Consider the following 57,671-nt stretch of genomic DNA (forward strand, 5'->3'; position numbering starts at 1 on the left):
CCTGATCGACCTGGACAGCAAGAACGGGACGTTCGTCAACGACCTGCGCATCCAACGCTGCGAGCTGTTCGGGGGAGAGATCTTCCAGTGTGGCGAGGTGCGCTTCAAGCTGGTGCCCCTCTCCCGCGAGATCGCCCTGGATCTGCTGCCGACGCAGGTGCAGGCGCTCCAGACCCGATTCTCTCCCGCCTCGATGGTCGACCTGCTCGAGGCGATGCCCGAGCCCGGGAGCACCACCGCCCTGAAGGTGAAGCACGGGCGAGCGGAGGACCGGGCCAGGGACAAGCTCCAGGTGCTGCTCAAGGTGAGCCAGCTCCTCTCCTCGCCCGACTCCATCGACGCGCTGATGGAGCGCGTGCTGCAACTCGTCTTCCAGATCATGCAGGTGGACCGGGCGACCGTGCTCCTGGTGGACCCCGCCAGCGGGCAGTTGCGTCCCCGGGTGGCGAAATCCCTGACGGGCGAGCTCCCCACGGGCCAGTTCTACAGCCAGCACATCGTCGACTACGTGCGCACGCACAGCGTGGCGGCGCTCTTCTCCGACGCCCGCGTGGACCCGCGCCTGGGCAATGCCGACTCGGTCTTCCAGCAGTCCATCCGCTCGTCCATGTGCGCTCCGCTCAAACCCCGGGACGAGCTGCTGGGCGTGCTGTACGTGGACAACCTCACGCGGCCCCATGGCTTCTCCGAGGAGGACCTGGAGTTCCTCACCGCCTTCGCCAACCAGGCCGCTATCGCGCTCGACAACTCGCTGCTGCGCCAGCGCATCGAGGAGGAGGCCGTGCTGCGCAACACCTATCTGCGCTTCTTCCCCCCGGCCACCCTCAAGAAGCTACAGCTCACGCGCAGCGCGCCCCTGGAGGTCATCGAGACGGAAGTGACGATCCTCTTCGCGGACATCTGCCAGTTCACCGCCCTGTCCTCCACGCTCGAGCCCCGGCAGGTGGTGGACCTGCTCAACGAGTACTTCCCGGTGATGGCGGAGATCGTCTTCCGGCACGAGGGGACGTTGGAGAAGTACATCGGCGACGCGCTGATGGCGGTGTGGGGCGCGCCGTTCGCGCACTCCGACGATGTCGACCGGGCCGTGCGCGCGGCGGTGGAGATGCAGCAGGCGCTGGCCGGGTTGAACGCGCGCTGGCGGGCCCAGGGCCGGGCGGAGATCCAGATCCACGTGGGCCTCAACACGGGCCGGGTGGCGGCCGGCAACATCGGCTCCGAGCAGTACGTGCAGTACGCCACCATCGGTGACGCCACCAACGTTGCGAGCCGGGTGTGCTCCGTCGCCGGACCGGGGGAGATCTGCCTCACGCACACCACCCTCGAGGGCTGGCCCGAGCGGTCCTTTTCCGTCTCGCCCCTGCCTCCAGCCCTGGTCAAGGGGAAGAAGGAGGCGCTGAGGATCTACCGCGTGGAGTGGTGCGGAGAGCCCACGCAGTGAGCTCCGAGCGGGCCCCGCTCAACCCACGGCGGTGAGCACCTCGCGCGTCACCGCCAGCAGGGCGCGCGCGTTGAAGGGCTTCTCCACCCGGCGGTTGGGGACCCGCTCGAGGAAGTCCTTCGCCTGCGGGGTGAATGCGCCACCGGTGAGGAAGATGACGCGGCCGGTGAGGTCCGGACGCAGCCGGTGCAGCGCCGCGTGGAAGTCCATTCCATTCATCCGCGGCATCATCAGATCGCACAGGATGAGGTCGAAGCGCTCTCCCGACTCCAGTCGCGGGAGCACCTCGGCCGCCAGCGTGCTGAGCACCACGTCGTGGTGGGGCCTCAGGATGCGCTCCACCGCCGAGCACAGCAGGGGCTCGTCGTCGATGACCAGCACTCGGCACCGGGGCCCTTCCGTGATGGGCGTGGGGACGGTCACCGGCGCGGGTGACTCCAGCGGCGTGGTGGCCACCGGGAGCAGCACCTGGAAGGTGCTGCCCCGTCCCAGGTCGCTGTGGACGTGGAGCTCCCCGCCCAGGCTGGTGATGAGGTTGTGGCAGATGGACAGTCCCAGTCCGGTGCCCACCCCTGGCGGCTTGGTGGTGAAGAAGGGATCGAAGATGCGCCCCAGCAGCTCGGGCGCGATGCCCATGCCGGTGTCCGAGACCTCCACCGCCACCCTCCCGGGCGTGGCCAGGCGCGTGGTGACGCGGATTTCATGGTGCTCCGCGTTGCCGTCGGAGGGGATGGCCTGGGCGGCGTTCACCAGCAGGTTGAGCAGCACCTGGCCCAGGCGCGAGTCGTTGCCGAGCACCGGGGGCACGTCCCCGTACTCCTTCACCAGCCTCGCCCGGTGGCGGATCTCCCCGGACGCCAGGCTGAGCGTGGAGTCCAGCACTTTCTTCACGTCCACCGCCCGGAGCGGCTCCTGCGTCTCCCGGGAGAACGTCTTCAAGTCCCCGACGATGGTCCGCACCCGGTCCGCGCCCTGCATCGCCTCGCCGAGCGCGGCGGCCACCGACTTCAGCGGGGCCGGGGAGGGAAGCTCTTCCGCCAGTGCCACGGGCCAGCGCTCCAGCACCCGGGCCAGCTCCTCGTGCGCGTAGCCGAGGTTGGCCGTGACGTAGGCCAGCGGGTTGTTGATTTCATGCGCCACGCCCGCCGCCAGCGTGCCCACCGAGGCCATCCGGTCCGCCAGCAGCAGCCGCGCCTGCATCTGCTTGCGCTCGGTGACGTCCGGGAACATGGTCACGACGTGCGGCGTGCCCGCGTACTCCGCGATGCCCGTGAAGACGAGCACGTGGCGGCTCTCTCCACTCTTCGTCCGCACGCGCGACTCCACCCCGCGCAGCACGCCCTGCTCCCGGAAGAGCGCGGAGAGCCGCTCACTCTCGAGCGGGGTCTCGAACAGGTTCAGCTCCTTCTCGCTGCGCCAGAGCATCTCCTCGCGCGAGTAGCCGAACAGCCGCGCGCAGGCGTCGTTCACCTCGACGAAGGCGGCGCCCTCGCGCGTGGTGATGCAGGTGGGCACCGGGCTCTCCCGCAGCAACACCGCGCACAGTCCGTCCAGCTCGAAGTCCTCCGGCAGTGGCTCCGGGCGCTCGGCGTAACGGCGCTCGGCGAGCCGCAGCCGGAGCGTGGCCGTGGCCTCGTCCAGGGGCAGCAGCAGGAAGTCGTCCGCCCCGGCGTCGAGCAGTGGCTGCAACTGGCTCGACTGCTCGGGCCTCGCCAGCAGGAGGATGGAGGACCGCATGCCGCGCGGGCAGGCCCGGAGCGCTCGCACGAGGACGATGCGATCTCCCGCGCCATCCACCTCGAGCAGCACCACCGGGAAGGGCGTCTGCCGGAAGGCCATGATGGCCGACTCGTCATCGGAGACCCGCGTCGGGCTCCATCCCCACTGTCGGAGCTGCGTCTCCACGGGTGAGGGTTCGTGATTGCCAGACGGCACGAACAGGGCTCGCATGTGCTCCTCTCCGGGAGGGGGACACCGTGTCCGCCCGAGGCGCACCGCGTGCCTCGTGCACCGGTTGTCTTACTACGAGCCGACGGCTGTCCCGACGGGACGGACTCCGCTCCCGAGGAGGAGGGTCTCCGAGCTGCCTGGGATGTCCTGGATTGGACGGATTTCGCGGATGTAGGAGTACCTCATTGGAGGTACGACTTGGGAGCCGCCATGCGCGCGAAGGCGGCCTGGGCCTGGAGCCAGCGGTCGATGACATGGAGGAGGCCGTCGAAGGTGTCGCGCAGGGCCCAGGCGCACGCGTCCATGTCGTCGTCGTGCTGCGAGCAGCGTTGGAACCCGGCGCGTAGGGCGGCCAGTGCGCCGGGACAGTCCGAACGCTCCTGGAGGATGCGCTCGGCCGTGCGCGCATAGAGGCGGTAGCAGCTCTCGGGGTCTCCGCGGTTGTAGGCGGGAGCGCCGAGCTGGATGGCCTGCATGATGGAGAGGGCGATCTCCTCGATGGCGTCGGTGGGGCTGCCCTCCAGCAGGGAGAGCGGGTGCGTGGGCACCTGACGCGGGCGGGGGGCCGGAGCCTTCGCCAGGGCGAGCGCGGAGAGTGGCTGGGCCTCGGGCCGGGCGATCAGCGGCAGCAGGTAGCGCGAGGGGATGACGATGGTGACGGGCCGCCCGTCCGCGAAGGCGCAGGTGGCCACGCCCACCAGCGCGCCCGAGGCATCCAGCACCGGACCACCCGAGGCATCCTCGGGGAGCGCGGCCTCCAGCTCCAGGAAGGTGAGGGACTCGTCGAGCACCTGCACGGCATGGACCCGCGTCTCCAGCAGCCCCAGCATGCCCCCGCCGGTCGGCAGGAGGATGAAGAGCGCGTCTCCCTCGCCGGGGTGCGACTCGGGAGCGAGCCGCAGCGGCTCCACCTCGTGCGAGGGCAGCCGTAGCACGGCCAGGTCCCGCTTCTCGTCCAGGGCGATGACCTCCTGCACCTGCAGGAACTGCTCGTCGGCGAGCACGACGTGGACCTCGTCGGCACCCGCCACGACGTGCAGGTTGGTGACGAGGTAACCCTCGGGAGACACCACGAAGCCGACCCCCTGGCGGCCCGGCATTTCCAGGATGGCGAGAGCGGGTGCTGCCCGGGCGGCGACTGCCCGAGCGGTGGTGGGATCGGTGTCGACGGTCATCATGGCGGGTCTCCTGCTTCCCTACAGCATGGACACGCCCGTGCGACCGGGCAGGTACGGGACCGGGAGCGGCCCGATGGAGGCAGAGCGGGCGGCCGGACTCCGCCTCAGGCCGAGTGCGCCACCAGGGGGAGCCGGATGGGGCCCCGGATGATCAGCGAGGCGTTCCACTTCACCTCTCCGTCCCCGGGCGTCAGCCGGACGAAGCGGGCGAGCAGCTCCTCCAGGGCCACGCGGGTCTCGATCCGCGACAGGTGGGCACCCAGGCAGAAGTGGGCTCCGTAGCCGAAGGGAAGATTCTGCGGGTTGGGGCGATCCAGGTCGAAGCGGTCGGGGTCGGGGAAGTGCGACTCGTCGCGGTTGCCCGAGGCGATCATGAGCAACAGCCGCGCGCCCTTGGGGATGCGCGCGCCGCCGAGCTCCACATCCTGGGTGGTCAGCCGCACGATGCCATGGGCCGGGCAGTGGAGGCGCAGCGCCTCCTCGACGAAGCGGGGGATGAGCGAGGTGTCCGCGCGCAGCCGGGCCAGCAGCTCCGGCTCCTCCTGCAACCGCATGAGGCCGAGGCTCAGCAGGTGCACGGTCGTCTCCAGCCCGGCGACGAGGAGCAGGAACATGAAGCCCATCAGCTCCGTCTCCGTCAGCGACTCGCCATCCACCTGCGCCCGCAGCAGATCGCTCAGCAGGTCCTCGCGAGGCTCCTTGCGGCGGGCCTCCAGCACCTGGGCGAAGTACTGCCGGGCCTCGTTCACCGTGGCGCGCATCTGCTCGTGCTTCGCGGTGTCGTTGGGGCCGATGCTGGTGAAATGGGTGATCACCTCCACCCACTGCCTGAAGCGCGGATGCAGGGAGGCGGGCAGGCCCGCCATCTCACCGAGGACGGCGAGGGGGATCCGGAAGGAGAAGGCCTCCACGAAGTCCACCGTCTGGCCCGGGGTCAGCGCGGCGACGGCCTCCTTCGCGAGCGCGCGGATGCGCGGCTCCATCCGGCTCAGCATGGAGTGGCCGAAGGCGCGGCTGACGAGTGCCCGCAGCCGGGTGTGCTCTGGAGGATCCATGACGAGCATGGAGTCGGCGAGCGGGTAGTCGGGTATCCACGCCGGGCGGTAGGTCTGCCGGATGCCCTCCGAGGAGAAGACCTGGGGGTTCTTCATCACCGTGATCAGATCGTCGTAGCGCGAGACGGCCCAGAGTCCCCCCGGGTCCACCTGGCTCACGGGGGCGTTGCGGCGCAGCTCGGCGTAGAAGGGGTAGGGATTGGCTCGCACCTCGGGTGCGAGCAGGTTCAGCCGGCTGCTCATCGGTCCGCCTCGTGGAGGGAGAAGAGACGGGGTCATGCTAGCGCGGCGTCGGGCCCGGGAGGGCTGATTCTGGTGGGCCCGGAAGGAGGCCTGACAGGATGGAAAAGGGCAGGTGGCCGGGCTGCCCCGCACCACGTGATGGATTCCGTTGGCGGGCCCGACTTCCGCCGTTAAATCACCGGCTCCCATGCACAAGACGCACCTCGTTGGAGCCCGGACCCACAACCTTCAATCCCTGTCGGTGGATCTCTCCGAGGGAGAGCTGGTGTGCCTCACCGGCGTGTCCGGCTCCGGCAAGTCCAGCCTCGCGCTGGACACCCTGTATGCGGAGGGCCAGCGCCGCTTCGTCGAGAGCTTCAGCCCGTACGCCCGGCAGTTCCTCGAGCGGCTGGAGCGGCCCCCGATGGACAACCTGGAGCCCGTGGCGGCGGGCGTGGCGGTGGACCGGCGCGCTCCGGTGAAGAGCTCGCGCTCCACCGTGGCCACCCTGGCCGACGTGGAGGCGTATCTGTCCGCGCTCTTCACCCGTGAGGCCATGCCTGTGTGCCCGACGTGTGAGGTCGAGGCGGTGCGAACGGACGCGGGCGTGGCGGCGCGGGCCACCCTGGCCGCCGAGCCCGATGTGCTCGCCGTGGTGGCCTTTCCCCTGCGGATCGCGGACACCGCCGAGTTCCTCGACGTGCGCGCGCGGTTGTTGAAGGAGGGCTTCCACCGGCTGGTGGTGCGCGGCGAGGTGCGGGAGTTGGAGTCACTGCGGCCCTCGGAGGCCACCGACTCCGCCGGCGTGGCGCACGTGGTGGTGGACCGGCTGAAGCTGGCCGAGGCGCAGCTGGGCCGGGTGACGGCAGCGCTGGAGTCGGCGTGGTCGATGGGCAATGGCGAGGCGGTGGCCTTCACGCCCGCGGGTGTCCGGCGCATCCGCCGGGGCCTGGTGTGCCCCAAGTGCTCGCGCGAGTTCGAGCAGGCCCGGCCCGGTCTCTTCAGCTACCAGTCGCCCACCGGCGCCTGCCCCACGTGCCGGGGCTTCGGCCGCACCATTGGCATCGACTGGGACAAGGTGGTGCCCAACCCGACGCTGAGCCTGGAGAAGGGGGCCATCCGCCCCTGGTCGGGCAAGACGTCCGAGTGGGAGCGGAAGATGCTGTTCCGCTACGCGCGCGAGCAAGGGATTCCCCTGGACGTGCCCTGGGCGCGGCTCACCCCGGCGCAGCGGGAGCGGGTGCTGGAAGGGGAGGGTGATTACGACGGTGGCCGCGTCTACCCGGGCGTGCGCGCGTGGTTCCGTTGGATGGAGAGCCGCACGTACAAGATGCACGTGCGCGTGCTGCTCTCGCGCTACCGCGCCTACTCGCTGTGCGAGAGCTGCCAGGGCGCGCGTCTCAACGAGTCCGCGAGGGCCTGGCGCGTGGGCGGGCTGGACCTGGCCGCGTGGCACGGGCTGGAGCTGTCCGAGGCCCGGGAGCGCCTGGACGCCCTGCGGACCCATACGGGCCAGGGCGAGCTGGTGCGCCGCGAGCTGGCCGGCCGCCTGGGTTACCTGGAGCGGGTGGGCCTGGGCTACCTCACGCTGGACCGGCCCGCGCGCACGCTGTCCGGCGGCGAGGCGCAGCGCGTGTCCCTCACCGCGGCGCTGGGGACGTCGCTGACCGGGGCGCTCTTCGTCCTCGACGAGCCCACCGTGGGCCTGCACCCGGCCGACGTGGGCCCCCTCACCGGTGCCATGGCCGAGCTGGCCACCCGGGGCAATATCGCCCTCGTCATCGAGCATGACCCGCTCGTCATCCGCTCCGCCCATCGCGTGCTGGAGCTGGGGCCCGGGGCCGGCAAGCACGGTGGGAAGCTGTGCTTCGACGGGACGCCGCAGGTGCTGGCGAAGCGCGCGGATCTGCCCACGGGCCGGCTGCTGGCGGGCACCGAGGAGGTGAAGCGCACGCCACGCGAGCGCATCGGCGAAATCGTGGTGCGCAACGCCCGGGCGCACAACCTCCAGGGCGTCTCCGTGCGCGTACCGCTGGGCGTGCTGTGCGCCATCACCGGGCCGAGCGGCTCGGGGAAGAGCACCCTGATGGACGAGGTGCTGTACCGCCACCTCGGACGCGCCCTGGGTGAGAAGGACGTGGAGGTGCCCGGCGAGGCCGACGGTGTGGACGGCCTGGAGGCCGTGGAGCGCGTCACCTTCGTGGACCAGTCTCCGCTGGGGCGCACCTCGCGCGGCAACGCGGCCACGTACACCAAGGCGTGGGATCGGATCCGCGATCGCTTCTCCTCCGAGCCCGAGGCCGAGGTGCGGGGCCTCACCTCGGCGCACTTCTCCTTCAACGTGGACAAGGGGCGCTGCGAGGCCTGCTCGGGCGAGGGCTACGAGACGGTGGAGATGCAGTTCCTCGCGGACGTCTCCCTGCTGTGCCCGGTGTGCCGGGGCCGCCGCTTCAAGGAGGAGGTGCTGGCCGTCCGGCACCACGGCCTCTCCGTGGCGGACGTGCTCGAGCTGACCGTGGACGAGGTGCTGGAGCGCTTCGCCGGTGACAAGGCGCTGGTGCGCGCGCTGGGACCCGTGTCCCGGCTGGGCCTGGGGTACCTGCCCCTCGGCCAGCCCCTGTCCACCCTGTCCGGTGGCGAGGCCCAGCGCCTCAAGCTGGCGCGGGCCCTGGCCAGCGAGGCGAAGGGCTCGCTCTTCCTCATCGACGAGCCGAGCGCCGGTCTGCACGACGCGGACGTGCGTCAGGTGCTCGCCGCGCTGCACGAGCTGGTGGACCGTGGCGCGAGCGTCATCGTGGTGGACCATGACCTCGTCGTCATGCGGGGCGCGGATTGGATCATCGACCTGGGTCCCGGTGGTGGCCGCAATGGCGGGCGCCTGGTGGCCGAGGGCACTCCGGAGCAGCTCGCCAGGGGGCAGGGCCTCACCGCGGCGGCGCTGCGCGGGGAGCTGGGCACGGCGGTGGTGCCCGGGAAGCGCGGCAAGGGCGCCCCGGAGGTGCCTCCCGCCATCGAGGTGGAGCACGCGCGCGAGCACAACCTGCAGGAGGTGTCCTGCCGGATTCCGCTGGGGAAGATGACGGTGGTGACGGGGCCGAGCGGCTCGGGCAAGAGCTCGCTCGTCTTCGACGTGGTGTTCGCCGAGGGCCAGCGGCGCTTCCTGGAGACGCTGACGCCGTACGCGCGCCAGTTCCTCCCCACCATGCCGCGCCCGGACGTGGAGCGCATCAGCAGCATCCCGCCGTCGGTGGCGCTGGAGCAGCGCACCTCGCGCGCGGGCGCCACCAGCACCGTGGCCACCGTCACCGAGGTGGCCCACTATCTGCGCCTCCTCTTCGCCAAGCTGGGCCAGCCGCACTGTCCCCGGGATGGTGAGCCCATCGCCGCCACCACGCCCGAGGCCCTCTACGCGCAGCTCACCGGGATGAAAGGGGATGGCACCGTGCTCGCCCCCGCGGTGCGTGCGCGCAAGGGTACGTACCTGGACGTCTTCACCGCCGCCGCGCGCGCGGGCATCGAGACGGCCATCGCGGATGGGAAGGTGGTGTCCACGGACCAGCCGCCCCAGCTCGTGAAGTCGCGCGAGCACGACATCGACCTCGTGATGTACCAGGGCAAGCTGGCGAAGCTGCCGCGCGAGGTTTTCGACAAGGCCCTCACCTGGGGCAAGGGCGCGTTGAAGGTGCGCACCGGTGGCAACAAGGAGACGCTCCTGTCCAGCGAGCGCACCTGTCCCGTCTGCGGCTTCTCCGTGCCGGAGATGGACCCGCGCTGGTTCTCCTTCAACACGAAGCAGGGCCGGTGTGTCGACTGCGAGGGCACGGGCGTGGAGGGGGGCGCGGAGGCCCTGGCGGAGGGACGCACGGAGTCGTGCCGCACCTGCGAGGGCTCGCGCCTGGAGCCGGTGCCTCGCGCCGTGAAGCTGGAGGGCTCGCGCTACCACGAGGTGGTGCAGCAGTCCGTCACCGCCACGCTGGAGCAGGTGCGCGGGTGGAAGTTCCGTGGGGACCGGGCGCTGCTGGGGGAGCCTTCCCGCCAGGAGCTGCTGCGGCGCATGGAGTTCCTGGACCGCGTGGGACTGGGCTACCTGTCGTTGGATCGGAACGCGGCCACGCTCTCGGGTGGCGAGATGCAGCGGCTGCGGCTGTCCGCGCAGCTCGGCGCGGGCCTCACCGGCGCGATGTACGTGCTGGACGAGCCCACCATCGGTCTGCACCCGCGCGACACGCACCGGCTGCTGTCCAACCTGCGCGCGCTGGTGGACACCGGCTCCACCGTGCTGGTGGTGGAGCACGACACGGACACCATCCGCGCGGCGGATCATCTCATCGAGCTGGGACCCACCGGCGGCCGTGGCGGCGGACGCATCCTCGCCGAGGGCTCGCCCGAGAAGGTGCTGCAGACCGAGGATGCTCCCACGGCCCGTGCGCTCCGAGAGCCCGCGGTGCTGGCGGGGTCGCCCCGGGGGGCGCCGGAGAAGTGGATTGAGTTGAAGGGGGCTCGGGCCAACAACCTGAAGGGCGCGGATCTGCGCATTCCCGTGGGCCGGCTCACGGTGGTGTCGGGCGTGTCGGGCTCGGGGAAGAGCACCCTGGTGCGCCAGGTGCTGTACCCGGCCCTGCGCGAGAAGCTCGGGCTGGTGACGACGCGTCCGGGGCCCTTCAAGTCCCTCACGGGCATGGAGGCCATCCGCCGCGTGCTGGCCGTGGATCAGTCGCCCATCGGGCGCACGCCGCGCTCGGTGCCAGCCACCTTCCTGGGCCTCTGGGACGAGCTGCGCCGGGCGTTCGCCGCCACTCCCGAGGCCAAGGTGCGGGGCTTCACTCCCGCGCGGTTCTCGTTCAACACCGCGGCCGGAGGCCGGTGCACGGCGTGCGAAGGGCAGGGGGCCATCTCGCACGAGATGTCCTTCCTCCCGGATGTCGTCACCCCGTGCGAGGCCTGTGGTGGGGCGCGCTTCGACGCGGCCACGCTGGAGGTTCGCTATCACGGGCTGACCATCGGCGACGCGCTGCGCCTGTCGGCGGACGAGGCCAAGGACGTCTTCCACGCGCTGCCCAAGGTGGCCGCGCCCCTGTCGTGCCTGTCGGATCTGGGCGTGGGTTATCTGCAGCTCGGCCAGGGGTCCAACACGCTGTCGGGCGGCGAGGCCCAGCGGCTGAAGCTGGCCGCGGAGCTCACGGCCTCCATGCGTCACGAGCCCACGCTGTACGTGCTCGACGAGCCCACCACGGGTCTGCACCTGGGGGACGTGTCGAAGTTGATCGCCTTCCTGCGTCGGCTGGTGGACCGGGGAGACACGCTGGTGGTCATCGAGCACCACCCGAGCGTCATCGCCTCGGCGGATCACGTGGTGGAACTGGGGCCCGAGGGAGGCGAGGCGGGCGGGAGCATCGTGGCGGAAGGGACGCCGCAGGAGGTGGCGCGGGTGAAGACGGCCACGGGCCGGGTGCTCAAGTCCGTTTTCGCCGCGGAGGAGCCAGCCCGGAAGGTGGCTCGGGGGCGGTGAGCGGGCCGGTCTCCGTGCGCGTTGTCTCCGCTCCTGCCGGGGTCCAGGGTGCCCGCGCATGAAACCGGGATCCCGGGACGGAGCAGGGGGCCGCAATCGTTTTCGGCCTCGTTCGTAGGGGCCTGGGGGCCCGTCTGGCTGGAGTTTCCTCCAGAGCGTGCCCTAGAGTCGGATACGCCCCTCATGCGCTGTCCTTCCTGCCAGAACGAGAATGATGCCGGTGCCGCCTACTGCGACATGTGCGGCTTCGACCTGACGCCTTCCAAGCAGGCTCCGGCCGCCGAGAGCGCTCCCGCGCCCCTGCCGCCCCAGCCGGCCAACCCGCATCAGAAACGGCGCACCGTCTTCGAGCCGGATCCGGCGGCTCCTCCGCCCCCGCCCGCCCACCGGGGCGCGGACTTCTTCGCCAATCCTCCTCCTCCCCGGCCCACCTTCGATCCGCGCGACCCCTTCGCCGCCGCGTCCATCCCGCCTTCCCGGCCGGCTGCTCCTCCGCCGGCCGCTCCTCCGCCGCCCGCCGCTCCACCTCCGCGCCCCAAGGCCCGGACCCTCGTGGAGACCGCCAACGAGGGCTCCGCCGCGGGGCTCATCCGTGGCGCTCTCTTCGAGTACCGCGGCCCCACGGATCCAGGACGCGTCCACCCTCTGCGCGCCGGGCGCAACGTGCTCGGGCGCAACCCCGACTGTGACGTGGTCGTCGACGACGGGCGCGTGAGCGGTCAGCACGCCTTCCTGTTCATCCGCGCCGAGGACGCCTCGTTCATCGACGTCTCCAGCAACGGCTCCGTCGTCAATGGCTCCGTCGTCCATGGCGAGCAGGTGGTCCTGCAGAACCACGCGGTGATCACCCTCGGCGGGACGACGCTCGTGCTCGTCATCGTCCCCGAGCAGCTGCTGGCCCGCCGCTCTCCGTGACCCGGTCCAGACGGGGGATGCCCATGCATCGCACAGTCGTCGTGACCGCGGGCCTGCTCACCGCGCTCCTGCTGGGGGCGCCCGCGCTCGCCGCGGACAATGGACTCACCGTGCTCGCGGCTCCGCCCGCGGCCAATGGGAAGACCCGGCTCCAGGTCGAGGTCAGGGACCTCGCCCTCCAGAAGGAGCTCCGGTCCGCTGGCGCCTCGCCGGACCGCTTCCGCATCGCCGCGGAGCAGGCCGGCGCGCAGGTGACGGCGGTGCGCCGCATGGCTGACTCCGCGGAGGGTCGCTACACGGTCCTCGCCTTCGACCAGTCCAGGTCCTTCTCCACGTACTGGCCGCGTGCCTTCGAGCTCGCCAAGGCCTACGTGGACGCGCTCGGGGCCCGGCCCCGGAACCACACCGTGGCGGTCATGACCTTCGGGCAGGGCAAGACCACGCATTGCGAGGAGACCACCGCCGCCAGACTCGAGGCCTGCCTGGCGAAGGTGCGGCAACTCGGCACCCATCAGCTCGTCACCCGGCTCAAGTTCTACATCCAGGATGCCGTGCGCGAGGCCGCGCGCGAGCAGCCGCTCCGCCGAGGTGGCTCGCGCGAGGTCATCGTCTTCACGGATGCCGGTGAGGAGTCGGCCGCGCTCAAGGTGAAGGACCTCGCGAGCGAGGCGCGCGAAAAGGGCGTGCGCATCCACGTGGTCGTCTTCAGTGGCAGGAGCAGCGGCAAGGGCATCGCCCAGCGGCTGGACGAGATGTCCCAGCTCGCCGAGGGCTCCGGCGGCCGCTACATCCAGGATGGGGACGTCGATGCCCGGCAGGAGCTCCCGGGGCTCGTGAGCGCGTTGGAGCACATCTACTGGCTGGACGTGGCCTTCTGTGGCGTGAAGCCCGGACAGCGCTCGGATCGGCTCTCCATCGAGGCGCTCTCGGGCCGAGCCCCCATCGCGTGGAGCGACGCCGTCTCCTTCCGGCAGAGCGCCGAGGGCGGTGCGACGGCCGCCTGCCCCAGTACGGTCGCCACGGGTTCCTCTCCGGTGCACTCGGGTACGGCGTCCACGCCCGGCGCCCGGGGGACGACCCTGCCTTCCGGCACCGGAACGGGGACCCCCGGCTCCACCTCGCGACCTGGCTCCACGGCGGGTAACCCTGGTGCCTCGACACCGCCGGGGACCGCGAGCGGCACTCCCGGATCGGCGACGCAACCCGGGGGCATGACGGGGACTCCCGGTTCCGCGACGCAGCCGGGTGGCGTGGTGGGAACGCCCGGAGGCACACCACAGCCTGCTCCGGCGGCGGGTACTCCCGGAGCGACGCAGCCGGGTGGTTCGGGGACACCCGTGGTCGAGCTGGCTCCACGAGAGTTTCCCTGGTGGCTAATCGCGCTGCTCATCGCGCTGGGGCTGCTCCTGCTGCTCGCGATCATCGCGATGCTCACCCGGCGCCGCTCGGAGCCCGCCCCCGCTCCCCAGGTGTCTCCGCCCGTGGCCGCGCCGCCTCCCTCGCCTCCCCCGCAGCCCGAGCCTCCTCCGGCTGCTCCGGCCGTGTGGAAGGATCCCTTCGCCACCCTGCCGGAGACCCGGCTGGTGGTGACCCGGGGACCCCCCGGGCTCGAGCCCTTCTACCGGGTGCACAAGTCCACGTTCACCATCGGCGCCCGCTCGGGTGAGATGGACCTCGTCATCGAGCTGCCGCAGCTCAGTGGCCATCACGCGACGGTGCAGCTCTTCAAGGCGGGCAATGTCTTCATCAAGGACGAGAACTCCACCAACGGCACCTTCGTGGACGGGCGCCGCCTCGAGCCGGGCGAGCGCGTCCAGGTGAAACCCGGTCAACGCATCCTCCTGTCCCAGCACCTGGAGCTCACCCTGGAACAGCCCGGACTCCAGCCGGCCACGGAACCTCCCCCGGCCGGTGCGCCCCTCGTCGCGGCGCCTCCATCGGCGCCCGCCGATTCTCCTCCCGCTGAAACCCCTCGGCCGAAGTCCCGGACCATCTACGCACCCGCGAGAGGAGATGACGAATGAGCCTCCCGCTCTACATCCACGGAAGTTCCGACGTCGGCCGCCAGCGTGCGCAGAACGAGGACTCCTTCCGCGTGGCCGCCCATCCGGATGGCTCCCGGCTGCTCCTCGTCTGTGACGGCATGGGAGGCCACGAGGCCGGTGAGGTGGCCAGCCAGGTGGCCAGCGACCGCATCGTCGAGGTGATCGCCGCCAGCTCGCCCGACAATCCGCCCCGCGCCCTCTATCAGGCGTTCGTCGAGGCCAACCAAGCCGTGCTCGACGCCGTGAGCACCCGGGGCGCGGAGGGCATGGGGACCACGGGCGTCGCCGCCTGGGTGATGGGCTCGCGCTGCTATGTGGGGTGGGTGGGTGACAGCCGCCTCTACCAGTTCCGGGCCGGCGTGCCGCTCGAGCGCACGAGAGATCACACGCGGGTCGCCCAGCTGGTCAGCCAGGGCATCCTCACGGCCGAGGAGGCCCGGCACCATCCCGAGGCGCACGTGCTCGTGATGGCGCTGGGAGGAAGCCCGGGCGTCCAGAAGATCTTCAAGCCCGAGGTGTGGACGGACCCGCTGGAGCTGCGGTCCGGTGATGTGGTGCTGCTGTGCAGCGACGGGCTGTACGACCTCATCGAGGACCACGAGCTGTATCCGCTCATCGAGGGCCGCGACTACCAGGAGGCGGTGGATCGGCTCATCCAGACCGCCAACGAGCGCGGGGGGACCGACAACATCTCGGTCATCCTGCTCGTGGTGGGCCAGCCCGAGGTGCCTCGCGTGGCCCGTGGCTCCCAGGCGCCCCGGCGGGAGACGCTCCCGGATGGCATGCCGATGCTCGCGCCCGTGTCCCCGGAGCCGTCGGAGCCCGAGGTTCGCGCCACGCGGATTCCCGAACCCCGGACGGTGGAACCCGTTGCTCCGGTGGTGCCGGTGACCCCGAGTATGCCGGAGCAGACGGGGCGCACGGGGCGCCGGGTTCCCCTGTGGTGGTTGCTCGCCACGGGCCTCGTGGCCCTGGGGTTGGGCATCGGCCTGGGGCTGAGGGCCTCCAGCAAGACGACGCCCGCGGACTCCGGACAGGCCGAGGGCAAGTGATGCACCGTGCGCTCCCGGCGCTGCTCGTCGTGGTCTCGCTGCTGCCGCGGGCCGCTCCCGCCCGGGGCGCGGAGACCTACTGCGTCGGCGGGTACGATGGGACTCCGCCGAACGTGGTGGCCGCGTGCGATCTGCCCGCGGTCCGGGCGCTGCACCCAAGGTGGCACGCTCACACCTACGTGTTCGACGGCAAGGAGTGCTCCCTCTGCTACGACGAGGAGGACAACACCTGTCAGACGGTGTTCCTCGCCAGGAACCCGAGCTATCGGCGGGCCTACGAGTACGACTGCACCCGCCTGGGCGAGAGCCACCGGTCCGGTGAGCTGCTCGCCCATGTCATCGATGGCAAGCCCGTCTCGCCGCTTCCTCCTCCGCCTCCGATGCAGCTCGAGGCGCGGGTGGAGCGCATCAGCCCTGGCCCGTATACAGCCGGGGACAGGCTCTCCGTGGTGGGGGCCGTTCGCGACGACACGGGCCTGTTGCGCCGGCTCTCGGGAGGACTCTTCCGCATCGTGGATGCCAGCGGGAAGAGCACCGAGCACCGGGGGACCGTGCAGCCGGATGGCACGGTGGTGGCCGATTTCATCCTTCCGCCCACCGCCTCCGCTCGCATCGAGTTCGTTCCCGACAAGCCTCCGCTCGCCCAGGGCGAGACGCTCCGCGCGGCGGCTTCCGAAGCCCAGGAGCTGAAGGTGGAGGTCTGCGGCTTCCGGGCGCGGGTCGTGCAGCCCTCCGTGCACGAGTCCCTCGTGGCCGGGCAGTCCACCTTGCTGAGCGCCAGGCTCTTCGATGCGGCGGGACAGGTACCGGTGACAGCGCCTCCCGCGGGGCTCTCACTGGAGTTCACCGTGCAGGTCCAGGAAGAGAAGCCGGTGACGCTCTCCGCCGATACCTCGCTCTCGGCCACGTGGATTCCCCCCGCCTCACCCAAGCCGCGCGAGGTGCGTATCCGCGCGGGCGGGCGCGCGGGCGAGCACGTGGTGTGTCCCACGGAAGAGGTCATCGCCAAGGTGAGCGATCTCGGGCTCGGATTCGACACCTCGGCTCTGCCGCGCACCTGCTACGTCGGGCTTCCGTGCCAGGGCACGGTACGGCTCGTCCGTCCGGAGCCCGGGCCTGGTCGCCAGCAGGTGGACGCGCTCCTGACGGATCCCCAGGTGGTGGTTCGCGTGGTGGACACGGGCGAGGAGCGCTATCGCGGGCCTCCCCGAGCGGATGACCGGTACGCGTTCAACGTCACCTACGCCGAATACGGGGCCGCGAGCTGGTCGATCGTCTTCCAGACGCCGCGAGGGCCCATCACCATGCCCTCTCACGAAATCCAGGTTCGTCCCCAGCTGAAGCTGGAGCTACCGGCGCAGCTGGACTTCGGAACCGTCACGGCGGGCACCTCCGTGGAGCGGGCCTGCCAGAAGCTGGACTTCAGCCAATCCCAGGCCGTCGAGGAGCAAGGTTTCCTCATTCGCGCCGAGGGGCTCGAAGGGTGTCAGGCCCGTCCGGTGCTGATGGCTCCGAACGCGGCGGGAGGGACGGACTGGCTCGAGCTGGTGACCGCGTCCGATGAGAGCGCGCTGAAGATTCGCGCGCTGGATCCGAAGGCTCGCTGGGTCGACATCTGCCTCGAGGTGCCCCGGTGCGCCGGAGAGGTGTCACCGGACCCGGCCGTGCTGCGCGTGGTTCCGCTCACCTCCGAGTTCAAGGTCCAGGAGAAGACGGTACGTCTGCGCTGGAAGGTCGAGGGCCGTGGCTTCCTCGGCTGTCACGGCGCGTGGGTGTGGTCCTCCCTGGGACTGCTCGGCTTCGGGGTCCTGCTCGCGGGTTTCACGCAGCCCGCGCGCTTCCCGTCCGGTGCGTCCATTCGCGTGGCCGGGAGCGAGCGCGGCATCCGTCAATCCGCCTCCATCCTCCTGCGGGACTGTCCTGGCAGCAGCCCGGGTTTCTACCGTGACGCCCGGCTGGGACTGCACGGCGATGGCGAGGTCAAAGGCCGCACCCGGAACGCGGTCATCCTCCTGCGCGCCACCCGCGGTGCTGGCGTAGTGCTGACGGGCACGGGTCCCCTGGAGCAGCAGGACCGTCGCACCCTCAAGTGGGAGCCGGTGGCCGACCTCGCCCAGGGGCACGTTCCTTCTCCCTCGGTGCTGTATCGGGCCGGGGGCACGTACTTCAAGGTGGAGCTCTAACGATGATGCTCGCGCAGCTCGTCCTGCCCCTGCTCCTCACCAGTGCGGCCGGCAGTGGCAACGAGATCGTCCTCATCCTCGACAACTCATGCTCCATGGGCGTGGAGGCCCGGGACCAGGCGACAGGTCGCCGGGTTCCACCCAATGATCCCGAGCGCGCGGCGGTGCTCGGGACGCTCGTCGTCGAGGGCCTGGCGCGTGGCTCGGCCGACCGGTTCAGCGTGCTGGCCTTTGGCGATGGCAAGGAGGCCCCGCCTCGCGAGGCTCGGAGCGCGGACGACATTCGCGCACTGCCGTACTCCAATGGCACCTACTTCCGCCGTCCGTTGGAAGAAGCGGGCAACCGGCTGCGAGGCTCGGCGCTCCAGAACCGGCTGTTCCTCTTCTTCACCGACGGCATTCCCGAGGATTTCAGGGACCCCGCCGAGGGTCCTCGCGCCCTTGGCCTCTCCGAATCGGCGGACTTCGAGACGCTGGTCATCGGCCTCTTCGGCAGCGAAGAGGTTCGTCAGACGGGCGAGCAGTTCCTCCGGCCGCTGGCGCGCAACCCGCAGGACCTGGTCTTCGTCCAGACGCCGCGCGAGGTGATTGGCGCCTTCACCCGAGGCTACGCCCGCGTTCTGGGCTCGCGGCCGGAGACGGGCTCGCTGTCTCCCGGACAGTCGAAGACCTTCGAGGTGGGCAAGTACGTGGTGGAGGTGCTGGTGGCCACCGCGTCCGCCTCGCCCGGGCCCGCGTATACCGCGAAGCTGGAAGGCCCCCAGGGTGACGTCCCTGCCCAGGCGTCCGGTGACAACGGCTGCCCGCCCGGCATCCGCTATTCGGGCGCGCCCAGACTGTGCCAGCCGCCGCACCGCCACTATCAGGTCTTCCGCTCGCCCAACTCGCCGGACCAGCGCAGCCAGTGGACGCTGTCCCTGCCTCGGGGCTCGGGGCCTATCGATTACGGGCTCATCCTCCGTTACGACCTCGCGGCCTCGCTCGCCGTGCCGTCCACCGCGCGGGTGGGCGAGCCGGTGCAGCTCGATGCGCGGCTGCTCTTCCGTGGAAAGACCTTCGATGATGAGTCCTTCTTCCAGGCGGACGGCTTCACGGCCGTGGCCACCCTCGAGGGCCAGGAGGTACCCCTGCGCCACGCCGGAGGAGGGCGCTTCGTGGCGGACTGGACGCCTTCCCAGCTGTCGATGGATGGTGCCGCGACGCCCGTGCAGGTGACGTTCCGTAACGCGTGGATGGAGCAGTCCGCGCGCCGCTCCGTGCAGGTGGAGGGCTTCATCGACTTCGCCCTGGTGCCGGAGCCGGCCTCGCTCGACTTCGGCGAGTGGCGGGGCGAGCGTCACGAGACGCGCCGGTGCTCCACGGTGGATCTGTCGCGTTCCACCAACGCGGGCCGCATCCCCATCACCTGCTCCTCGGAGGGGAGTGTGGAGGGCGGAGTGCTCTCCTGTTCGCCCGTGGCGGGCTCGGAGGCGGACCTGGGCAATGGCCGCAAGGGACAGCCTCTCAAGTACGAGGTGTGCTTCGCCGCCGAGGGCTGCTGCGGCCAGTTGGCTCCGCCGGGGCTCGGGGTGCGCTTCGCCGCGACCCACCCGCACTATTCCGCGGCCGCCGTGCTCGTCCCGGCGCGCGCGAAGGTGGACGAGACGGGCTGGCTGCGCTGCTGGTGGCCCTGGCTCGCCCTGGCCGGAGGAATGCTCTTCTTCGGCTGGGTCGTCATGGGCTTCGTCCGGCCGAACAACTTCGACCCGGCGGCCAGCGTCTACGTGGCCGGCTCGGAGATGGGGCTCAAGCGCGCATCGGCGCTCGTGCTGAACGAGACTCCCGGAGGCCGGCGCGGCTTCTACCGCAACGCCCGCATGTGCCTGAACGCGGGAGGTGACTTCGTCCGTGCTCCGCGTGCGGCCGTGCTTGTACTCGAGGCGGGGCCCGGTGGCTCCACGCGCTTCGTCACCGCCGCGGGCCTCGAGCGCAAGGTGCAGAGGACCGGGAAGTGGGAGCCCGTGCCGGCCGAGGAGCTGGCCCTCGGGTACACGCCCAACGTGGTGTATCGAGTGGGGAGCCTCTACTTGAAGTGGAGCTAGAGGGAATGCGGAAATGAGATGGATTGCGCTAACGATTGCCGTCGCGGTGGCCACTTCCGGGTGTGTCCATGCACAACGGCCGGAGCACCGAATCTACGTCATTTCCGAAGATGCTCAGGGGCTCGGCTCTGATCTTGGCACTGGCGGCGCTGGTCTCCGTGACTGTGATGCGGAGCAGCATGCGTGTTTCAATAAATGCTGGAAATCCGATCCGTTGCCCTACCCTCACGAGAAGCGGGACGGATGGTTTTATGAGTACTGCACCAGGGAATGCCGCAAGCTGTACATGGAGTGCGAAAAGTCAAATGAGAAAAAAGCGAGTGAGTTGAAGTTCTCGCGTGTCGATGAAGCGATTGAATGGATCAGGAACCACAAGGCGGAAATAATGCTGGGGACGGTTGTCGTCATCGCTGGTGTTGCATTCATCGTCACGACAGGTGGTTCTGGTGCGCTGATTCTGGCGCCTCTTGCCCTCTAACCTGACGCGCCTATGACCTATAATTCAAACTTTGATGTCGATGCCGTGATGAAGACGCTTGGTTCCGTGAGCGATAAATATCCGAAGAACTCGCCTGAAGACGAGGCGCTCCGGATCGCCGCAGTAGCGTTGCTCTATGTCCGAGACATCCAGAAGCTGGATGAGTACCGCGATTATTTTCGGAGGTTCTTTACCTACAAGCCGGTGATCGCTTCTCAAACGTTCGCAACGAGAGAAGAAGCGGATGCATGGCTCGCCAGTGGTAAGGCCATGGACGGCGAGCTTGTCAGCATCGCTGGCCAGGGTTTCACCGCAACCCACCTCCCGAAAGGCTGGAAGTTCCTCCGAACGCCGCTTCCGGAAGAGTATGGGACCCCCGCAGGCGGATGAAGACCCGAAGACGGTGCCGCCCCCACGGGGCCCACCCTGGCATGCTATACCGGACACGTACTCTCTACACGCAGTGGAGCTGAATCGGAGGGGGAGCCTTGGGGCTGCTCGCGACGGAGAAGTTCAACCCGACCTTGTTCGTGGGTCTCGGTGGTAACGGCGGGAAGATCGTCCAACTGCTCGCCGGCCGGTTGCGCCGTCATCCCAATTGGGAGCGCATCAAGTCGATGACCCACTTCGTGGCCATCGACACCAACAAGGACGACCTGGACAAGCTCAAGGACGTCCCGGTGGAGAACCGCTTCCTCGTCTCCGCCTTCGACGCGCGCGCCTACATCGAGCGCAAGCGCGGCCAGCGCGAGCTCCAGGAGGATCCGCTCGTCACCCAGTGGGTCCCCTCCAGCTACCAGTTCCGCTCCACCCAGGGCGCCGGCGCCGGGCAGATCCGCATGGAGAGCCGCCTGCGCCTCTACTACAACCTCGAGGAGGACCGGCGCGGCATCCGCAAGGCCCTCCAGAAGCTGCTCGACGAGTCCACCCGCCGCGAGAACCCCTGGCGCGACAACGAGAACCGCGTCGTCCGGGTGATGCTCTATGGCTCGGTGGCCGGCGGTACGGGCTCGGGTGGCTTCCTGCCCATGGCCTACCTGCTGCGCCGCATGGTGCTCGATGCGGGCTGGGGCCGGCCCAACGTGGTCGGCGTGCTCACCCTGCCCACCGCCTTCCTCGACAAGGTGAAGCCCCAGCTCCACCCGGACATCCTCGCCAACGGCTACGCCGCCCTGAAGGAGCTGGAGTACCTCAACCGCCAGCTCGACTACGCGGGCGGCGTGAGCGAGCTCGAGTTCCACTACGACCCGGGCACCCAGGACCGCAGCCGCCAGACCGTCGCCGAGCGGCCCTTCACGCTCACCTATCTCATCGACCGGCCCGACCAGCTCTCCATCGAGAAGTACGAGAACGCGGTGGCCGACGCCTGCTACCTGCAGATCTTCTCGCCGCTGCTCGGCGCGCAGGCCGGTGAGTACGACAACTACGAGAAGCACCAGAAGAAGCTCGCCCTGGGCCACTTCTCCGTGCACTACGGCTCGTTCGGTACCGCGCTGCTGCAGCTGCCCCGCCGCGACCTCCTCAAGTACGCGGGCCTGCGCTACGTGGCGAGCGCCTTCCGGCAGTTCCTCTGCTTCGGCGCCGACCACCCGGACTTCCAGGTGCCCTACGGTGACCCCGCCTTCCAGCGGCTGGAGCCCAACGAGAAGAACCGCCGCATCGACGAGAAGTTCAAGGGCTACGTCGCCTTCCGTGCCGGCGAGGAGGAGCGCCGCGACGAGAAGGGCCAGTTCTACGGAATCCAGCAGCAGATCGGGAAGGGCGGGAAGAACCTCGCCGAGGCCTTCCGCGAGAAGCTCGAGGCCATCTTCGGGCGGTTGGACGAGCAGATCGACATCCCCGACGTGGAGAAGCAGTCCATCAACCCGGGCAACCCGTCGCTGAGCCGCGCCATCGCCGTGCTCCGCAGGGCCAAGGACGAGTCGCGCGCCCGCGTGTGCGGTGAGTACCTGGAGGCCCAGCGCGGCGACGTGCGCACCGGCCGCTTCTTCGAATCCTTCTTCAAGGAGTACGAGGTCAACCCCATCTCCCAGCGGCTCTTCCTCATCCGCCTGCTGGAGCAGTCCTTCATCGTCCCCTTCAAGGACCCGGAGGAGGGGGCCTACCTCAAGGCCGATGGTTCTCCGCCCGACCTGGACAGCCCGGAGCTGCGCCAGGAGATCTCCCGGCTCGACGCGGAGATGGCGCGGCAGGCCAACCCCGGCTTCCTGCAGAGCCTCACGGACAGGGACAACAAGGCCTTCGCCACCGCCAAGCTGCGCTCCGTGGCCAAGGTGGAGAGCTGGGCCAACGAGTTTCGCGACGAGATCAAGCGCTTCTTCTGGAAGTCCTTCGAGAGCGAGCTGCGCAAGGACGCCGAGGCCCGCCTGGAGTCCTTCCGCAAGGTGGCCCAGGTGGCCGACGAGCGCGCCCGTGACTCCGAGTCCCAGGCCGAGCGTTTCCGCAAGGACCCGGCCGCCGTGGACGCGGGCTCGGACGTGGCCCAGTACTACCTGGACGCCGAGGTGCTCCGCGATGACCGGCGCCGCGAGCGGCTGTGGAAGGAGTTCTACGCCCACAAGCTCGACAGCGACGCCAACTTCCGCGCGGCCGACATCTTCGACGCCGTCACCGAGGCCTTCACCCCGGTGAGAGACCCCAGCGGTCAGCTCCGCGCCCGCGATGCCAACGAGATCGTCCAGCACGTGCGCGGCAAGCTGGAGACCCAGGCCCTCCAGGTCTACGGCCGGGTCATGGAGGAGATGGGGCTCGACCTGGCCACGGGGCTCGATCTGGAGCAGCGCTACGTCGCCCTGCACAAGGCTGGGAAGGATCTGGAGGAGCTGCGCCGCAAGGGCAAGCTGGAGGAGGAGCTGCGCGCCGTGTCCGCCACCGAGGTGCGCCGCGGCATCGAGGACCGGCTCAAGCGCCTGTCCGACGAGTGCGTGCTCCTGGCCCATGTCGACGCCACGCGCCGGGACGACCCCACGGTGACGCCCGCGGACGTCTTCTACGCCGGCCTGCACGACAAGTTCGCCAGTGACGAGGAGGGCTCGCTGTGGAGCATCCTCAAGGGGGTGGTGTCCGGCTCCAACCGCGTGACGGGCTGGGAGGAGCGGGACTCGCTGGTGCTCTACCGCGCGCTGCTCGGCGTGCCCGTGTACTGGTTCAAGAACGTCCAGTCCGAGCTGTACGCCGGCTACAAGCGCGTGCGCGACGACAAGAACCGCAGCTACCCGCTGCACATCGAGGCGGCGTGGGAGTCCCAGCCGGGCCTGCCGGACCTGGACCCGGTGGAGCAGAAGCGGGCCGACGAGCGCCGCACCGCCGAGCGCGCCGCCCAGTCCACCCGCGAGGCCCGCGACTCCCGTCTGCGCGCCTTCACCCTGTGCGCCCTGTTCGGTGGCATCTCGCGCGACGAGGAGGGCTACCACTGGAGCTTCGCCGGCACGAAGAACAAGCTGGCCCCGGACCGCGCGCGTGCCTTCGAGGCCTTCGAGGCCCTCGATCCGGTGCTCCGCGAGGATCTGGAGAAGAACGCCCGTGACTCGTGGGTGAACGCGACGGCGGAGCGGCCCTCGCGCAACAAGCTGCTGGAGGAGGTGCAGGCCCACCAGCGCCGCCTCACCGAGGCCTATGCGCGCGCGGTCGCCGAGCAGAAGGACGCCGAGCGCCGCTTCATCCAGGACGAGCGCACCGTGGTGGAGGCACTCGCCGCCGAGCTGAGGAGCTAGCTTGGACGCCGCCGTCTCGTACCCCACCGTCCTCCTCGGGCTGGGGCGCTTCGGCCACGAGGTCATCGGCCGCGCCCTCCAGTCCCTGGAGGCCTCTTCGCCGCTGCTGGGCGTGCTGCGCTGCGAGCCCTCGGGCGTGGCCGCGGGGCTCCGGCCCCTGTTGGAGGACCTGCTGCGCGCGGGCCGTGGCTCGGGCGAGCGGCGCGACCAGCGGCTGGATGTCATCGCCTTCGCCGCCGCGTTGCAGGGAGGAGACGAGGACCTGCTCACCGCGTGCGAGCAGGCCGCGCGTCTGCTCGCCGAGGGCTATGGCGCCATGTTCCCCCCGGACCGGCCCCCGGAGCAGCGCACCGCCACGTTGCACCTCGTGGTGCAGGTGCCGGCGCTGTCCAACCCCCGCGCGTCCGTGGCCCTCTCGCGGCTCGCCGCCCTGGAGAGCTGGGCCCGGGCCCGCCCCGTGTTCCCGCTGGTGGCTCGCATCTGGCTCGTGTCCCAGCAGACCGCCGCCGGCACCCTCACCTCCGAGGAGATGGTGTCCTCGTGCGCCTCCTTCGCGCTCGGCATGGTGGCCTCGGGGCTGCGCACCGAGGACGAGGTGTCCCGCCGCATGGCCCACCCGGCGCGCGACGAGGGGCTCGTGGGCTTCGTCTCGCTGGCCTCGGTGGAGCTGCCCGAGTCCCGCCTGCGTGCCTACGCCGCCGCCCGCGCCGCCTATGACGGACTGGGCGTGCTGGTGACGCGCGTGCAAGAGCCGGTGACGGACGCCACCCTGGCCATGGGGGCCGTCTCCGCGCTCCAACATGACCGCTGGCTCGCGCCCTTCGTCGAGGGCCAGGCCGCGCAGCTCTCCCGGCGCCTCGCCGCCGAGCTGTCCCGCTCCCCGTTGGACCTGCCGGCCGACATCCGCGTGGGGCCCCTCGATACTCCCGAGGAGATCCGCGCCAACCACTCCGGACTCTTCAAGCCGGCCTCGGTGGAGGCCGCGCCCACCACCGTGGACCAGGCCCGCACCGACGAGACCTTCCGCGCGCTCGACCGCGCCGAGGCCGAGGTGGCCGCCTCGGTGGAGCAGGGCATCCAGGCGGTGTTCGATGCCTCGCTCGGGCCCACCTCGGGCCTGTCCCAGCTCCCCGCCGTCGAGCAGGGGCTGAAGCGCGTCATCGCTCAGCTCCACGACGAGCAGGCCCAGGAGGAAGCGACCCTGCGGAAGTTGGACCCCTCCCAGCCTCCGGGTCCTCCTCCGGACCCGCACCGCGAGGAGCTGGAGCACGCCCTGCTGGAGTTGCCCTCGAAGCGGTTGGCGATGGCGGCCGCCGCCGCGCTCGCGCTGGCCGTGTTGCTGGGCGTCTCCTTCGGGACGCTGTCCCTCATGACTCCCGCCGTGGCTCCCGCGGGTGGCACGCCCTCGCTCCAGGTGACCGCGTCCACCGCTCCGGCCGCCACCGGCTTCGACTGGCGCGAGGCCCTGCCGTGGATCCTCGGGACGCTCGCCGCGCTGGGCGCCGGGGGCGGGTGGCTCTACTTCGTCGGCAACCACACCCGGAAGGAAGTGCGCCGCGTGCTGAAGCTCCGGCGCGATGCGCTGGAGTCGCTCGTCAGCCGCGGTGGGGGAGGGCGGCGCGCGAAGCAGGCGGAGCTGCAGCTCGTGGTGCGCCGCAAGCGTGCCCGCCGGGGGGCCATCCTCGCCCTGGAGAACGCCGTGGCCCGGCTGCAGGCCGTCCGCCGCGCGCTCCTGGAGGCGAGGGATCGCAAGCGCCAGGAGATTCAGGCCCTCGGGGTGACTCCCGCCGCCGAGGCCCGGTTGGATGACCTCGGGCCGCTGCTCGGCGCGGGGGGGTTGCTCCATGGCTCGCTCATGCCTCCGGAGGTCCTCAGCCGGTGGATCGCCGCCCGCCGTGAGATTTCCGAGGACCGTGTCTGGGCCGACCGTCTCCTCGAAGGCGCCTGGCCCGAGGGTGGATTGCTCGAGGACGTCCCGTGCGGCGACCCCGAGCGCGTCACCGAGCTGAGCCGCCGTCAGGTGCGGCCGCTCGCCGAGCGCAGCGTGCTGGATGACGCCGAGGGCGGCCAGCAGGCGGCGGACGTGCTGCGGGACTTCGGCTCGCGGATGGGGGCGATGCTCGCTCCGCCGTGCCAACCACTGAACGCGCATGGGGATCCGGTGCTCGGCATCCGTCCCGGCGAGGGCTTCGTCATCGCTCCGTCGGCGGGGCGCGAGTCGCTCGACGCCGGGCTCCGGGACGTGCCGACGAGGCTCCCCGTGCTCTGGTCTCCCTCGAAGGACGCACGTGTCATCTTCCTCCGCACCTGGGAGGGCCTCTTCGTGGAGGATGTCGTTCGAGGTGCTCGTTCCATGCCGCAGCCGGCCGTGGTGGCCCCGCGAGGTACGCGATGACCTTGCAACTTCCCCATCCGGCCGTCCTGGCGACGATCGCCTATTTGATGGTGTGGGGCCTGGTGCTCATCACGCCCGTGTTTGCCTGGATGCTGGCGGCGCTGGTGGTGGGCCCCGGTCCCAACTCCCGCTGGCGCCGTGCCGCCCTTCCCGTGGGCAAGGGCGTCCTCTTCTCCCTGGCCCTGGTGCTCGTCACCCGGCTGGTGGAGGCCGCCAGCGCCTCCATGCATGACGGGCCGCTCGGGTGGCTCGCCGCGCTCGAGCAGGCGCTGACCCACGGTGCCACCGCGATGACGTGGTTCCCCGTGGACGCCGTCCTGCTGCTGGCGCTGCCCCATGCCGCCCTCTTCCTGCTCGCGGTGGCGGTGTTCGCGTTCCAGGAGGCCAACGTCAAGTTCGGCACGCCCTTCCGTGTGCCACTCGCGGATCCGCTGGCGCTGGTCCTGGTCGTGGTGCCGGTGCTGGCCCTCATCGCCGTGGATGGGGCGTGGCGGCAGGCACGGCCTCGCGCGCTGCTCGACGTGGCCGCCGTGCTGCCCATGCTGTGCATGGCGCTCGCGGTGTGGACGCGCGCCGAGCGCCTGGCGCCTCCTCCCGTGAAGGAAGAGGCTCCCCGGCCCCAGGTGCCCGCTCCCGTGCGCGCGGATGTCCCGGCGCTCTGGAGGAAGTTGGGCGCCCTCGAGGCCAACGCGCGTCCGCTGCTCGCGACGCAAGGCGCGAGCAACGCGGATGCCGCTCCGGCCTGGAGCGCCGCCGCGTGGCGGGATGCGGGTGCCATCGGGGCTCCGCCCCGGGCGTTGGAGGAGATCGCCAGCGCCTGGGGCTCGCCCCAGCAGGGCTGGTTGGTGGGCGACCTGCCCGACCCGACGGAGCGCCACTTCCTCACCTCGTGTGTGCTGCTCGCGCTCCAACGCGAGGGCCTGCCGTGCCTCGTCATCAGCGATGAGCCGGAAGCCCTGCGCGACGCGGTGCTCGAGGCCATCTCGCGCAGTGGCTCGTGGCCCTCGGGGCCGTTGTTGGCCGGCGAGGCGGCGATGCGCGAGGCCTTCGCGGGCAACCGGATGCCGGCCGCCGTCTTCCTGGACGTGGAGCAGCTGTCCGCCGGGGGCATCCAGGCGCTCGCCGAGACGCGCGGAGGCTGTGGCCGCCTGTGGGCCCGCTCCGTGGGGCTGGTGCTGCTGTCGCGCGTGGACCGGGGCACGCCGCTCGCCTCCACGCATCGCATGTTCACCCTGCGGCGGCTGGAGCTGGCGCTGTCGGCGGCCGGAGCGCGGTGGAACGTGCTGGCCACGGGCGTGGGAGGCGCGGGCACGCGCGGACTGGTGGAGCAGATGTTCCCGGGCATCTCCGTGCGCGAGGTGCCCTTCGCTCCGCGCGCCGCGGCCCCGGTGCGTGTCTGGCGCGTGGCCGAGGGCTTCCGGGCCCAGCCGGGCACGCCCTGGGTGCGCCGGGCCCTGGAGCCGGTGGTGGGGGCCAGGCTGCCCGCGGCGGTGGGAGACCCGGGTGGGACCTTCGACCTCAAGGCCGTGGACTTCTGGGGCGGCGAGCTGCGCTTCGTCCGCGACGTGTCCCTCTTCGGCGTGGCCTCGGTGGGCACGCTGGACGAGGCGTGGCTGGTGGCCGCGTACCGGGCGCTCCCGCACCGGGTGCCGTTGGCGGACGGACAGACCCACGACGCGCTGTGGGGCCTCGCGGACAACCCGGTGACGCGCTTCCTCACGCGGGATGGCAACCTGGATGGGCTGGCGCGCCACGGCATGCTGATGCCGCCGAGGGCGCTCGTGGGCTACCACAACGGGGCGCTGGCCACGGCCCACCTCAAGGCGGCGATGCAGGAGGGCACGCAGGACGTGGAGTCCCTGGCGGCCGTCTTCGGCCGCTCGCGCGTGGAGCAGGTGCTGGGGCCGAAGTTCCGTCCCGAGCGGCACGTGGTGCGTCTGGCCCAGGGCCGCGAGCCCGTGCGCAGTCCCGTCGTCCCGGCCGGTGTGGCCGAGGTCGTCAACCCGCTGCGGCGCACCGTCAGCGAGCAGGTGGTGCGCATCCTCGACGTGCACAGTGGCCAGCTCCTCACGGAGGTGGACCGGCTGCTGGTGGAGACGCGCTACTACCCGGGCCGGGTGTTCGCCGTGGGCGACGCGCGTTACGAGGTGCCCCTGCACTCGCTGGACACCAAGCGCAACGAGCTGCGCGTCAAGCCGGTGCCCAACGACAGGCCCCTCACGAAGCCGCAGCTGCGCATCCAGTTCGAGTCCGCCCATGTGGTGGAGTCCCCGCAGACGGTGCGCACGGGCCGGTGCGTGTACCAGGTGTGCACGCTGGACGCGACGGTGGTGGAGAGCGTCACCGGCTACTCGCAGGTGGGGCGGCCGGGCCGGGTGGACGTGGGGGCGGTGAGCTGCCGCTACCGCACCCGGGTGCGTGGCGTCTTCTTCCCCGCCGCCACCACGCCGAACGTCCTCTTCCACCTGGCTCGCTCGGCGGACGGGGTGCTGGTGGCGCACCTGCTCTCCAACGACGAGGACATGGACGTGGTGCCGGTGGGGCCGGGCATGTTCCCGGAGGCCCCGGCCGGCATCGTGATCGTGGACCGGCACCTCCAGGGCATGGGCGTGGCCGAGGCGCTGGACCTGGCGCTCGTGGACGACACGTTCAAGTGGGTCCGGGCCATCCTGGCCAACTGCAAGTGCGCGAGCGGGTGTCCGGAGTGTACCCCCCAGGACGTGCTCGCGTCCGGGCCCGACAAATCCGGCGTGCTCGGGCTGTTGGGATAGGCGGAGGCAATCGCCATGACGGGTGAGCGTAGGAGTGGTGACATGAACCTCCTCCAGCCGGGAACGCAGCTGGATGGTCGCTACGAGGTGGTCCGGCTGCTCGGGCAGGGCGGCATGGCCGCCGTGTATCAGGTGCGCCACCTGGGGCTGCACAGCACACACGCACTGAAGGTCCTCAACGAGGATCTGGCCCGCAGCGATGACGTGCGCGGACGCTTCCTCGCCGAGGGCCGCATCCAGGCGAGCCTTCGCCACCCCCACATCGTCCAGGTGACGGAGATCGTCACCACCCCGGTGGCGGGCCTGGTGATGGACTACATCGAGGGCCCCACGCTCAGTGACTTCTGCCGCGGCCAGGGGCTGGCGCCCAAGCTGCTCCTGGAAGTCTTCCTGCCCGTGCTGGATGCCATCGAGGAGGCCCACAAGCACAACGTCGTCCATCGCGACCTCAAGCCGGACAACATCATCATCGGCAAGGACAGCCGGGGCCGGCTCCAGCCCAAGGTGACGGACTTCGGCATCGCCAAGCTGCTGCAGGGAGAAGGCTCGGACGGCAAGGCGCGCACCCAGGCCGGGGCCCGCATGGGCACGCTGCTGTACATGAGCCCGGAGCAGATCCGCGGGGCCGCCGAGGTGGACGCGCGCACCGACATCTTCGCGCTGGGCGCCATCCTCTACGAGGCCGCCACCGGGCGCGTCGCCTTCCATGCGGAGAGCGAGTACGACACGATGAAGCGCATCGTGGAGGGCACCTATGAGCCTCCCGAGCGCGTCGTGGGGGGCCTGCCGCCCGTCATCGCTGGCTGCATCCGCAAGGCGCTGGCCGCGGACCCCGCCGAGCGCTTCCAGGACTGCGCCGCCTTCCGCGAGGCCCTGGAGAAGGCGCTCGATGCCAACGCCGAGGCTCCTCCGAAGCCCTCGCGCTCCTATGGGGTGACGCAGGTGGGAAGTGCTCCGTCCGCGCCCGATCCCGAGCCCGAGGCGGCCTTCGCTCCGACGGCGCTCTCCGGTCAGTTTCCACGGAACACCGCGCGCCTGCCACCCGCGCCGCCTCCGCCAGTCCCGGCGCCCCCAGTGCCCACGGCGCCTCCGGTGCGCGTGGAGCCCCCCGTCGTCACGGTTCCTCCCACGGCCACGGTGCGACCGGCGAGCCCCGCGCTCCCGGTGGTGGCGCCGCCTCGGGCGATGGACTCCGTGCGGCAGCAGCCCCGGCCGGGAGAGATCGCGCCCAGCACCACGACCTCGCCCGGCCTGGCCCTCGCGCTGAGCCTGTTCTGTTTCGCCGGGTTTGGGCAGATGTACAACGGGCAGGTGTTCAAGGGCCTGTGCGCCCTGGGCCTGACGATCTTCATGGCGGCGACGACGGGAGGGGGCTTTTGCGTCGCCTGGCCCCTCATGAACACCGTGTTCGCCATCGACGCGTACTCCATCGCGTCCAAGCGCCGGAAGGGTCGCTCGGTAGGTACCTGGGAGTTCTTCTAGCTGGAGTAGAGTCGCCGCATGTTGAGCCCGGGGAACGTGGTCGAGCGCTATGAGGTGGAGCGCGAGCTGGGCGACGGCGGCATGGCGCGCGTGTACAAGGTGCGCCATGTGGCCCTGGGCAGTGTCCACGCCCTCAAGGTGCTCGACCCGGAGCTGGTGGGGAACGCGGAGCTGCGCGCCCGCTTCCTGGACGAGGGCCGCATCCAGGCACGTCTGAAGCACCCGAACATCCTGGGCATCACGGACGTGGTCGCCGCCCCTGGCGTCGCGGGCCTGGTGATGGACTATCTGGAGGGCGAGTCGCTCGACCGGTACCTGGCTCGCATCCAGCAGCCCCCGACCGCGGACGAGGTGCGCGACATCTTCCTGCAGGTGCTGGAGGGCATGGGATTCGCCCACGAGCAGGGCGTCATCCACCGTGACCTCAAGCCCTCCAACATCTTCCTGGAGCAGGTGCGTGGCCGGCGGGTGGTGCGCATCCTGGACTTCGGCATCGCGAAGGCCGCCAGTGACGAGCGCCGGCCGACGACGCGCACGGGCGCGCGCATGGGCACCCCGCAGTACATGAGCCCGGAGCAGATCCGCGGGGCCGAGACTGTCACCGTCCGCTCGGACATCTTCTCGCTCGGGGTCACCCTGTACGAGCTGGCCACCGCGCAGCCGTGCTTCCTGGGTGAGAGCGACTTCAACATCATGGAGAAGATCGTCCGGGCCGAGTACGTGCCTCCACACGTGGCGTACCCGGGTCTCGAGCGCCAGCTCGCCGCGACGATCCTCCGGGCGATGGACCTGGACCCGGAGCGGCGCTTCGCCTCGTGCCGCGAGTTCGCCGCGGCGCTGGTGTCCGAGCCCCCGATCGAGCGGACCGAGGAGCCGGTCCCGGAGGCCCCACCCGCGCCCCGGGTAGCGACGCCCGCCCCGGTCCCCGAGTCCCAGGCGGCGACGCTCTTCCAGATAGCGAAGAGCCAGCGGATTCCCAAACCGCGGGACGCCTCGGGCCCTGTCGAGGAAAGCCCGCGGGCGCCGGTCGCTCCCATCCAGCAGCCCGAGCCGGAACCGGCGCGGACGCCGGCCGCTCGCATTCCGGTGGTTCGGGAGGAGCCTCCCGTCGTTGTTGTTCAGGCCCCCGAGCCGGAACCGGCGCGGACGTCGGCCGCTCGTATCCCCGTTGTCCCTCAGGAGCCTCCCGCCGTTGCTGTCCAGGCACCCGAGCCGGAACCCGAGCCGGAACCCATGCCGCGGCCTGTGAGGCCGCCGGACGCTCGTATCCCGGTGGCCCGGCAGGTTCCTCCCGCGGTTGCCGTTCAGGCGCCCGCCCCGGAACCGAGGCGGGAGTCCTCGGCTCGCGTCGTGGCGGTCCGTGAGGCTCCGGTCCTCGCCGTCAAGGAGCGCACGCCGGCTCCCATCGTCCAGAAGGAGCGCACCGTGCCGCCGGCACCGGCCCGTGAGCGCCCCGGACAGGCGAAGCCCGCGCCACCGGTGGATACCCAGCCACCTCAGGGGCGCAGGGCCTGGCGCTGGGTGCTGCTCTTCGCTCTCGGGGGACTGGCGACCATGTTCGGTTCGGGGCTCATCGGGATGCTGAGGGGGAAGGGAGAGCCGCCGAACCCGCCTGCTCAGAGGAGGACGGTAGGGGGTGCTCCGGTGCGGCAGCCCAGGGGCGCGCCAGCTACCCCGCCCCGCTCCACCGGGCGGGACGGCAGGGCCTCACCCTGAGCCATCCGAGAGATGTCCGCGAAGAGGAGGAGGACCCTCCGGGCGCGGTTTCGAGCAAGTGGTCTGACTGTCAGACCAGTTCGCGCGGCGCGCGTCCGGAGGGGAGTCCTCGGGCCACCGGCCGCCGCATCCACCCCACGTTCATGCTGACCGTGGGGCTCCAGTTCTCGGTGGCGGGGTCGTACAGCTCGGACGAGGTGAATTACAGAGAGACTGTCCCAGCGTGTGTGAGCTCCGCCGCGGCGGCGAGCACCTCGGCCACCACCATCTGGACGTCCTCGGGCGTGGTGCGGTGGTTCACGAAGCAGGCGCGCAGGACGAAGTTCCCCGACAGCGTGGCGTTGGAGAGGTAGACGCGGCCGCGCGCGTTGAGGCGCGCCAGCAGCTTCGTGTTGAACGCATTGCGCTCCGCCTCCGGGAGGCCCGCGACGTAGCGGAAGCACACCGCGCTCAGTGGCACCGGCGCGAGCAGCTCCAGCCTGGGCTCCGCGCGCACGAGCTCCGCCAGCCGCCGAGCGTTCTCCAGGTCCTTGCGGATGGCCTCCCGGAAGGCCCGGAGCCCGTGGTAGCGCACGGACAGCCAGGGCTTGAGCGCGCGGGCACGGCGTGACAGCTCGAGGGACTCCTCGAAGAAGGCGAAACTCTCCACGGCGTCCGTGCTCATCGAGCGCACGTAGTCACCCGAGAAGGAGAAGGCGCGGCGCGCGGCGGCGGCGTCCCGGAAGAGCAGCACCCCACAGTCCACCGGTTGGTAGAGCCACTTGTGCGCGTCCATCGAGAGCGAGTCCGCCAGCGCGAGGCCCTCGAAGCGCTCGGGGACGGCCAGCGCCGCCAGGGCTCCATAGGCCCCGTCCACGTGCATCCACAGTCCGTGCCGCCGGGCGATGGCCGCCACGTCCTTGAGTGGATCCACCGCGCCGGTGTTCACGGAGCCCGCGGTGGCGACGACGGCCAGCGGGCGCCTCCCGGCGGAGAGGTCCTCGGTGATGGCGCGCTCGAGCAGCTCGGGGCGCATGCGCCACTCCTCGTCCGTGGAGATGAGGCGCAGGTTCCTCCGTCCCAGGCCGAGCAGCGCCAGGGCCTTGGGAATGGACATGTGCACCTCGGTGGAGGCGTACACCACGCCCGTGGGAGAGCCCTCCTCGTTGGCCGGGGCCTTCGCCTCGCGCGCCATCGTGAGGCCCATGAGGTTGGCCGACGAGCCTCCACCCGTGAGGCTGCCGGTGAAGCCGGGACAGCCCACCGCGGCCGCGAGTCCCCGCACCACCGCGCGCTCCATGCTCACCAGCGTGGGCGCCGAGCGCCACGCGGTGACGTTCTGGTTCAGCACGCCGGCCAGGTAGTCTCCGAGCGCCCCCACCGGCTCCCCCGAGCCGAGCACGTAACCGAGGAATCGGGCGTTGCCGGCGCGTGTGCCGGCGATCACCGGGCCGAGCGCGTCGAGCGCGGCGTCCTTCAGGCCCTCCTCGGGCAATCCCTCGGCGAAGAGGGCCTCGCTGGCGGCGCCAGTGGTGGCGGGGGCGATGGCGCGCGCGTCCAGCTCCGTGAGCCACTGCTCGGCCAGGGTGGAGAGACGGTCGGCGAGGCGCCGGAAGTCCGCGGGAGACAGTTCGAGCGGGTTCATGGGGCGGCTGTCTTACCAGAGCCGCCACGGGTTGCTCCGTCTCGAGTCCACGGGCTCATGACCCTCCGCGTCATAGGAGGGCGGCCGGGAGCAGCCGGGCGCTCGGGGCATCCCGGTGCCCCGACGCCGACGCTTCTCTCCTGCTCCAGGGTGCTTTAGCTTGCCCCGGGGGACATGGGGGAGGGATGGGATGGTGGGGTTCTCGACGGCGCTGCTCGCGACGTTGCTCGCGAGTTCGACGCCTCTGCTTCCGGTGCGCGCGGGCAATGCGCTCACCTTGCCGGCTCAACGTCACGCGGTGCGTATCGACACGGAGGATGGGCGGCCGCCTACCTGGCTGCTCGCCGTCCAGCAGGAAGGCGTGGAGGGCCGGGGGTTGTCTCTCTTCCGCTCGGGGGATGGGGGCCGCACGTTCCGCTTCGCCGCCGCCATCCAGCCGGACGGGAGTCACCACGACCGGGCCGACATGCTCGTGGTGGGCCGGGACGTGGCGCTCGTCTATTCGTGGGAGTCGCCGAGCCTGAAGCCCTCGCGCAAGCACGACGTGTACTTCCAATGGTGGCGCTACCGGCCGGACACCCGCGACTGGGCTCCCCAGCCCGCGGTGCGCGTCTTCGATGCCGATGACTCCACGGCCTATACGCGGGCGCTGCTCGCGCGTGACTCACGAGGCCGGTTGTGGGTGCAGGCCTTCCGTCTGGACTCGGATGGCGGCTCCACCGCCGTGGTGTCCGTCTCCTCCAATGACGGGGCGAGCTTCCAGCGCCAGTCGAACCTGGGCCGTGTGAAGCGCCGCGGGGGCGGGCGGCTGCTGAGCCTCGGCTCGAAGCTCGTCTTCATCTACGCCATGCATGATGGCTTCGAGCCCACGCGCCTGCGCATCCGCGATGACGGAGATCCGCTGGATACCTGGAGCTCCGTGCGCAATGCCTTCTCCGATGGCATCTATCACGGGGCCGCGCTGAGCGCGGTCGCGGACGGCCATGGGGGCATGCACCTCGTCTACAAGGACGAGACCGAGCGCCTCTATCACCGGTACTTTGACGGAAGTACGTTCGGCTCGCGCACGCTGTTGGAGGACTCGCGGGACTGGGCGATGCAGCCCGCGGTCACCCGCGTCGGTGACAGGCTGTACGTCTTCTACAACGTCATGCGCGAGCCTGGCACGGACTACGAACTGCACGCCCGGGTGTGGGAGGGCGGGCGTTTCAGCGGACCCGAGGTGCTCGACTCGCATGCGACCTTCAAGGGCTACCTCACGGCCCTGGAGACGCTGCCGGAGGGTACGTCCGAGGTGCCCTGCTTCTTCGGGGAGTCTTCCGACGGCGTACCGGCCCGGATGGCTCGCGTGGCCCTCTCCGTGGAGGGCGGAGGAGGAGAGGGGTCGGGAGGAGCCGGGGACCCGGAGCCGGAGCCGGAACCCGGACAACTGCTCTTCAGTGACGGCTTCTCGCGCACCTCTTCGGACAGCGTCGGGAGTGACTGGGTGCAGAGCGGGCTGTGGCTGACGAACGGCCGGTACGCGGTGAGTGACCTCGACCATCCGGACGGGGAGGATCTCGCCCTCGCCCTGCCTTCTCGCTGCGGCGACTGCCAGGTGCGGGCGTGGTTGCAGGCCTTCGCCGCGGACGAGGCGGGTGTCGTGCTGCGCGCCCAGGGCGATGCTCGCTATGCACTCGTGTTCCTGCCGAACGGGCGCATTCAAATCCGCCGCTACCGGGATGGGCGCTTCACCGTGCTCGGCGAGGCCCGGAGCGGCCAGTCTTCCGCCTGGGAGGCCACGACGCTGTCCCTGTCCGCGTGGGGCTCGGGCCCGGTGCATCTCTCCGCCTCGGTGAATGGGCAGGTCCGCCTCACGGTGACGGACTCGGATGAGGCCGCCATCACGGGCCCGGGGCTCGCGGGGCTGGCCACGCCCATCGCCGGCGTCTGGTTCGACGACTTCCAGGTGCGCACGGTGGACGCGCCGTAGCGGCACGCGCAAGGTTTCCCCGCCTTCCGCTCCACGGACGCAAATCCTGCACCTCGAAAGCTACTTCTCCGTCCGTACACCGCCCGTACACCCCTGGCCCGGGAATTGAACCCCCGGGTCTCGGCTCGGAATGAGCCGGCGGTGGACGCGGTGCGAGGAGAAGGGTGTGCGGCGATGAGGCGCGAAGCGGAAGGGACGGTGGGGAGGGGCTCGCGCGCCCGGACCTGGCTGTTCGTCGCGCTGGGCGCGTGTGTGGGACTCGCCATCGGTATCGGTGGCTTCACCTTCACCTACGCGAAGGGCTACGCGTACCTCGCCAATGATCCCGCCGCCTGCGCCAACTGCCACGTCATGCGCGAGCAGTACGAGGGCTGGCAGAAGTCGAGCCACCATGCCGTGGCCACCTGCAATGACTGCCACACACCCTCGGGCCTGGTCGGCAAGTACGCGACCAAGGCGTTCAATGGCTTCTGGCACTCGTTCTATTTCACCACCGGCGACTTCCACGAGCCCATCCAGATCCGCCCGGGCAACCGGGAGGTGACGGAGCGGGCCTGCCGCAAGTGCCACGGCGACCTGGTGGAGACCCTCGAGGCCTCCCACGGTGCGCCAGAGACCTCATGCCTTCGCTGCCACAACTCGGTGGGCCACCCGGAAGGGCTCGGCCAGCCGGACGCGCGGGCTCAGGAGACCCGACCATGAGCAACCCCACGACACAGCCGGAGCCCTGGCTCCGGAGGTACCGGCTCGTCCTCCTCGCGGCGCTCGTCTCGGCCGCGGGCGCGGTGGCGGCCACTGCCCTGCTGGTGAACATCTCCGAGCGCAAGCAGGAGGCGCGCAACCCCTTCTACCGGGTGGTGGAGCTGGACGACACCCTCGAGGACCCGGCCATCTGGGGGAAGAACTTCCCCCTGCAGTACGACGACTACAAGCGCACCGTGGACCAGGTGCGCACGAAGTACGGCGGCAGCGAGGCCGTGCCGCGCACGCCCACCTCGGTGGATCCGCGCTCGGTGGTGGCCCAATCGCGCATCGAGGAGGACCCGCGCCTGAAGACGATGTGGGCCGGCTATGCCTTCGCCGTGGACTTCCGCGAGGAGCGCGGCCACGCGTACATGCTGGATGACCAGACGTTCACGGATCGCCAGCACGTCACCAGGCAGCCCGGCACGTGCATGCACTGCCACGGCTCGGTCTTCCTGCCCTACAAGAAGCTGGGAGACGGCGACCTCATCAAGGGCTTCGAGAAGATGAACCAGATGCCCTACGTGGAGGCGCGCAAGCTGGTGGAGCACCCGGTGGCGTGCATCGACTGCCACGAGCCGAAGACGATGGCGCTCCGGGTGACGCGCCCCGGCTTCATCGAGGGCATGCGCGCGCTCAAGGCGGGCCAGGGGGTGCCCGACTACGACGTCAACGCCCGGGCCACGCGCCAGGAGATGCGCTCGTACGTCTGCGGCCAGTGCCACGTCGAGTACTACTTCAAGGGTCCGGAGAAGCGGCTGACGTACCCCTGGGCCAAGGGCCTGAACGTCGACGGCATCATGGCCTACTACGAGGAGAACGGGCACAAGGACTGGGTGCACGCCGAGACGGGGGCGCCGGTGCTCAAGGCCCAGCACCCCGAATTCGAGATGTACAACCAGGGCATCCACGCCCGCTCGGGCGTGGCCTGCGCCGACTGCCACATGGCCTACAAGCGCGAGGGCGCGATGAAGATCTCCGACCACCACGTGCGCAGCCCCCTGCTCAACATCAACCGCGCCTGCCAGACGTGCCACAAGTGGTCCGAGGAGGAGCTGAAGGGCCGGGTGGAGACCATCCAGGACCGTCACCACAAGCTGCGCAACACGGCCATGGACGCGCTGGTGGACCTCATCCACGACATCAAGGAGCGCAAGCTGGGCGGCGCCACGGACCTCCAGCTGGCCGAGGCCCGTGGCTTCCAGCGCAAGGCCCAGTTCTACCTGGACTTCGTGGAGGCGGAGAACTCCAACGGCTTCCACGCGCCCCAGGAGGCGGCCCGAATCCTCGGCGACTCCATCAATTTCTCACGGCTCGGCCAGAACGCCCTGCGCAAGCAGTCCGCGCTGCAGCCGACGGAGGCGCGCAAGGCGGAGTGAGCTCAGCCGGTGGCCTGTGCGGTGCTGGCGCCGCGCTCGGCGGCGGTGTGCAGGGCGGGCCAGAAGTGCTCCGCCATCCGCATGTAGCCCACGTCCGAGGGGTGGAAGCCGTCGGGCGAGAAGTAGTCGGGGCTGCGCGGCAGCTCCTCCCGGCTGGGGGTGTGGAGGTCCACGCCGATGAGGCCGTGGCGGGACACCACGCGCGCCACGGCCTCGTTGAAGGAGGCGATGCGCGCCGAGATGAGCTCGATGGGCAGGAAGTGGGTGGCCAGCCGCGCCACGGGCGCGAGCGACATGTCCGGCAGGTTGGCGAGCACCACCGGGGCGCCCGTGCCCGCCAGTCCGCGTGCGAGCTGCTCGAGGTTGGACTCGAACTGGTGGGGCTCCACGCCGCGCCACAGGTCGTTGATGCCCACCGCCAGCGTCACCACGTGGGGACGGGAGCGGCTGGCCTTGGGGAGCTGTCCGGAGAGGACGGTGGCGCTGGTGGCCCCGCTCACGGACAGGTTGAGCAGGCCCACGCCCGCGCGGACGCGGCGCAGCCGCTGGAAGAGGTGTTCCACGTAGCCGCCATGGCGCGCTCCCACTCCGACGCCGGAGGAGTCGCCCAGGGCCACGTATCTCAGGGAGAGTGCGCTCATAGGTCGCTCTCCATAGCGGCCAGGAGCCGGCTTCGCAGCGGCGCCCGTCCTCCTCCCCGCCTGGCATGCGAGAGAGAGACCGCCTGGCGGCCCGGGTATGCTCTATTATCCCACCATCTCACGATTCCTCCACGCCGCGAGCCGAGGCGATGACGCGTCCTTCGATCTCCTTCCTGGGTTTTGGTGCCGCGCTGCCGGAGCGGGTGCGGAGCAGCGACGATCCCCTCTTCGAGCGGAGCCGCGAGGAGGCCCGGGCCCAGGGCGTGTCCGAGGCCTCGCTCTTCTATGGCAACCGTGAGCACCGCTGCCTGGGGCCGGACGAGTCGCTGGCCGCGCTCACCGCGAGGGCGGGGCTCGCGGCGCTGGAGGCCTCGGGGGTGCGGCGGGAGCAGGTGGATCGGCTCTACGGGTACGTCTCCGTGTCCGAGTTCATCTCTCCCAACGCGCTGTACGAGGTGCACCGGGAGATGGGACTGGGCTCGCACACGCTGGTGGTGCCGGTGCAGTCCGACTTCGCCAACTTCGTGATGGGGACCGTGCTGGCCTGGGAGGCCCTGCTCGCCGGGCACTCGGAGCGGGCGTTGGTGGCGGTGGGGGCGGGGTGGACGCGCAACGTGGACTACGCGCAGGGCCACGCCTTCGGCATCGGCGATGGGGCGGGTGCGGCCGTGCTCGGGCCCGGGGAGCGGCTCGTCCTGGTGGACTATGCCGCCGACACCTTCAGCGAGGAGTACGGGGCCATGACCATGCGCCCCCGCCCCGAGTCGGGCTTCGACAAGCCGGTGTATGGACTGGAGCCCTCCCGGGGCATGCGGGCCTTCCTGAGCTCCGGGATGGAGGGGCCGCCGAGGCTCGTCGAGCGGCTGCTGCGCAAGCACGGCCTCACCGGGGAGGACATCACCCTGGTGTCGCACCAGGCCACGCGCAAGCTGCTCGACCACTGGAACGAGAGGATCCGCCCGCGCGAATACCTGCACACGCTCGAGGACTGCGGGAACATGGTGATTGCCTCCATTCCCGTCACCCTGGCCCGCCACTACCGCGAGCTGCGCACGAAGTATCTCGTCCTCGCTGGTCTGGGCATCGGCGCGCACCAGATGGCCCTGCTGGTGCGCGTGTAGGGCGGTGGCCTCGCGGTGCTACGGGCCGCCGGTGCCGCGCTGCTGCAGGCGCTGCATCCGCTGCTGCAGGCGCTGCTGTCTGCGCTGCTCGCGTTGGGCCTCGCGCTCGGCCTGCTTCAGCAGCCGCACCATCTTCCCCTCGTTGCGGGCCATGAAGATGGCGAGCCGCGCCCGCTTCTGTGGAGGCAGGTCCTTGGAGAGCGCCTGGTACATGTCGCGATCCAGCGTCGCGAGCTGCACCCGCGCGTCGAACACCCGCTGCACGGCCTGATCCACCTGGGACTGCACTGATGCGTCTCCATCCGCCGCCTGCTTCAACACCCGCGCGGACTCCTGGACCTGGACCACCAGCGGTCGCCGCCGCTCATCGAACTGGCGCATCGTCTCCGCCATCTTCAGGGCCTGGGCCTCGTCCAGCTCCAGCTCCTCCGCCAGTCCCAGCACCCGCATCATCCGCGCCTGCTTCTCCGCGCGCTCCGTCGCGTCACCCGGATTGGCTGGAGCGGCCAGCGTCACCAGGGGGAACAGGGAGAGGGTCAGTACCGCCAGTCGAATGGGCTTCATCACAGCGAGTCTCCTGGATTGGGGGAGGACAGGAAATCGTCCAGTTCGGAGTCCAGCACCTCGTCACCGGGCTGGAGCTCCTCGGGTTGCGCTTCACTCAGGTCGAGCGCTTCGGCCAGCGGGTCCGCCAGCGCCCACTCCTCGAGCGCGGAGTGGGCCTCTTCCGCCGGGCTGTCGGGCAGCTCCACGTCGACCGATGGCGGCGTGGGAACGGCTGTGCGCTGCCGCACCACGGGCCCCAGCACCAGCAGCACCGCGGCGGCCAGCGCCAACAGGGCCCCGGCGGTCCGCATGCGTGCCGCCTGCTGGACCTGGGTCCCGCGCCAGCGGCTGACGGTCGTCCGAGGCAGTGCCTCCAGCACTGTCTCCTCCCGAGCGGACGGAGGCGGCAGCGCGGCCAGGGAGAGCACCTCGCGAAGGGCCTCCACCTCGTCCCGGCACGCCGCGCAGGACTCCAGGTGCGCGCGCACCCGTGCCTCCTCCCCGGGCTCCAGCGCTCCCGAGGCATGGAGGGTGAGCGATTCTTCGTAGTCCCGGCACGTGGCCATCAGTGTCCCTCCTCGGACGTGCCCGCCACCTGCGCCCGCAGACGCTTCACGGCGTGATGAAAGTTCACCTTCGCGTTCGTCTCGGTGATGCCGAGCGTCTCGGCGATGTCCCGGAAGCCCAGCCCCGCGTCCACCCGGAGCGTCAGCACCTCGCGCTGGCGGCGGGGCAGGGTGAGCACCGCCGCTCGTACCTGTCGCTCCCGCTCGCCTCGCTCCAGTGACTCCTGTGCGGACTCTTCTGACGCCTCGGGCTCTGGCATCTCGACCAGTGCCACCCGGCGCCAGCGCAGCCCCTGGCGGGCATGGTTCTTCGCCAGGTTGAGCGCGATGCGGATCAGCCAGGCCCGAAAGGGCGCGGAGCCCGAGGGACTCCAGCGCGAGAAGACGCGGCGCGAGGCCTCCAGGGCTCGCAGGAACGCCTGCTGGGAGAGATCCGCCGCGTCCTCGGGCCGGGCCGTGTAGCGCCGCATCAGCGCGAAGATCAGGGCCCGGTGCCGCTCCACCAGCGTACCGAAGGCCGCCTCGTCACCGGCCAGGAAGGCGCGGCACAGCGCCTCGTCGCTCGGCTCGGTGGCGGTCTCCGCCAGCGCCAGGGATGTCTCCGCGCCCTTCACGCCCCTACAAACCCCGGAGCCGGCGAAAAGTTAAAGGGGATTTTTTTCGTGGGTGTCCTGGAGTCGAGGTGTTCTGTGGGGTAGTGGGGAAGGTCCTACTTGAAAGGTCAGAAAGAGGTTCGCTTCGTCGGAGCGTTCCGTTATCTTGCACGCGGTGGGTCTGGACGGCTCACGGTGCGCCCAGCTGGGCGAGGAGGGAAAGCAATGGCGGAGACGATGGGGGGCGACATTGGCCTGCAGATCCTGCGGGCCGTGCAGGGTCTGGGTGTCCGGATAGAGGCGCTGGAAGTCCGGATGGAGGCGCTGGAAGTCCGGATGGAGGCGCTGGAAGTCCGGATGGACAAGGTGGAGGCCCGGATGGAGGCGCTGGAAGTCCGGATGGACAAGGTGGAGGCCCGGATGGAGGCGCTGGAAGTCCGGATGGACAAGGTGGAAGCCCGGATGGAGGCGCTGGAGGTCCGGATAGAGAAGGTGGAAGCGCAGGTGCGTGACCTGGGCGTGCGGATGGAGAAGGTGGAAGCGCAGGTGCGTGACCTGGGCGTGCGGATGGAGAAGGTGGAAGCGCAGGTGCGCGACCTGGGCGTGCGGATGGAGAAGGTGGAAGCACAGGTGCGCGACCTGGGCGTGCGGATGGGCAAGGTGGAAGAGCAGGTGCGCAGCCTGTTCGTCCGGATGGACAAGGTGGAAGCCCAGGTGAATGGCCTCGGTACTCAAACGGTCGAGCAGCAAATGTGGCTGGAGCGTCTGGTGGGCGAGTTCTTCAAGTCGCGCGACGAGTTGCGAGGTCAGGACCAGCAGGTACGCACGGAACTGTCAGCGGGCGTTCGCCAGGCGCACGCACGTATCACTCAGACGAATGGCACGGTGGTCCTGATGGCCTCGGTGTTGCGTCGGCCAACAGAGCTCGGCGAGGAGTTGGAGAAACGCCTGCGAGAGCTCGAAACGCACTGACGGCGCGCACTGAAGGCTCGCGCCATGACTCCGAGGTCTCCCGGTTGAGTTGCCGTCGGCCTCTGTCGGCTGACACAATGGAACAACTCATCGGGGGACCCGCAACATGCCATCGGATGGCGCGGCCGCACGCATCAAGGGAAGTGTCCTCATCACCCGCCTCAACCTCTTGAGGAAGCAGGGAGGTGTGGAGCGTCTCCAGCAGGTGCTCCAACGGTTGCCGGCCGCGGATCGCAAGGTGCTCGAGGGTGTCATCATGCCCATCGGCTGGTACCCGTTGGAGCTGAACCTCCGCCTCGACGATGCCATCGCCGGGGCGCTCTCCCCCAAGGAGCGCGCCAGGGCCTTCGTCGAGATGGGCCGGGCCTCCGCGGAGGAGAACCTGCAGGGCCCCCACCACGTCTTCATCCGCAAGGGGGATCCGCACTTCCTCCTCAGCCACGCGCCGGAGATCTACCGGCTCTATTACGCGGTGGGCTCACGCACCTACGAGAAGACCGGTGCCCGGAGCGCGGTGCTGCGCACCGTGGGCGCGGAGAGCGTCACCGAAGCGGACTGTCTCACCATCATCGGCTGGCACCAGCGCGCCATCGAGATGAGCGGGGGCCGCGACGTGCGCGTCGATCATCCGAAGTGCCGCGCCCGCGGCAACGGCTACTGCGAGTACCTCTGCTCCTGGCTGGGTTAGGCGCCCGCCTCCGGCAGCGGGTGCTCCCTCAGGTAGCGCAGCACGTCATCCAGGTGCTTGTAGACGCGCACCTCGTGACGGATGACGGACTCGATGATGCCGCGCGGATCGATGATGTAGGTGACGCGCCGGTCCACGTTCAGCACGGGCCAGAGCACGTCATAGGCCTTGCTGATGGTGCGGGCCTCGTCCCCCAACAGCGCGAAGTGGATGTCCTCCTTCTCCGCGAAGGCGCATTGCGTCTTCACCGTGTCCACCGAGACGCCCACCAGCTCCGCCCCGAGTGACTGAAGGTGCTCGTGGTTGTCCCGGAAGTGCCGCGTCTCCTCGGTACAGCCGATGGTGAAGGCCTTGGGAAAGAAGAAGAGCACCACCCGCCGGCCCCTCAGCGCGGAGAGCGAGAAGGTGCGTCCCTGGCAATCGGTCCCGGTGAGCTCCGGGGCGGCTTGTCCCACTTCCAGCATCTTCTTCGGCCTCCTGGGCCCCGTCTCCCCTAGCATGCTTCCCCGGATACGCCCACGTCTGCCCGCCTCCGAGTCCCATCGTGCCCCTCCCGCCTGCTCCCTCGCTGACACCTGCCTTCCTTGAACGGCTCGCCCGTGCGCTGGGTGTCACCCGGGTGGCTCGGGTGACCGGGTTGGACCGCGCCGGAGTGGAGGTGGCCGCCGCGGTGCGTCCGGGCGGCTACGTGCTGCAGGTGTGCAACGGCAAGGGGTTGGAGCTCCAAGCAGCGTCGGCCGGGGCCCTCCTGGAGACGGCGGAACTGTGGGCCGCGGAGACGGTGCCGCTGGAGCGGCTCGTCTGGGGAACACTGGAGCGCCTGGAGGCCCAGGGGCACACGGTCTGGAGCGCCGACACGCTGGGCACTCGGGGGGGCGTGGTGGTTCCCCGTCTGTGGAGCCGGCAGGTGCGCTGCGCGTGGCGCGAGGCGGCCGAGCTGCACTCCGGTCGTCCCGTGCTCGTCCCGGCGCAGGCCGTGTATTGCCCGCCCTCGGGGGCGCCAGCGCTCGGGCCGATGAGCGTGCAGTGGACGAGCAACGGCTCGGGCGCCCACCCCGAGCGGTCGCGGGCACTGCTGCATGCGCTGTTGGAGGCGACGGAGCGCGATCAGCTCGCGCGCATCCTCCCGGACGGGTGGACGGAGGAGGTGCTCCGCGCCCGCCTGCTGCGCTCCGGTGGGCTGGAACAGGGCGCGCCCCGCACGGCGGCGCTCGCGAGCGCACTGCGACAACGCGGCTTCGACGTCCACCTCTTCGACCTCTCTCCAGGTACTCGGACTCCCGGCGCCGTGGCCCTGCCCGTGGGGGGGGCGATGCTCGTGGACCGGGATCAGGGACCGGTGCCCCTGGCGGCGGGTTACGCATGTGGGCTGGGACGTGACCAGGCCCTGCTCGGCGCCTTGTTGGAGGCGGCGCAGTCCCGGCTGACCGACATCCACGGTGCGCGCGAGGATGTGGCCGCGGCGGACCGCGAGGCCTCCCTGGCCCTGGCCGCCGCCTGTGCCGAGGTGCGTCCGAGACGTGCCGTGCAGTCCATGCCCGACCTCTCCGACGAGGTGTCCTCGCCGGAGGAGGCCGTGCGCGAAGTGCTCACCCGGCTCGCGAAGGCGGGCTTCCCCCGGGCCGCCGCCGTCGAGCTGGAAGCCCCTCTCCCCGGACTCCACGTGGTGCGCGTGGTGGTGCCGGGCCTGCGCGTCTCGGAGCTGCTGTGAAACGCCGTCCCGTCTCCTCCCGTCCCGATGACCTCGTCGTCTTCCTCGGCCCCTCTCTGCCGGAGGACGAGGCCCTGGAGCTGGCTCCGTGCCGCGTGCTGCCACCGGCCCGACAGGGCGACGTGTGGCGTGCGCTCTCCCTGCGCCCGAGGGCCATCGCCCTGGTGGATGGCGTCTTCGAGGCGCAGCCCTCCGTCTGGCACCACGAGCTGCTGGCCGCGCTCGATGCCGGGGTGGCGGTGTTCGGCGGAGGCAGCATGGGGGCCCTGCGCGCGGCGGAGCTCGCCGAGCATGGCGTGGTGGGCGTGGGCCACATCTTCGAGGCGTACCGCCGGCGCGAGCTGGTGGACGACTCCGAGGTGGCGCTGCTCCATGCCGACGCGGAGCACGGCTTCCGTCCCTTCACGGTGCCGCTCGTCAACGTGCGGCACGCGGCACGGCTGGCGCAGCGCGCGCGGGTGCTCGCGCCTCGCGAGGCCCGGGCGCTGGTGGACGCGGCGGCGGCGCTCTTCTACCAGGACCGCACATGGCCCCGGGTGCTGGCGGCCGTGGCGGAGGCCTGGCGTCCGGCCATCCGGCAGAAGTGGGACGCGTGGGCCGCTGGGGGCATCGAGGATCTCAAACGAGAGGACGCGCGTGCCTGCATCCAGGCGGCCGCGGCCTTCGTCGCCTCCGGAGCACGTGCCCCCGTGCGCGAGCGCACCGGCCGTGCCCCGCCGTCCTCCTACGTCCGCCGCCGCCGTCTCATGGAAGGGCTGTGCGAGACGGAGGCGGGCCTCGTGTCCTCGGAGGATGTGCTCGCCGCCCTGCGGGAGGCTCCCGACGCGGTGGAGCTGGCCGAGGCGGGATTGCGGCGGGCGCTGCTCGCGGGGTGGGCCCGGACGCTGGGCCTCTCACCTACCTCCGAGGAGGTGACGTGGGCCGAGTCGGAGTGGTGGGCGCGCCTGGACGTTCCACCCGCGGAGCGCGAGACGTACCTCGCCGCCTGTGGCCTGGACGCGCACGAGCTGCGGCGCCTGTGCGAGGAGCGCGCGCTGGAGCGTCTCACGCTCGAACACGCGTCGCGGCTGTTGCCCGATGGGCCCTCGTGGGACGAGGCGCTCGCGAACGAGGCGCGCCTCCAGGGCCGCTGGGTGGAGGCAGCCAGCGGGCTCGTCGCCCCGAGGCGTGGCCGCCGCAAGCGGTGAGCCTCGGGGTGCTCTCTCAGCCGCACATCTGTCGGCAGGCCGCGGGGGCCAGCTTGGGGTCGTTCTGCTGATTGACGTAGTCCTGGCAGGCGAGCTTGCCCAGAGCCTCCTGGCATTCCTCGAACCTGCCCGCGTCGAAGTCTTCCTTGCCCGCGTTGTAGCCGACGCAGTTCTGGGCGTCCTCGGTGCGCTCGGCGCAGCCGTTGGAGACGTAGAACCTGGACTTGCACTCCTCCGCGCTGGCGCCGTAGGCGTATTGGAACACCGCCGTGTCCTTGTCCGTCCGGCACTCGAAGTTCCGCTCGCACAGCTGGTCGACCATCTGTCGGCAGACCTCATCGGGTGACGCGGACGCGCAGCCAAGGGTGGTGAGGGCGAGCAGCACACTTCCCGCGAGCAGGGTCGAGCGCATGGGCGTTCATCTCCAGGGAGAGAGGATCCTCGTCCGAGTTAGCACTGGCTCTCCTGGCATGGCCGTGACCCGGCGGGCCGGCGGCGGGAGGTGTGCGTCAGCCAACGGCCCCTGGCGGAACAGCACCCAACGGTCGACATTGTGAAGGGCCCTTCCGGCGGGCGGGGGAGCGGTGGGGACGTTACGCTGGGCGGACGCGGCGCCAGGGAGTGCGCCGAAGGCGGCGAGGAGAGATGACCCGGATCTGCCAGGACGAAGTAGGTCGCTGTGACTTCATCGACGTGCTCGAGGAGGCGGTCCTGCGGCACCGGCCGGTGGCGGTCCAACTACGGGAGGGCGAGGCCTTCATCGACGAGGTGCTGGACGTGGTCACCGAGCAGGGAGACGACTTCGCCGTCTTCAAGTCCCACGAGCGGGTGCCGGTGGGGGACATCCTCGCCGTCACGAGGGCGGTGCCTGTCGAGGCGCGGTGGTGAAGCGGGGCGGCTGGGGTAGGGTGCGCGCCGGATGAAACCTCACGATGAGATCGACTCCTACCGCTGCGTGCGGGCCGATGCGCGGGAACCCGAGGGATACCGGGCCGTGCTGGGCGAGGCGAAGGCTTCCTTCCTGCACACCGACCCGCCGTATTGCCTGCTCACGAGGCGCCGCAAGGGCGGAGACCTGAGGGACCCGCGCGCGAACAAGAAGATCGACCGCAACCCCATCGTCCGCTTCGAGACGGTGCGCGACTACCGCGCCTTCACCGAGGCGTGGATGACGCGGGCGGTGGCGCACCTCACCCCGGACGCGACACTGGCCATCTGGACGAACCTGCTGGGCAAGGAGCCCATCCTCGCGGTGGCGCGCTCGCTGGGCTACGGCCACCTGCGGGGCGAGTACGTCTGGGGCAAGCGCACCACGGACAAGAACGCCAATGAGCAGCTGCTGCGCGTGTACGAGGTGGCGCTCGTCCTGTCGCGCACGCCGGAGCCCCCGTTGGACCCCGCGGGCCTGCCCACCGTCTGGGCGGTGGTGGGTGGCTACGATGACGACGCCGAGGCGGCGCGCTGGGGCAACCACCCCCACCACAAACCCTTCTCCGTGCTGGAGCCCCTGGTTCGCACCTGGAGCCGGCCGGGGGATCGGGTGTTGGACCCCTTCGCCGGCAGTGGCTCGATGCCCGCGGCGGCGCTGCGACTGGGACGCCAGCCGGCGTGCCTGGAGGTGGAGCCCGAGTGGGCCGAGCGGGTGACGCGGCGGCTCCGCGAGACGGCGAGCGAGCTGGCCCGGGGGGCGGGGAGTCGGCCGGAAATCAACACCCCCGCCGACAAGGTATCCGCCACCGGGAATCATCGGTAGGCTGCGGAGCCCCTCTGGGTCTCCAGGGGCTCGTCTCCCCAGCCACACGCGAAGAGGCACACGGATGAAGCAGCACCAGAAGATGCTCCTGGGCATCGTCATCGGCACCGTGGCGGGCATCGCCGCCAACACCCTGGCCGGAGGCGCGCCATGGCTCGAGTGGGTGGTGACGAACATCACCGCCCTGGCGGGGCAGATCTTCCTCCGGTTGCTGCTGATGCTGGTGGTGCCGCTGCTCTTCTCCGCGCTGGTGATGGGCGTGTGCGAGCTGGACCTGAAACAGCTCGGCCGGCTGGGCCTGCGGACCATGGGCTACACCGTGGTGGTCTCCAGCATCGCGGTGCTCATCGGGCTGCTGCTGGTCAACACGCTGAAGCCAGGCCTCGGATTGAGCGACGAGGCCCGCGCGCTGGCGATGAAGGGCACCTCGGTGCAGGCGGCCCCCTCGCCGAGCAACACCTCGGTGCCCTCGCTGATCGCCGCCATGATTCCCAGCAACCCGATCAAGGCGGCGGCGGATGGGGACATGATCTCCCTCATCATCTTCTCGCTCATCTTCGGCCTGGGCCTGGCCCTGACGCCCACGGAGGGCGCGCAGCGGCTGCGCGAGACGATCCAGGGCCTGCACGACGTGATGATGAAGCTCATCGACGGGGTGCTGAAGCTGGCGCCCTACGGCGTGGGGGCGCTGCTCTTCAGCATGATGGCGCGCCTGGGCATCGGCGTGCTGATGCAGGTGGCCTCCTACGTGGGCGTGGTGCTGCTGGCGCTCGGGCTGCACATGTTCGGCGTGTACTCGCTGTCGGTGCGTTTCCTCGGCGGGCGCAACCCGCTGACCTTCTTCCGCGACTGCCGCCTGGCCATCGTCACCGCGTTCTCCACGGCGTCCTCCAGCGCCACGCTGCCCACCGCGCTCAAGGTGGCCGAGGAGAACCTCAAGCTGCCGCGCAACGTGGCGCGCTTCGTGCTCACCGCCGGCTCGGCGATGAACCAGAACGGCACCGCGCTCTTCGAGGGCGTCACCGTGCTCTTCCTCGCGCAGGTGTTCGGTGTGCAGCTGAGCATCGCGGATCAGGCCGTGGTGATGTTCATCTGCGTGCTGGCGGGCATCGGCACCGCGGGCGTGCCGGCCGGCTCCATCCCGGTCATCGCGATGATTCTGGGCCTCTTCAAGATTCCCCCCGAGGGACTGGCCCTGGTGCTCGGCGTGGACCGCTTCCTGGACATGTGCCGCACCACGCTCAACGTGACGGGGGACCTGGCCGCCGCCGTCTACGTGGCCCGGGGCGAGCCCGCGCTCACCGCCGAGTCCGAGGGGACCCAGCTCGAACCCGGCTCGCCCGCCTCCTGAGCGTGCCAGCGAGCAAGGGTTGTCTCTCGCCTCCTTGTCGTCCCATACCCGTAGCAAAGAAGGAGCAGCCACTATGAAGGTGTCCAAGGACAGCGTCGTCTCATTGGAGTACCGGTTGCACCTCGGGGACGGGAAGGTCGTCGACGAGAGTGAGCCCGGGCATCCGCTCTCCTATCTGCATGGCCGGGGGCAGATCGTCCCGGGGCTCGAGGGGCAGCTGGAGGGCATGGGCTCGGGTGAGTCGAAGAAGGTGGTGGTGGCTCCCTCCCAGGGCTACGGCGAGCACGACCCGCGCGGCCTCCAGACGGTGCCTCGTGACATGTTCCCCCCGAATGCCCAGCTGCAGCCGGGCATGACCATCTCCGCGCAGACGGAGGGCGGGGACGTCATCCCCATCACCATCCGCGAGCTCAAGGGCGACCAGGTGGTGGTGGACCTCAACCACCCGTTGGCGGGCAAGACGCTCCACTTCGACGTGACGGTGCGCGAGGTGCGTCAGGCCACCAGCGAGGAGCTGGAGCACGGTCACGCCCACGGTCCAGGCGGCGCGCACTGAGAGGGCAGCCCGGAAGGGCGCGATACCCACTCGTGGGGTAGGGGGTGTTCCGGTAAGGTTGCGCTCCCAATGAGCCAACCCGTCTCCCCCTCTCCCCAGCAGCTCCAGCTCAAGCCCGAGCCGGATTCCGTGCCCCCCCGGGGGTCCACCATGGCCGCCAAGGATCCGGAGCGGCACTGGCTCGAGAACGTCTACAAGGCCGGCGTGCGCCAGCTCACCGTGCGCGCCGTCATCGCCGGCATGCTGATCGGCGCGGTGATGTGCCTCTCCAACCTGTACGTCATCCTCAAGACGGGCTGGAGCCTGGGCGTCACCATCACCGCGTGCATCCTCGCCTTCGCCACCTTCGGCGCCCTGCGCGCGGTGGGGCTGGTGCGGACGGAGGTCTCCGCGCTCGAGAACAACGCCGTGGGCTCGGTGGCCTCGGGTGCGGGGTACATGACGGGCGGAGGCAACATGGCCGCCGTGCCCGCGCTGCTGATGCTCACCGGAGCGCTGCCCTCCACCGGGTGGCTGGTGGCGTGGTTCTCGGTGGTGTCCGCGCTGGGCGTCTTCGCCGCCATCCCCATCAAGCGCCAGCTCATCAACATCGAGCAGCTCCCGTTCCCCACGGGCACCGCCACCGCCGAGACGATCCAGGCACTCTACGGAGCGGATGAGCGCTCGCGCGGCAAGGCGCGCTACCTCGGCGTCGCCGGCCTGATCGGAGCCGTCATCGCGTTCTGGCGGGATGCCAAGGCCTCGTGGCTGGCGTGGAACCTTCCCGCGAAGGTGAGCCTGCCCTTCACCATCGGCGGCAAGCCCGCGGGGGCGTGGACGCTCTCGTTCGACTTGAGCCTGCTGCTCGTGGGCGCCGGGGCCCTGGTGAGCTTCAAGACGGGCTGGTCCATGCTGCTGGGCGCCATCCTCACCTACGGCTTCCTCGCCCCGGAGATGGTCAGCCGCGGTGTCATCCCCGAGGTGACGTACAAGGCCATCAACTCCTGGGCGCTGTGGACGGGGGCCGCGGTGCTCGTGTCCTCGGGCCTGCTGTCCTTCGCCTTCCAGTGGCGCAGCGTGGCGAAGTCCTTCAAGGCGCTCTCGGGCCTCTTCGGGAAGAAGGGCGAGGAGGAGAAGGATGCGCTCGCCGACATCGAGTGCCCGCCCACCTGGTTCCCCCTGGGCTTCCTGGTGCTGGGTCCGGTGGCCGTGTTCCTGATGGCGTACCTCTTCCAGATTCCGTGGTGGGCCGGTGTCATCGCCATGCCGCTGTCGGTGGTGATGGGCGTCATCGCCGCGCGCGTCACCGGGGAGACGGACACCACGCCCACCAAGGCGCTCGGGCCGGTGACCCAGCTGCTCTACGGCGGACTGCTGCCCGGAAACCTCGCGGCCAACGTGATGAGCGCCAACGCCACGGGCGGGGTGGGCCTGCACGCGGCGGACCTGCTCACGAACCTCAAGACCGGGTGGCTGCTCGGCGCCGATCCGCGCAAGCAGTTCTTCGCGCAGCTCCTCGGCCTGGTGGCCGGTGCCGCCGTGGTGGTGCCCGCCTTCAACCTGCTGGTGCCGACCGCGGAGGTGCTGGGCACCGAGGAGTTCCCCGCGCCCTCCGCGCTGGTATGGGCCGGCGTGTCGAAGATGCTCGTCAACGGAGTGGGCTCGCTGCACACGTCCGCGCGCATCGGCGCCCTGTGCGGCCTGGTGCTGGGCGTGGTGCTGGTGTTGCTGGAGCGCTGGGCTCCGAAGAAGGCGAAGCCGTACATTCCCTCGGCGTCGGGCCTGGGGCTGGCCATCGTGATTCCGGGGGCGAGCTCCATCAGCTTCTTCATCGGCGCGGCCATCGCCGAGGTGCTGCGCCGCAAGAAGGCGCAGCTGGCCGAGGCCACGGTGCTCCCCGTGAGCTCGGGCTTCATCGCGGGTGAGAGCCTCATGGGCATCGCCGTGGCGATGCTCAAGGCCTTCGGGGTGATGCCCAAGTAGGAAACTTTCGCGGGGCGGGCCCGATAATGAGTCTTGAGTCACCCGCCCCCACGAAAGGACCCCTACCGTGAGCTCCGTGTCGTCCACCACCAGGAGGCCCGTCTCCACCCCCTCGCCCGAGGTCAGCTCCAAGCCCAAGGCGGCCGGCGGTGAGGCGCCCACGACCGCCAAGGCGGGCAATCAGGTGAAGGCGGAGCCCGCGCATCCGCAAGTGTTCCGCGATGGTTTCGAGGGGGCCGGGGCCGGTGCGAAGGCGGCGAAGGCCGGCGGCGTCGCCCAGGTGGGCAATGACCCGGCGTACCAGGAGGCCCTGAAGACCCAGCGCGAGCTGTCCGGCCTGCGCCAGCAGCTGGGCCGTGTGCAGCTCGAGCTGGAGAACCGGAACCCGTTCGAGAAGGCCCGGGATGCCATCACCGGAGGCGACAACGGCAAGGAGAAGCAGATCCAGGATCTGAAGGCGAAGATCTCCGCCCTGGAGAACGTGGAGCGGGCCCAGCCCGCCGAGGCCGTGGAGCGGGCGCGCTTCACCGTCTTCATGGACCGGATGGGAGAGCTCGAGAAGACGATGGGCAAGGGCGAGGCGGCCACCATCGCGCGGCAGACCTACTACAACAGCACGGTCTGGAACGTGGGCGGGGGCACGCCGTTCGGGGCCTCGGAGGGGGCCATCAATGCCGCGGGCCTGCCGCATGACCCGAACTACAGCGGCGGCATGGCGGTCGGCGGTTACAGCGGCCGGATGCGCACGCCGGACGGGCAGGAGGTGGACATGGGCCACGTGGCCTGCGCGCTCGACTGGCAGGTGAACGAGAAGCGCGTCCCCGACAACTACCTGCTCCCGACCCTCCCTCCGACCCGCATCCCGAACCCCTTCAACCTCCAGACGGTCACCCTCACGGGGGATGTGGCCTCGGCCATCAAGAACACCGCTCGGGGTGACAACGCGGGCGCCCGTGCCGACACCGCCATCGGCAACGAGGGCAAGGAGGACTGGTACGGCGACATCGACGGGCTCAACCTCGCGAACCGCCTGGCGCAGAACCCCAACCAGAGCCTCACCCAGGTCCTGGGGGACTACTACGGCAAGGGCCAGTACCAGAACCGCATCGACGAGTTCGCGACGCACAGCCGCTACATCCAGCGGGACGGCCAGGGACAGCCGCTGCGCGATGCGCAGGGACACTACGTGGTGGACAAGCAGAAGCTGGAGAGCGAGGCCTACGCCTTCGCCAACATCCTCAGCCCCAAGTCCATCAACAACCCGTCCGGCGAAGTGGTGAACGCCTGGTCCCGCTGGTTCAACCAGGAGCAGGACGCGGCTCGCAACAACTGACTCACTTCTTGTCCGGGACCGGCTCCTGCGTCTTCGGGGGAGCCGGATCCTTCTCGTTGATGTTGACGACGACGGGGACGGTCTTGTTCTCGGTGTTGGGAGGACCCGGCTCCACCAACACCTGATGGAACGTCCCGAGCTTGGAGACGCTCGCCCGGATGTCCTCGAGCGTCCGCACCGTGCACGCCTTGTCCTTGGGGAGCGCGCTCTTGGCCGTCTCGATGACGCGGGCGGGCGACACCGTCGCGTTCCTGTCCAGGGTGACCCAGATGATGGTGTCGACCTGATAGGACGACCCGAGCTGGACATTCAGGCGGGGCAGGGGAGCGGGTGCGCCGGCCGCGGTGTCACCCTGAAGTGTCACGCGTGCCTCCATCCAGCAGAGCGCGCGAAGCCGGTCCTCGAGGAGCCGGGCCGCGGCCTCCTGGCACTGCGCGGACTTCGTGCTCCCAACGGCTTCCAGGGGCAGGTCCGCGAGCAGCCGGTCTCGAAGGGACCTGGGCAGCTCGTCGAGCCCGGAGACCTGTTCATGGGCAAGGGAAGCCGTGCGCGTGGGCTGGCACTGTTCCCGGGTGAGGAACCTCTTGTCGACGCGCTCCATCACCTGGCGGGTGTTGCCCTGCTGGGAGGTGGCGCAGGCGGCCAGGGTGAGGCTGAAGAGGGCGACCGAAGTGCGGCGGAGCATACGAGGCTTGTAACCCACCGACGTACCCCGCGCATGTGGGAGTCGATTCGTTCCCGAGGGGGCCGGGAAGAAATGCGCGGTCTGGCGTTCTCACGGTGCAGGCAGGTTGGCCGAGTGTGACTCCCTCCTGCTCAAGCAGCGTCAGTGCCCTCGTGCCGGACCGCGCGACAGGAGACCCGTATGACTCCCTCCCCGATGCTCGAAGTGAAGCTGCCCACGCTTCACGAGCTGCCCACCTATGTCTTCGATACCCTTCTCTCGTGGAACATTCCTGGCCTCACCCGCTCGCTCGTCGGACTCTACGGGCGGCCGGACGGGTGGCTCGGGCGTCTGATCGGCCATGTCATGAGCTTCGAGCACGGCCCCGTGACGCGCTGGACGTTGGAGCACATGGACATCCAGCCCAGGGATCGGGTACTGGACGTCGGCTGCGGGGCGGGCAAGGCGCTCGAGCTCCTGGCGCACCTGGCCCCTCGGGGCTTCGTGGTGGGCCTCGACCACTCCGAGACCATGGTCTTCCAGGCCCTCTCGCGCAATCGGGCCCGGGTGCTCGCCGGGCAGCTCTCGGTTCGCATGGGCGACGTGGGCCGCATGCCCTTCGCCGATGCTTCCTTCGACAAGGTGTGCGCCATCGAGACGCTCTACTTCTGGCCCGATCCGAGGGCGGCCCTCGAGGAGATCCACCGGGTCCTGATCCCCGGAGGCCGGGTGGCGCTCTCCCTGGAGTACACCCGGGATGCCTCCCGCGCGGGGGACCTGTCCGACACCCTGGAGTCGTCGGCGGGGATTCGCATCTACTCGAGCGCCGAGGTGCTGGAACTGCTGGAGGCGGCTGGCTTCACCGCGCTCCGCCATGAAGCGCAACCCTCGCGCAGCAACGGCTGGCTGTACGTCGAGGGCCGCAAGCCCGGCCACTGAAGCCGGGCCCGCGGGCGCTCAGCTGCGCAGGCCGGGGGCCTCGTGGCCGGTGCGCGCCACGTACTCCGTGTAGCCGCCGCCATACTGGTGGATGCCCTCGGGCGTCAGCTCGAGCACCCGGTTGGACAGCGAGGCCAGGAAGTGCCGGTCGTGGCTCACGAAGAGCATCGTGCCCTCGTAGTTGGCCAGCGCCGCGATGAGCATCTGCTTCGTCGCCATGTCCAGGTGGTTGGTGGGCTCGTCCAGCACCAGGAAGTTGGGCGGGTCATAGAGCATCTGCGCCAGCACCAGCCGCGCCTTCTCGCCTCCGGACAGCACCCGGCACTTCTTCTCGATCTCATCGCCCGAGAAGCCGAAGCATCCCGCCAGCGCGCGCAGCGAGCCCTGTGAGGCCCGGGGGAAGCGGTCCACCAGCGAGTCGTAGACGGTCTGCTCCGGCTTCAGCAGCTCCATCGCGTGCTGCGCGAAGTAGCCCATCTTCACGCTGCCGCCGAGCGACACCGCCCCGTCATCCGGCCGCGACTCGCCCGCCACCAGCTTGAGCAGCGTGGACTTGCCCGCGCCGTTCACTCCCATCACGCACCAGCGCTCGCCACGACGCACCAGGAAGTCCAGCCCGCTGTAGATGCGGCGCTTGCCGTACCCCTTCACCACCCGCTCCAGCTTCGCCACGTCGTCGCCCGAGCGCGGCGCCGGCTGGAACTCGAACACCATCGTCTGACGGCGCTTCGGCGGCTCCACCTTCTCGATCTTCTCCAGCTTCTTCACCCGGCTCTGCACCTGCGCCGCGTGCGAGGCCCGAGCCTTGAACCGCTCGATGAACTTCAGCTCCTTGGCGAGCATCGCCTGCTGGCGCTCGTACTGCGCCTGCTGGTGCTTCTCGTTCAGCGCCCGCTGCTGCTCGTAGAAGTCGTAGTTGCCCGAGTACGTCGTCAGCTCGCCGCCGTCGATCTCGATGACCTTCGTCACGATGCGGTTCATGAACTCGCGATCGTGGCTCGTCATCAGCAGCGCGCCCTCGTAGCCCTTGAGGAACGTCTCCAGCCAGATGAGCGACTCGATGTCGAGGTGGTTGCTCGGCTCGTCCAGCAGCATCACGTCCGGCCGCATCAGCAGGATGCGCGCCAGCGCCACGCGCATCTTCCATCCGCCCGACAGCGCCCCCACGTCCCCGTCCATCATCTCCTCGCTGAAGCCCAGGCCCGAGAGGATCTCCCTCGCCCGTCCCTCCAGCGCGTACCCGCCCAGCTCCTCGTAGCGCCCCTGCACCACCCCGAAGCGCTCCACCAGCTTGTCCATCTCGTCCATGCGGTCCGGATCCGCCATGGCCGCCTCGAGCTGCTTGAGCTCCGCCGCCACCTCCGACACCGGCCCCGCTCCGTCCATCACCGCCGCCACCGCGCTCTGCCCGGACATCTCGCCCACGTCCTGGTCGAAGTAGCCGATGGTTACTCCGCGATCGACGGACACCTGCCCCTCGTCCGGGTGCTCCTGCTGGACCACCATCCGGAACAGGGTGGACTTGCCCGCTCCGTTCGGACCCACCAGGCCCACCTTCTCGCCCTTGTTGAGCTGTGCGGACGCTTCGACGAAGAGGATCTGCTGCCCGTGCTGCTTGCCGATGTTGTCGAGACGAATCATGGGACCTCAGTAGGGGCGAGATACCCTCACCCCGACCCTCTCCCGGAGGGAGAGGGGGTGTTTCACACAGTTGGTTTCTTGGGGACTCAGGCTCCGGCGGCCAGGTTCTGCAGCTCTTGCCAGCGCGTGTAGAGGCGCTCCACTTCCGCCGCCGTCACGTCCAGCTCCTTCTGCACCTCGGCCGCCTTCGTTCCGCTGGAGTAGACGCTCGGATCCACCAGCTGCGCCTCCAGCTCGGACTTGCGCGTCTCCGCGGCCTCGATCGCCGCTTCCATTCCGTCCAGCTCGCGCTGCTCCTTGTACGAGAGCTTCCCCGGCTTGCGCGCTGGCTTCGCCTCCACTCCAGGCTGCTCCGCCTTCTTCGTCACGGGGGCGGGCGCGGCCGCCGCGGCCCGTGCCTGGGCCTGCTCCTTCAGCCGCCGGTACATCGCGAAGTTGCCCTCGTACCGCACCACCTTGCCGTCTCCCTCGAAGGCCAGGATGGACGTGGCCACCTTGTCCAGGAAGTACCGGTCGTGCGTCACCAGCAGCACGCTGCCGGTGAAGTTCAGCAGCAGCCCCTCGAGGATGTTCAGCGTGACGATGTCCAGGTCGTTCGTCGGCTCGTCCAGCACGAGGACGTTGGCGCCCTCCAGGAACAGCCGCGCCAGCAGCAGCCGGTTGCGCTCGCCTCCCGACAGCGCCTTCACCTTCATTCGCTGCATGGGCACGGGGAAGAGCAGGTCATCCAGGTAGTCGCGCAGCGCCACCCGGTTGTCCCCTATCTCCACCCAGTCGTCCCCGCGAGGCGAGGCCGCTTCGTACACCGTCTGCTCCGGATCCAACGAGGCGCGCGTCTGGTCGTAGTACGCCACCTTCGTGTTCTTCCCGATGACCACCTTGCCGGCGTCCGGCGGCAGCTCCCCGAGCAGAACCCGCAGGAAGGTCGTCTTGCCCACGCCGTTGGGGCCCACCAGGCCCACGCGCTCGCCGCGCTGGAGCAGCAGATCCACGCCCTTGAGCACGTTGCGCTCGCCGTAGGACTTGCGCACGCCCTCGGCCTCGATGACGGTGTGGCCCAGCCGGGGCGCCTGCATCACCTGCAGTCCCGCCACCTTCGGCCGCTGGAAGCCCTTCTCCTCCATCAGCTTCCGCGCTCGCTCGATGCGCGCCTTGCTCTTGGTGCGCCGCGCCTCGGGGCCCTTGCGCAGCCAGGCGACCTCCTGGGCGATCCAGCGCTCGCGCTTGTGCTGCGCGATGGACGCGTTCTCCTGCGCCACCAGCTTCTGCTCCACGTAGGCTTCGTAGTTGCCCGGGTACGAGATGACGCCCCCACCGGGCTGGATTTCGACGATGCGATCCACCAGGCCATCGAGGAAGTACCGGTCGTGCGTCACCAACAGCAGCGAGCCGGGCAGCTTGTCCAGCTCGTCCTCCAGCCAGTCCACCGTGTCCGCGTCCAGGTGGTTGGTGGGCTCGTCCAGCATCAGCATGTCCGGCCGCGTGAGCAGCGCGCGGGCGATGGCCACGCGCTTGCGCAGGCCGCCGGAGAGCTCGGCCACG

Annotated in this window: 42 protein-coding genes (2 of these 42 running past the window's edge); 29 read left to right on the forward strand and 13 right to left on the reverse strand. The window is 70.2% G+C overall.

Annotated features, from left to right (window positions below):
• Positions 1 to 1,441, forward strand: the 3' portion of a protein-coding gene (locus JRI60_RS15485; RefSeq protein WP_204226636.1) for an adenylate/guanylate cyclase domain-containing protein. Its footprint begins 161 nt before the window's first position; the window shows 1,441 of its 1,602 coding nt (coding positions 162–1,602); its start codon lies beyond the left edge, outside the window; the stop codon is at positions 1,439 to 1,441.
• An 18-nt stretch (positions 1,442 to 1,459) separates the two neighbouring features.
• Here JRI60_RS15485 and JRI60_RS15490 read toward each other — a convergent pair whose 3' ends face one another.
• The 3 genes from JRI60_RS15490 to JRI60_RS15500 all read right to left on the reverse strand — a co-directional run bounded on the left by JRI60_RS15490 (position 1,460) and on the right by JRI60_RS15500 (position 5,867).
• A complete protein-coding gene (locus JRI60_RS15490) occupies positions 1,460 to 3,391 on the reverse strand; it encodes an ATP-binding response regulator (protein ID WP_204226637.1) in 1,932 nt (643 codons plus the stop codon).
• 182 nt (positions 3,392 to 3,573) lie between these two features.
• The gene (locus JRI60_RS15495; protein WP_239470537.1) at positions 3,574 to 4,569 is read right to left on the reverse strand and encodes a S1C family serine protease; all 996 of its coding nucleotides are present in this window, start codon (positions 4,567 to 4,569) and stop codon (positions 3,574 to 3,576) included.
• A gap of 104 nt (positions 4,570 to 4,673) precedes the next feature.
• Positions 4,674 to 5,867: a cytochrome P450 gene (locus JRI60_RS15500; protein WP_204226638.1), complete on the reverse strand. Its 1,194-nt coding sequence runs from the start codon at positions 5,865 to 5,867 to the stop codon at positions 4,674 to 4,676.
• A gap of 187 nt (positions 5,868 to 6,054) precedes the next feature.
• Here JRI60_RS15500 and uvrA point away from each other — a divergent pair, with 187 nt between their 5' ends.
• From uvrA to JRI60_RS15565, 13 genes are all read left to right on the forward strand, one after another.
• Complete coding sequence (gene uvrA / locus JRI60_RS15505) at positions 6,055 to 11,355, forward strand: excinuclease ABC subunit UvrA (RefSeq protein WP_204226639.1); 5,301 nt, start codon at positions 6,055 to 6,057, stop codon at positions 11,353 to 11,355.
• 183 nt (positions 11,356 to 11,538) lie between these two features.
• Positions 11,539 to 12,270 carry an FHA domain-containing protein gene (locus JRI60_RS15510; RefSeq protein WP_204226640.1) on the forward strand — a complete coding sequence of 244 codons (732 nt, stop codon included), beginning with the start codon at positions 11,539 to 11,541 and terminating at the stop codon, positions 12,268 to 12,270.
• Between the two features lie 23 nt (positions 12,271 to 12,293).
• The gene (locus tag JRI60_RS54505; protein WP_204226641.1) at positions 12,294 to 14,294 is read left to right on the forward strand and encodes an FHA domain-containing protein; all 2,001 of its coding nucleotides are present in this window, start codon (positions 12,294 to 12,296) and stop codon (positions 14,292 to 14,294) included.
• Entirely contained in the window at positions 14,291 to 15,367 is a 1,077-nt protein-coding gene (locus tag JRI60_RS15520) for a PP2C family protein-serine/threonine phosphatase (RefSeq protein ID WP_204226642.1), read from the forward strand. Before JRI60_RS54505 ends, JRI60_RS15520 begins: the two co-directional genes overlap by 4 nt.
• The gene (locus JRI60_RS15525; protein WP_204226643.1) at positions 15,367 to 17,550 is read left to right on the forward strand and encodes a hypothetical protein; all 2,184 of its coding nucleotides are present in this window, start codon (positions 15,367 to 15,369) and stop codon (positions 17,548 to 17,550) included. Before JRI60_RS15520 ends, JRI60_RS15525 begins: the two co-directional genes overlap by 1 nt.
• Positions 17,551 to 17,552: 2 nt before the next feature.
• Complete coding sequence (locus tag JRI60_RS15530) at positions 17,553 to 19,631, forward strand: vWA domain-containing protein (RefSeq protein WP_204226644.1); 2,079 nt, start codon at positions 17,553 to 17,555, stop codon at positions 19,629 to 19,631.
• 13 nt (positions 19,632 to 19,644) lie between these two features.
• Positions 19,645 to 20,109, forward strand: a complete 465-nt coding sequence (locus JRI60_RS15535) for a hypothetical protein (RefSeq protein ID WP_204229507.1) — start codon at positions 19,645 to 19,647, stop codon at positions 20,107 to 20,109.
• A 48-nt stretch (positions 20,110 to 20,157) separates the two neighbouring features.
• Complete coding sequence (locus JRI60_RS15540; RefSeq protein WP_239470798.1) at positions 20,158 to 20,499, forward strand: hypothetical protein; 342 nt, start codon at positions 20,158 to 20,160, stop codon at positions 20,497 to 20,499.
• A gap of 98 nt (positions 20,500 to 20,597) precedes the next feature.
• Positions 20,598 to 23,822 carry a tubulin-like doman-containing protein gene (locus tag JRI60_RS15545; protein ID WP_204226646.1) on the forward strand — a complete coding sequence of 1,075 codons (3,225 nt, stop codon included), beginning with the start codon at positions 20,598 to 20,600 and terminating at the stop codon, positions 23,820 to 23,822.
• Position 23,823: 1 nt separating this feature from the next.
• Positions 23,824 to 26,217: a hypothetical protein gene (locus JRI60_RS15550; RefSeq protein ID WP_204226647.1), complete on the forward strand. Its 2,394-nt coding sequence runs from the start codon at positions 23,824 to 23,826 to the stop codon at positions 26,215 to 26,217.
• Positions 26,214 to 28,988 carry a Zn-binding domain-containing protein gene (locus JRI60_RS15555; RefSeq protein WP_204226648.1) on the forward strand — a complete coding sequence of 925 codons (2,775 nt, stop codon included), beginning with the start codon at positions 26,214 to 26,216 and terminating at the stop codon, positions 28,986 to 28,988. Before JRI60_RS15550 ends, JRI60_RS15555 begins: the two co-directional genes overlap by 4 nt.
• A gap of 42 nt (positions 28,989 to 29,030) precedes the next feature.
• Entirely contained in the window at positions 29,031 to 30,470 is a 1,440-nt protein-coding gene (locus tag JRI60_RS15560) for a serine/threonine protein kinase (protein WP_204226649.1), read from the forward strand.
• A gap of 18 nt (positions 30,471 to 30,488) precedes the next feature.
• Entirely contained in the window at positions 30,489 to 32,186 is a 1,698-nt protein-coding gene (locus JRI60_RS15565) for a serine/threonine-protein kinase (RefSeq protein WP_204226650.1), read from the forward strand.
• A gap of 202 nt (positions 32,187 to 32,388) precedes the next feature.
• Here the strand turns inward: JRI60_RS15565 and JRI60_RS15570 are convergent, their stop codons facing one another.
• Positions 32,389 to 33,810 (reverse strand): pyridoxal phosphate-dependent decarboxylase family protein, encoded by a 1,422-nt coding sequence (locus JRI60_RS15570; protein ID WP_204226651.1) that lies wholly within the window; start codon positions 33,808 to 33,810, stop codon positions 32,389 to 32,391.
• Between the two features lie 190 nt (positions 33,811 to 34,000).
• On the opposite strand from JRI60_RS15570, the gene JRI60_RS15575 reads away from it, so the two are divergent.
• The 3 genes from JRI60_RS15575 to JRI60_RS15585 all read left to right on the forward strand — a co-directional run bounded on the left by JRI60_RS15575 (position 34,001) and on the right by JRI60_RS15585 (position 37,905).
• Complete coding sequence (locus JRI60_RS15575; RefSeq protein WP_204226652.1) at positions 34,001 to 35,782, forward strand: hypothetical protein; 1,782 nt, start codon at positions 34,001 to 34,003, stop codon at positions 35,780 to 35,782.
• A 174-nt stretch (positions 35,783 to 35,956) separates the two neighbouring features.
• A complete protein-coding gene (nrfH, locus tag JRI60_RS15580) occupies positions 35,957 to 36,484 on the forward strand; it encodes a cytochrome c nitrite reductase small subunit (RefSeq protein ID WP_204226653.1) in 528 nt (175 codons plus the stop codon).
• Positions 36,481 to 37,905, forward strand: coding sequence for an ammonia-forming cytochrome c nitrite reductase subunit c552 (locus JRI60_RS15585; RefSeq protein ID WP_204226654.1), 1,425 nt, complete (start codon positions 36,481 to 36,483; stop codon positions 37,903 to 37,905). The genes nrfH and JRI60_RS15585 overlap by 4 nt, the downstream gene beginning before the upstream one ends.
• 2 nt (positions 37,906 to 37,907) lie before the next feature.
• Here JRI60_RS15585 and JRI60_RS15590 read toward each other — a convergent pair whose 3' ends face one another.
• Positions 37,908 to 38,546 (reverse strand): SGNH/GDSL hydrolase family protein, encoded by a 639-nt coding sequence (locus JRI60_RS15590; RefSeq protein WP_204226655.1) that lies wholly within the window; start codon positions 38,544 to 38,546, stop codon positions 37,908 to 37,910.
• A 149-nt stretch (positions 38,547 to 38,695) separates the two neighbouring features.
• On the opposite strand from JRI60_RS15590, the gene JRI60_RS15595 reads away from it, so the two are divergent.
• Positions 38,696 to 39,667, forward strand: coding sequence for a 3-oxoacyl-[acyl-carrier-protein] synthase III C-terminal domain-containing protein (locus JRI60_RS15595; protein WP_204226656.1), 972 nt, complete (start codon positions 38,696 to 38,698; stop codon positions 39,665 to 39,667).
• Between the two features lie 18 nt (positions 39,668 to 39,685).
• On the opposite strand, the gene JRI60_RS15600 is transcribed toward JRI60_RS15595, so the two are convergent.
• Genes JRI60_RS15600 through JRI60_RS15610 form a run of 3 tightly spaced genes read right to left on the reverse strand, consistent with a single transcriptional unit; the run spans position 39,686 to position 41,393 of the window.
• Positions 39,686 to 40,231 (reverse strand): Spy/CpxP family protein refolding chaperone, encoded by a 546-nt coding sequence (locus JRI60_RS15600; RefSeq protein ID WP_204226657.1) that lies wholly within the window; start codon positions 40,229 to 40,231, stop codon positions 39,686 to 39,688.
• Positions 40,231 to 40,779: an anti-sigma factor family protein gene (locus JRI60_RS15605; RefSeq protein ID WP_204226658.1), complete on the reverse strand. Its 549-nt coding sequence runs from the start codon at positions 40,777 to 40,779 to the stop codon at positions 40,231 to 40,233. The genes JRI60_RS15600 and JRI60_RS15605 overlap by 1 nt, the downstream gene beginning before the upstream one ends.
• Positions 40,779 to 41,393 carry an RNA polymerase sigma factor gene (locus JRI60_RS15610; RefSeq protein ID WP_239470538.1) on the reverse strand — a complete coding sequence of 205 codons (615 nt, stop codon included), beginning with the start codon at positions 41,391 to 41,393 and terminating at the stop codon, positions 40,779 to 40,781. The genes JRI60_RS15605 and JRI60_RS15610 overlap by 1 nt, the downstream gene beginning before the upstream one ends.
• Positions 41,394 to 41,597: 204 nt before the next feature.
• On the opposite strand from JRI60_RS15610, the gene JRI60_RS15615 reads away from it, so the two are divergent.
• Positions 41,598 to 42,344 (forward strand): hypothetical protein, encoded by a 747-nt coding sequence (locus tag JRI60_RS15615; protein ID WP_204226659.1) that lies wholly within the window; start codon positions 41,598 to 41,600, stop codon positions 42,342 to 42,344.
• Positions 42,345 to 42,450: 106 nt separating this feature from the next.
• Entirely contained in the window at positions 42,451 to 43,032 is a 582-nt protein-coding gene (locus JRI60_RS15620; RefSeq protein ID WP_204226660.1) for a TIGR02265 family protein, read from the forward strand.
• On the opposite strand, the gene JRI60_RS15625 is transcribed toward JRI60_RS15620, so the two are convergent.
• Positions 43,029 to 43,496 carry a peroxiredoxin gene (locus JRI60_RS15625; RefSeq protein WP_204226661.1) on the reverse strand — a complete coding sequence of 156 codons (468 nt, stop codon included), beginning with the start codon at positions 43,494 to 43,496 and terminating at the stop codon, positions 43,029 to 43,031. The genes JRI60_RS15620 and JRI60_RS15625 overlap by 4 nt on opposite strands.
• Before the next feature lie 80 nt (positions 43,497 to 43,576).
• Between JRI60_RS15625 and JRI60_RS15630 the strand changes: the two genes are divergently transcribed.
• Together JRI60_RS15630 and JRI60_RS15635 are read left to right on the forward strand one after the other, a co-directional pair.
• Positions 43,577 to 44,743, forward strand: coding sequence for a YcaO-like family protein (locus tag JRI60_RS15630; protein WP_204226662.1), 1,167 nt, complete (start codon positions 43,577 to 43,579; stop codon positions 44,741 to 44,743).
• Positions 44,740 to 45,930 (forward strand): TfuA-like protein, encoded by a 1,191-nt coding sequence (locus JRI60_RS15635; protein ID WP_204226663.1) that lies wholly within the window; start codon positions 44,740 to 44,742, stop codon positions 45,928 to 45,930. Before JRI60_RS15630 ends, JRI60_RS15635 begins: the two co-directional genes overlap by 4 nt.
• A gap of 16 nt (positions 45,931 to 45,946) precedes the next feature.
• On the opposite strand, the gene JRI60_RS15640 is transcribed toward JRI60_RS15635, so the two are convergent.
• Positions 45,947 to 46,342 carry a hypothetical protein gene (locus JRI60_RS15640; protein ID WP_204226664.1) on the reverse strand — a complete coding sequence of 132 codons (396 nt, stop codon included), beginning with the start codon at positions 46,340 to 46,342 and terminating at the stop codon, positions 45,947 to 45,949.
• Positions 46,343 to 46,575: 233 nt separating this feature from the next.
• Here JRI60_RS15640 and JRI60_RS15645 point away from each other — a divergent pair, with 233 nt between their 5' ends.
• From JRI60_RS15645 to JRI60_RS15670, 6 genes are all read left to right on the forward strand, one after another.
• Positions 46,576 to 46,818 carry a hypothetical protein gene (locus JRI60_RS15645; RefSeq protein ID WP_204226665.1) on the forward strand — a complete coding sequence of 81 codons (243 nt, stop codon included), beginning with the start codon at positions 46,576 to 46,578 and terminating at the stop codon, positions 46,816 to 46,818.
• A 31-nt stretch (positions 46,819 to 46,849) separates the two neighbouring features.
• Complete coding sequence (locus tag JRI60_RS15650; RefSeq protein WP_204226666.1) at positions 46,850 to 47,683, forward strand: DNA-methyltransferase; 834 nt, start codon at positions 46,850 to 46,852, stop codon at positions 47,681 to 47,683.
• A gap of 64 nt (positions 47,684 to 47,747) precedes the next feature.
• Positions 47,748 to 49,034 (forward strand): dicarboxylate/amino acid:cation symporter, encoded by a 1,287-nt coding sequence (locus JRI60_RS15655; RefSeq protein WP_204226667.1) that lies wholly within the window; start codon positions 47,748 to 47,750, stop codon positions 49,032 to 49,034.
• A gap of 73 nt (positions 49,035 to 49,107) precedes the next feature.
• Positions 49,108 to 49,590 (forward strand): FKBP-type peptidyl-prolyl cis-trans isomerase, encoded by a 483-nt coding sequence (locus tag JRI60_RS15660; protein WP_204226668.1) that lies wholly within the window; start codon positions 49,108 to 49,110, stop codon positions 49,588 to 49,590.
• 69 nt (positions 49,591 to 49,659) lie between these two features.
• Positions 49,660 to 51,552, forward strand: a complete 1,893-nt coding sequence (locus tag JRI60_RS15665; protein ID WP_204226669.1) for an OPT family oligopeptide transporter — start codon at positions 49,660 to 49,662, stop codon at positions 51,550 to 51,552.
• Between the two features lie 76 nt (positions 51,553 to 51,628).
• On the forward strand, positions 51,629 to 52,885 hold the full coding sequence (locus JRI60_RS15670; protein WP_204226670.1) for a hypothetical protein: 1,257 nt from the start codon (positions 51,629 to 51,631) through the stop codon (positions 52,883 to 52,885).
• 1 nt (position 52,886) lies between these two features.
• On the opposite strand, the gene JRI60_RS15675 is transcribed toward JRI60_RS15670, so the two are convergent.
• Positions 52,887 to 53,570 (reverse strand): hypothetical protein, encoded by a 684-nt coding sequence (locus JRI60_RS15675; protein WP_204226671.1) that lies wholly within the window; start codon positions 53,568 to 53,570, stop codon positions 52,887 to 52,889.
• A 180-nt stretch (positions 53,571 to 53,750) separates the two neighbouring features.
• Between JRI60_RS15675 and JRI60_RS15680 the strand changes: the two genes are divergently transcribed.
• On the forward strand, positions 53,751 to 54,488 hold the full coding sequence (locus tag JRI60_RS15680) for a class I SAM-dependent methyltransferase (RefSeq protein WP_204226672.1): 738 nt from the start codon (positions 53,751 to 53,753) through the stop codon (positions 54,486 to 54,488).
• A gap of 18 nt (positions 54,489 to 54,506) precedes the next feature.
• Here JRI60_RS15680 and JRI60_RS15685 read toward each other — a convergent pair whose 3' ends face one another.
• Together JRI60_RS15685 and JRI60_RS15690 are read right to left on the reverse strand one after the other, a co-directional pair.
• Positions 54,507 to 56,129 carry an ABC-F family ATP-binding cassette domain-containing protein gene (locus JRI60_RS15685; RefSeq protein ID WP_204226673.1) on the reverse strand — a complete coding sequence of 541 codons (1,623 nt, stop codon included), beginning with the start codon at positions 56,127 to 56,129 and terminating at the stop codon, positions 54,507 to 54,509.
• Positions 56,130 to 56,215: 86 nt separating this feature from the next.
• Positions 56,216 to 57,671, reverse strand: the 3' portion of a protein-coding gene (locus tag JRI60_RS15690; protein ID WP_204226674.1) for an ABC-F family ATP-binding cassette domain-containing protein. It continues 470 nt past the right edge of the window; the window shows 1,456 of its 1,926 coding nt (coding positions 471–1,926); its start codon lies beyond the right edge, outside the window — the gene reads right to left on this strand; it ends in the stop codon at positions 56,216 to 56,218.

This window comes from Archangium violaceum (assembly GCF_016887565.1).
Lineage (GTDB): Bacteria > Myxococcota > Myxococcia > Myxococcales > Myxococcaceae > Archangium > Archangium violaceum_B.

Excerpts from the sequence above, each read along its gene's own strand:
- JRI60_RS15560 (WP_204226649.1), top strand. The coding sequence starts at position 29,031 with ATGAACCTCCTCCAGCCGGGAACGCAGCTGGATGGTCGCTACGAGGTG.
- JRI60_RS15520 (WP_204226642.1), top strand. The coding sequence starts at position 14,291 with ATGAGCCTCCCGCTCTACATCCACGGAAGTTCCGACGTCGGCCGCCAG.
- JRI60_RS15595 (WP_204226656.1), top strand. The coding sequence starts at position 38,696 with ATGACGCGTCCTTCGATCTCCTTCCTGGGTTTTGGTGCCGCGCTGCCG.
- JRI60_RS15525 (WP_204226643.1), top strand. The coding sequence starts at position 15,367 with ATGCACCGTGCGCTCCCGGCGCTGCTCGTCGTGGTCTCGCTGCTGCCG.
- JRI60_RS15565 (WP_204226650.1), top strand. The coding sequence starts at position 30,489 with ATGTTGAGCCCGGGGAACGTGGTCGAGCGCTATGAGGTGGAGCGCGAG.
- JRI60_RS15535 (WP_204229507.1), top strand. The coding sequence starts at position 19,645 with ATGAGATGGATTGCGCTAACGATTGCCGTCGCGGTGGCCACTTCCGGG.
- JRI60_RS15685 (WP_204226673.1), bottom strand. The coding sequence starts at position 56,129 with ATGATTCGTCTCGACAACATCGGCAAGCAGCACGGGCAGCAGATCCTC.
- uvrA (WP_204226639.1), top strand. The coding sequence starts at position 6,055 with ATGCACAAGACGCACCTCGTTGGAGCCCGGACCCACAACCTTCAATCC.
- JRI60_RS15555 (WP_204226648.1), top strand. The coding sequence starts at position 26,214 with ATGACCTTGCAACTTCCCCATCCGGCCGTCCTGGCGACGATCGCCTAT.
- JRI60_RS15655 (WP_204226667.1), top strand. The coding sequence starts at position 47,748 with ATGAAGCAGCACCAGAAGATGCTCCTGGGCATCGTCATCGGCACCGTG.
- JRI60_RS15510 (WP_204226640.1), top strand. The coding sequence starts at position 11,539 with ATGCGCTGTCCTTCCTGCCAGAACGAGAATGATGCCGGTGCCGCCTAC.
- JRI60_RS15605 (WP_204226658.1), bottom strand. The coding sequence starts at position 40,779 with ATGGCCACGTGCCGGGACTACGAAGAATCGCTCACCCTCCATGCCTCG.
- JRI60_RS15575 (WP_204226652.1), top strand. The coding sequence starts at position 34,001 with ATGGTGGGGTTCTCGACGGCGCTGCTCGCGACGTTGCTCGCGAGTTCG.
- JRI60_RS15600 (WP_204226657.1), bottom strand. The coding sequence starts at position 40,231 with ATGAAGCCCATTCGACTGGCGGTACTGACCCTCTCCCTGTTCCCCCTG.
- JRI60_RS15490 (WP_204226637.1), bottom strand. The coding sequence starts at position 3,391 with ATGCGAGCCCTGTTCGTGCCGTCTGGCAATCACGAACCCTCACCCGTG.
- JRI60_RS15620 (WP_204226660.1), top strand. The coding sequence starts at position 42,451 with ATGCCATCGGATGGCGCGGCCGCACGCATCAAGGGAAGTGTCCTCATC.
- JRI60_RS15640 (WP_204226664.1), bottom strand. The coding sequence starts at position 46,342 with ATGCGCTCGACCCTGCTCGCGGGAAGTGTGCTGCTCGCCCTCACCACC.
- JRI60_RS15645 (WP_204226665.1), top strand. The coding sequence starts at position 46,576 with ATGACCCGGATCTGCCAGGACGAAGTAGGTCGCTGTGACTTCATCGAC.
- JRI60_RS15500 (WP_204226638.1), bottom strand. The coding sequence starts at position 5,867 with ATGAGCAGCCGGCTGAACCTGCTCGCACCCGAGGTGCGAGCCAATCCC.
- JRI60_RS15650 (WP_204226666.1), top strand. The coding sequence starts at position 46,850 with ATGAAACCTCACGATGAGATCGACTCCTACCGCTGCGTGCGGGCCGAT.
- JRI60_RS15680 (WP_204226672.1), top strand. The coding sequence starts at position 53,751 with ATGACTCCCTCCCCGATGCTCGAAGTGAAGCTGCCCACGCTTCACGAG.
- JRI60_RS54505 (WP_204226641.1), top strand. The coding sequence starts at position 12,294 with ATGCATCGCACAGTCGTCGTGACCGCGGGCCTGCTCACCGCGCTCCTG.
- JRI60_RS15665 (WP_204226669.1), top strand. The coding sequence starts at position 49,660 with ATGAGCCAACCCGTCTCCCCCTCTCCCCAGCAGCTCCAGCTCAAGCCC.
- JRI60_RS15530 (WP_204226644.1), top strand. The coding sequence starts at position 17,553 with ATGATGCTCGCGCAGCTCGTCCTGCCCCTGCTCCTCACCAGTGCGGCC.
- JRI60_RS15625 (WP_204226661.1), bottom strand. The coding sequence starts at position 43,496 with ATGCTGGAAGTGGGACAAGCCGCCCCGGAGCTCACCGGGACCGATTGC.
- JRI60_RS15615 (WP_204226659.1), top strand. The coding sequence starts at position 41,598 with ATGGCGGAGACGATGGGGGGCGACATTGGCCTGCAGATCCTGCGGGCC.
- JRI60_RS15540 (WP_239470798.1), top strand. The coding sequence starts at position 20,158 with ATGAAGACGCTTGGTTCCGTGAGCGATAAATATCCGAAGAACTCGCCT.
- JRI60_RS15590 (WP_204226655.1), bottom strand. The coding sequence starts at position 38,546 with ATGAGCGCACTCTCCCTGAGATACGTGGCCCTGGGCGACTCCTCCGGC.
- JRI60_RS15660 (WP_204226668.1), top strand. The coding sequence starts at position 49,108 with ATGAAGGTGTCCAAGGACAGCGTCGTCTCATTGGAGTACCGGTTGCAC.
- JRI60_RS15585 (WP_204226654.1), top strand. The coding sequence starts at position 36,481 with ATGAGCAACCCCACGACACAGCCGGAGCCCTGGCTCCGGAGGTACCGG.
- JRI60_RS15495 (WP_239470537.1), bottom strand. The coding sequence starts at position 4,569 with ATGATGACCGTCGACACCGATCCCACCACCGCTCGGGCAGTCGCCGCC.
- JRI60_RS15570 (WP_204226651.1), bottom strand. The coding sequence starts at position 33,810 with ATGAACCCGCTCGAACTGTCTCCCGCGGACTTCCGGCGCCTCGCCGAC.
- nrfH (WP_204226653.1), top strand. The coding sequence starts at position 35,957 with ATGAGGCGCGAAGCGGAAGGGACGGTGGGGAGGGGCTCGCGCGCCCGG.
- JRI60_RS15675 (WP_204226671.1), bottom strand. The coding sequence starts at position 53,570 with ATGCTCCGCCGCACTTCGGTCGCCCTCTTCAGCCTCACCCTGGCCGCC.